We start from the raw sequence: 40547 nt of genomic DNA, 5'->3' as shown, positions 1-40547 counted from the left end.
CTAACATATTGCCACTTTTTTATACCGAAATATACACTTTTTGGCAATTTAACAGAGCCTTTTTTAATATTATTTTATCATAAGTTATTAACAATCAGATTGTTAATTTGTTTTTAAGGAATGACTAGTTAGAATTTTAAAGTTTCAGGATTTTGACGTGAGTCATACAATCTTAAAATTTCTATTCTTGTACTGGTTTCTCTATAAAAAATTGTGTTCTGTTTGGTTACGACACACTTTCTTATTTGAAATTCTTTGTTTATATAAGGAAATTGATTCGGATTTTTATGAATAAGATTAATACAAAAATCCAGCTTGTTAATAAATTTTAAACAGACCTTTTTACTCCATCTTTTGTCGAGGTATTCTAGGAGTTTGGAAAAATCATCGTCTGCGTAGGAAGACCATTTTATTGGCTTAAGCATACTTGTTTGCGTATTTTTCTATCAGTTCGTTATGATCTAGTCCATTACTAATATTCATCTCATCAATAGCATCTTGTATGCCTTCTTGCTGAGTTGAAGTAAGGGCGTTCCACTCTTCAGTGTCATTTTCCTTATTGATGAAATTGAGAACTATGCCATAAATCTGTTCTAATTTTGACTTTTCAAGTGTGTCAATTTCTCGGAATAGTTTCAGTTTTAATTCAGCAGTGCTCATAAGTATTAGTTTGTTCAAATTTACAAAAAAAAATTACGCCCAATACAATTCATCCTCAAAAATCAACAATTCAGTTGATTTAAGTTTCAAAACCATTTTAACCGTTTTATATTTGTTCAAGAATTAGTAATCAATTTAAAAATAAGGAATTATGACAAAAATTATCATTTCAATAGTATTATTTATCAGCAGTTTAATTTCTGCTCAAAACGTTGACTTAACTGTAAAAATCTCTGGATTGAAAAACAATACTGGAGTTGTTCAAGTTGGATTGTTTAACTCTGAGGGTACATTTCTCAAAAAAGCTTTTAAGGGAACTTCTTCTGAGATTAAATCGAATAGTGCAACAGTTACTTTTTCTAATATTCCAAAAGGGAAATATGGTGTTTCGGCCTACCACGATGCTAACAATAACGGCAAATTGGACACCAATTTTTTAGGTATTCCAAAGGAAGATGTTGCCTGTTCTAATAATGCTAAAGGTAAAATGGGACCTCCAAAATATGAAGATGCCAAATTCGACTTGAGTAAAGACTTGAAAATTGATGTCAAATTCAACGATTAACCAACTATCTAAAATCTATTAAAATGAAGAAAATTATCACAACTATCGCTTTTTTTACAATGATTGTAGTCTCAGCTCAAGGTAAATTTGAGCAAGGAATGGGGAAAGCCTTCCAGCTTTGGGGAGAAGGGAAAAACACTGAAGCATCGGCTATGTTCGAAAGAATTGCTTTGGCAGAGCCAACATCTTGGCTGCCCAATTATTATGTTGCTCTAGTAAACACTACAACGGCATTTCAAACAAAAGATAAGGAACAGATTAATTTATTGTTGACAAAAGCGCAAAACGCCTTAGATGTTGAATTGATAAAAACTCCAAACAATGCAGAGCTTATCATTATGCAAGCGATGATTCACACGGCTTGGATTACTTTCGATCCAATGATCAATGGCCAAAAATTGTCAGGAAAAGTTATGGAATTGTATGGTAAAGCCCAGGCAATTGCACCTGAGAACCCAAGAGCTGTTTTCGGAAAAGCGGAGTTTGAAATTGGTGCAGCACAATTTTGGGGCACCGATACGAAGCCAATCTGCGCGCAAATTGATAAAGCTATCGGTCTTTTTGCTACTTTTAAACCAGAAACGCCCTTTTCGCCAAAATGGGGATTGGAAAGAGCTTTAGAAGCTCAAAAAAAATGTAAATAAAATAGTTGCGGAGCATTAAATAAGTCGAACAATGAAAAATGTTTATTTCAGAGAATTCCCTAGAGCAATTGTAATTGGAATTGTCATTTTTGGATTGCTCAATTTCATAGAGGTGGTCAATGGCGGAACTTTTTCCTTTAATGAAAGGCTCAGATTAATGTTTATGTATACGATGCTGTACAGCGTTTCCTTGCATATAGCTAATGCCTTTTTGTTCATACAATTAGATAAGATTTTTGTCAATGAACGATTTTCAATAAGAAGAATACTTGTTGGTTTTACCTCTTCGTTTTTTTTATCATTGTTTGTCATTTTTTTACTCAGAATTTTTATAAACACAGTTATAAATAATCAATCTTTTGCCGTTTTTATTGCTAATGAAACTCCATCAGATTACCTTGTCGCTTCAATTTTTACTTTTATAGTATTGTTGATTACGCATTTTGTATATCTCTATAGAAGTTACCAAGACAATAAAGTAAAAGAACAAAAAATCATCGCAGGTACTGCAAATGCTAAGTTTGAAAGCCTGAAAAACCAAATAGATCCACATTTTCTTTTCAATAGCCTGAATGTTTTGAGCTCCTTGATCGAAGAAAATCCTGAAAATGCACAACGATTTACCACGTCCTTGTCTAAAATATATCGTTACGTTTTGGAACAAAAAGACAAGGAATTGGTATCAGTAGAAGAGGAATTGGCATTCGCTAAAACCTATATGAATTTATTGAAAATGCGTTTCGAGAACAGTTTGTTTTACGAACTACCTGAAGGAATTCCTAATCCAGAAGCCAAAGTAGTTCCGCTTTCCTTGCAGCTTTTATTAGAAAATACAGTAAAACATAATGTAGTTAGCGAGCAAAAACCTTTAAAGATTCGGATTTTTATAGAGGGTGATTATTTAGTCATACAAAATGATTATCAAAAGAAAGAAGTGTTGCAGGATAGACGAGGAGTTGGTCTTCAGAACATCATTAACCGCTACAGCATTATTACCAATAGAAAAGTATTGATTGAACAAAATGAACAAACGTTTACAGTCAAAATACCAATTTTAACAAAACAAATTAGCATTATGGAAACAACATCAAGTTATAGTGAAAATACAGCTTATTTTAGAGCAAAAAAGAGAGTAGAACAACTCAAAGGGTTTTATGGGAACCTGATTTCTTATTGCTGTGTCATCCCGGTTTTAATTTTTGTAAATCTTACCTATTCCCCACAATTTCACTGGTTTTGGTTTTCAGCAGCAGGTTGGGGGTTCGGATTAACGATGCACGCTTTTCAAACCTTTGGTTATGGAGCGAATTGGGAAGAAAGAAAAATTCAAGAAATATTAAATAAAGAAGATAACAAACAAACCTGGAAATAGTCATGGAAAAGCAATATACAGAAGAAGAGCGCTATTATAATGCACGCAAGAGAGTAGAAGATATTAAAGGCTTTTATGGGAATTTAATAGCTTTTATCGTCGTTAATGCTGGACTTTTAGTGATTAACTTGGTTACGTCGCCACAATATTTATGGTTTTTATGGCCCTTGTTATGGTGGGGAATTGGGGTGGTTTTTCACGGGATGAAAGTGTTCAATTATATGCCTTTTTTTAGCAAGGATTGGGAAGAGAAAAAAATAAAAGAATTTATTGAAAAAGAGGAACAAACCAAAAATACTTGGAAATAATTAAATTGTAAAGTTATGAGAAGATCGAGACGAATGTTTGACGAATACCAAGCTGGAAATTTCAATCCAGATGATCGATATGAATTGGCCTATAAAAGGGTAAAAAGAATCAAAGGATTTTATATTCACGCGCTGGTTTTTGTGCTTGTAAATGCATTTATAATTATATCGTCAGTCAATAGCAGTGAGATGGGTACTGAAGTTTTTTTCAAATGGGGAACCTATTCAACTGCTTTCTTTTGGGGAATTGGTTTGTTAGCGCACGGACTGTCAGTTTTTGGTAGAGATCTATTTTTTGGTGCTGACTGGGAAGAAAGAAAAATTAAAGAATTTATGGAAAAAGACAAAAACGAAAAATGGGAGTAGGGAAAGTGTTCAGAGATCAGTTTTCTAGTGATCAGCTACAAGACACTTCTAACTTCTAACTTCCCACCTCTAACCTCCAACTTACAAATGACAACAATAATAATCGAAGACGAAAAACCAGCAGCAAGATTGCTGCAACGTAAATTAGAAAAACTCAATATTTCAGTAAGTGTGATGCTTCATTCGGTCGAGGAATCTATTGAATGGTTTTCTAAAAATGAGCATCCCGATTTGATCTTTTTAGACATTCAATTATCGGATGGTTTGTCGTTTGAAATCTTCGAAAAAGCGGATATAAAAAGTGCTGTAATTTTTACTACAGCGTATGACGAATATGCGTTAAAAGCATTCAAATTAAACTCCATTGATTACCTTCTGAAACCCATCGACGAAGATGATTTAGAAGTGGCAATTTCTAAATTTAAAATCCGTTTTCCTGGTCAAAATCCAACGCTGAATTTAGACTTTGAAACCATCAAAAAAATGTTATCCAATCCTTTCGATAAAAATTTCAAAACTCGATTTACAGTCAAAATAGGGCAGCATCTCAAGGTGATTTCTATTGATGAAATCGAATGTTTTTTTAGCGAGAATAAAGGGACGTATATCCATACTTTCGATAATAGAAATTATCTAATCGAATCGACTTTGGAGGTTTTAGAACAAGAATTAGATGCTAAGCAATTTTATAGAATTAGCCGAAAATTTATTGTTCCAATGAAGTCAATAAAGGAGATTGTAGTGCACAGTAATTCTCGATTGAAGGTAATTTTGCCAACCTTTAAGGACGATGAAGTGATTGTTAGTCGCGAAAAAGTAGCTGATTTCAAGGCTTGGATTTGTTGATTTTTTAATTAAATTAAATAGTAATATAAATTAGCTTAAAAATACTGGTGTTTAGTTATTTATATGTGTGATATAGATTTAATCTATTGTGGTTTTAGCTCTTAAAATAGTGCTTTCTAATGGCAATCATTACAAAAAGGAAGAAAGTGTATATGACAAAAAACGGAATGATAGAATCGATCAAATTTAGAGCTAACATCAAGGCCATAATCAACAATTGAAAACCCAATCCGTAAATCGAAACGAAGGTCATAAACCAATTTGGAAACGAATTTACTTTGTAAGCATCGCTGTCTAAAGCGTGAATAATTTCATCGAAAACACCATACACAATCGTGTAGATTCGAAACATTATATCGACCGATTTTTGAGTTTCTCTGGGCAAAGCAACTGGCGATTTATCTTCAAAAATCTTGCTAGTGGTATCTCCACCCGCCGATTTATTTCTTAAAATTACATAATAGTAATTGTATAAAGTTCCTTGTAATTGGATGCAAAAAAACGCCGAAATTGTCATCCAAATTGAAGCGTTCGAGACGTAAAAAATAGCCATAAAAAACAAAAAATTCAAGACGATGTCGAATACACTATCGAGGTATCGTCCAACATAAGATGGGGTGTTTTTTACCCTTGCCAACTCACCATCAACGGCGTCAATAATCGCCTTCAAAATGATGAAAAATCCAGCTAATAAATAGTGATGTTGAAAGATGCAAAAGAGGGCAATTAAACCCGAAAAACCAAAAAGGAGTGTTACGTGAATTGGTGTAATTTTGGTATTTTTTAATCGGTTAGCAAAGAATTTTGCAAAGGGTCTTCCGTAATCCGACAAATCTAGAAATTTATCTTCGTTTGCAAGTTTGGACATTTTTTAATGTTAAACAAAAAGGATGCGACAATATAGTCAGGTATTATTTTGAATTGCCACACTTTATAGTGGTGGCTATGTATTATTTCGATAATCGATGTAACGTAAATGTCATTGCGGTCAGTAAAAAGAAAGCAACTACTTGATGAGTCAATCCTAACCACAATGGAACGCTATAAAGCAACGTAAACACTCCAAGGACAAATTGTACAAATACAATAATTACTAAGGCGTTTATGCCTTGTTTTTGCTGTTTGCTTAAATCAAATTTATGGCTTTTGAAGGCCAATAGTAAAATCAATCCCACTACTACATAGGCTAAGGTACGGTGCACAAATTGAACCCCACTTTTACCTTCGGTAAGTCGAAGTATCCAACTGTCTTTTTCCAGCATCACACTTTCGTGAATGAATTGTCCGTCGCTCATCAATGGCCAGTGATTGTGAATTAATCCAGCATTTAGTCCCGCAACGAAGCCGCCATAAATAATTTGTAATAGCAGGAAAACCAGTGTAAATCGTGCAATTTTTCGCAGAGGAAGAAAGGCTTGCTGACGATTTGGATATATCAAATCCAGAGCGACCCAAAGTGTGTACGCAAAAGTTAAGAAGGCAAAAGTCAGGTGTAATGATAGTCTAAAGTGACTTACATCTGGATTGTCAACTAAACCGCTTCGTACCATAAACCAACCGAAAAAACCTTGTAAAGCTCCCATTCCCAAAAGAACAAAGCATTTGTTGAGAGTAGGTCTGTCAATTTTTTTCTTAATTAAAAAATAGACAAAAGGAATAATGAAAACCAATCCGATTATCCTACCTATAAATCGGTGAAACCATTCCCAAAAATAAATGAATTTATAGTCTGAAAGGGTAAAATCGTTATGAATATTGATTTTTTGATACTCGGGGAATTTCTTGTATTCCTCAAATGCTTGCGACCATTTTTCTTCGGTCATCGGAGGAAATGTGTCGGTTACTAAATGCCAGTCAGTCATCGAAAGTCCTGAGTTGGTCAAGCGAGTAATTCCACCTACTACGACCATTATAAATACTAAAATGCAGCCTGAAAGTAGCCAGATTATAACGGATTTATTTGCGTTTTTCATTGATTAAATTCTTTATGCAAAAGTATTTCAAATACAATTAATTTTTGATTCAACAGTCGTTAATCTTTAGCCCTAATTTCGCACCTCTTTTTAACACAAAATCATAAGCTGCTTGGTATTCGTTTGGGATTTCTCCTTCTAAAATAGCTTCTTTCACAGCTTCTTTTAATACGCCGATTTCACGAGAAGGTTGTAAATTGAAAATCGCCATAATCTCTTCGCCAGAAATAGGAGGTTGGAAATTACGGACCTGATCCCGTTCTTCGACTTCAACGATTTTCTTGCGAACTAGCTCGAAATTGTGATGGTATTTTTTGAATTTAGTTGGATTTTTGGTGGTGATGTCAGCTTCACACAAAGTCATTAAACTTTCGACATCTTCGCCGGCATCAAAAACCAAACGACGTACGGCAGAATCAGTAACCAAATCTTGTGAAAGCACGATGGGACGTGAACTCATTATTACCATTTTTTGAACAAATTTCATTTTGTGGTTCAAGGGCATTCTTAATCTTTCGAAGATTTTTTTTGCCATTTTTCCGCCCAAAAATTCGTGACCGTGAAAAGTCCAACCTTGCTTTTTATTGAAACGTTTGGTTGGTGCTTTGCCAATATCGTGCAATAATGCTGACCAACGTAGCCAAACGTCATCCGTGTTAGGGCAAATGTTGTCTACTACTTCGAGGGTATGATAAAAATTATTTTTATGGGTTTGACCTTCGATTTCTTCGACTTGGTTCAAAGCCGTCAACTCCGGCAAAATGATGTCTAAAAGTCCCGTTTTATACAACAATAAAAAGCCAACCGATGGTTTGTCAGTCGAAAGGATTTTATTCAATTCATCGACAATACGTTCACCAGAAATAATTTTGATTCGTTCTGCGTTTTTGGTAATGGAATTAAAAGATTTTTCTTCAATTTCAAAGCCCAATTGGGTGGCGAATCGAATTCCTCTCAGCATTCGTAACGGATCATCAGAAAAAGTGATGTCTGGATCTAATGGCGTTCTGATGATTTTGTTTTTCAAATCTTCCAATCCGTTGAAAGGATCGGATAATTCTCCAAAATTATCGGTATTTAATGATAAAGCAAGGGCGTTGATGGTGAAATCACGCCGGTTTTGATCGTCTTCCAAGGTTCCGTTTTCTACAACAGGGTTTCTGCTATCGAGATTGTATGATTCTGTACGAGCGCCTACAAATTCGATTTCAGTATCTTCAAAACGCAACATTGCCGTTCCATAAGTTTTGAAAACTTGAACTTTTGGTTTTTTAGGCAATAATTCCGAAACTTTTAAAGCTAATTCTATTCCGCTGCCAACGGCGACGATATCGATATCTTTTTTGAAGTCTCGTTCTAGTAGTAAATCTCTCACGAAGCCTCCAATCACGTAACTTTCGAGCTGGAGTTCTTGTGAAGCTTGAGAAATGACTTCGAATATTTTATTATTTAAGGCTGATTTGTAGTTCATTATTTTTGTTTAAAGTTTAAAGTAGTTTAAAACTGTAAACTGCAATCTGAATTCTATTTACTGAACACTTAAAACTGTGTACTGATTACTATTTTCGAATCACTTTCACCTGCGAATCGCTCGTCAATTTTATAATTGTAGAAGGTTTTCCTGCAATTTTTTCGCGATGCAAATTTACAACATAGTCCACACCTTTTATAATTTCGGGGCTAATATCTTTGAAGGCGATAGGAGTGGGTTGTCCAGAGATATTTGCTGAAGTGGAAACCAATGGTTTTTTCATTTTTTCCATCAATTTGAAGCAAAACGGTTCTTTGACAATCCGGATCCCTAGCGTATTATCGGTGGCAATTAGATTGGCGGCTACATTTCGTGGTTTGTCCAAAATCAAGGTGGTTGGTTTTTCGGATAAATCTATAATTTGCCAAGCCACTTCTGGAATGTCTTTGAAAACATTGTACATCATTTTATCGCCGTTCATCAGTACAATCATCGATTGATTTTCAGCTCTTTGTTTGAGTTTGTATACTTTGGCAACAGCTTCAGGATTCGTAGCATCGCAACCTATTCCCCAAACGGTATCGGTTGGGTACAATATGATTCCGCCTTGTTTTATGACTTCGTATGCATTGTGGATTTCTTGGTTGATGTCCATTGTCTTTAATAACTTTTTTAGTGGCTATTCAGTTTAATTAAAAAGAGAAAGAGTTTGCTCTAACACTTCTTTAGAGAAAGGTTTTAAACTTTGTTCTGAATTGTTTTGCAATTCAATCCATAGTTGTTTATTGGTATATAACTCAATTATAGCTGCCGCAAATTCTTCATTTGAATCTGCAATTAGAGCATTTTTTTTGTGCACCAAATGCATTCCTTCTGAACCTATTGGAGATGTTACTAAGGGAAGATGATATTCAAAGGCTTGTCCAATTTTGCCTTTGACTCCAGCGCCATACCGTAAAGGTGCAATCATAAATTTATTTGCTAAGAAATATTCTTCAATATTGGGAACATATCCTTTAAATATAAATTTAGGATCGCTAATATCAGTTATTTCTTTGTTTACATTTCCAATAATGTTTACTATTAAATCTGGTATTTCTTTCCATACTATTGGCATTATTTCATTGTATAAATAATATAAAGCATCAATGTTAGGGGTATGGTTAGAGCCAATAAAGAGAATATCTTTTCTCTCTTCAAAGGGTAAAGTTTTTTCTTTTTGTATCTTTATGTCGTGAATGTTAGAGATTGTAATCATCTTTTTTTCATCACAGAATTGATTCATGTACTTTTTTTCGAAGTCTGAAATAGTGACTACTAAATCAGCCTCTTTGGCCGAAATTGTTTCTAATTTTTTGTATTGGGTATATTTTTTTTTGAATGTAATGTTTTTGGGATCTAATTCGAGGGCTCTTTCATATCTCAGATGATGGATGTCGACCATATCATAAACTAATCTTGCTTTTTTTAAGCATTTTTTAGCTACTTTATAATATTCTAAAAAAACATCTGGATTATAAAACCAAGCAATTGTTGCGTTGGCATTATTCTTTTTTAGATATTTTTCAATATCAATGGATTTATGATGCTCATAGTAAACGTTGACTCCAAGTCTTTGAAAAAACTCTATATATTGATTATCATTGAGAAAAGTTTTCTTTTTTATTAATGATACGCTATATCCTATTCTGATAAATGCTTGAATTATTTCTTTGAATCTGTTAGAACCTGAATCTTGGTCGTGTTCTGGAATTATACTACAGAAAAAAACAACTTCTTTGTTATGGTAAATTTCTTCAATTCTTGTTTCAACCGAGGTTGCTTGAATGGCATTAATTTGTGGTTGCCATTTATTCTTAAATTTTTCTAGATTAAGTTTGAATAGCTCTTCTTTTTGTTTAATTTTAGCGGTATCAATATTTTTAGGTGCATTATAAGTCACGCCGTTAAAATGTAATACTACGGAAAATGGGGTATAATAAACTTCTTTATTTTGAAGGTGTTTTATTTGGAAGCAAAAATCTGTTTCTTCGAAATAAGCAGGTGCAAAGTATTCGTCAAATAAATTTAAATCACCGTTATCTTTATGTTTTTTAAATAATAAACTACATCCAGAACAATAATCTACTTTATAGATATAGTTGACCTGCGGATAATAAACTTCTTTTTTTCTTACAATTTGATGTATAGTACAATCTTTCATAAATACAGATCCTGCTTCTTGTAGTGAACCATCTGCGTTTATGAGTTTTGATCCTACTGCTCCAACATTTGGAAAACTTTCAAAAACATAAAAAAGCTCTTCTAAAAAACCTTTTTGAACTTCAGTATCATTATTTAAAATATAAATATATTCGCCTAAAGATGATTTTATACCAATATTTATATTCTTTAAGAATCCCTTGTTTTCAGTATTTTTTATTACTCTTATGCCAGTTATTTCGCTAAGATTGCAATTTTCTGAACTATTGTCATCAATCAATAGTATCTCATAACTAATTTTGTCTGTTAAATGGGTATGAAGATGGTTTAGACAATTCCAGGTGTAATCTAGTTGATTGTAAAATGGGATAATTATTGTTACTTTAGGATTTGTAGAGGGATTAAAATCGAGTTTGTTTTTCTCGATATCAAAAACCGTCCTAATATTTGAATTTAAATAGGTTTTTTCAAGAATATTAATTTTTCTACGTTTTCTAAAATAATATTTTATTTTTCGTGATAATTGCATTATTCAGTTTGTGATTTTTGTTTTTTTAGTGATTTGCTAATATACTTTATATATTACATTTGTCCAATCACATTTTTTACTCTCTCTCTAGAAAAAGGTTCCAAGTTTTTTTCGGATTGATTTTGAAGTTTTTGCCATAATTCCTTGTTGGTATACAATTCTACAATGGCAGAAGCAAACCCTTCACTAGAATCTTCAATCAATACATTTTTCCTATTGGTCAAATTCATTCCTTCGGCACCTATTGAAGTTGTTACTACGGGCAAATAATATTCAAAAGCTTGACCAATTTTACCTTTTACTCCCGCACCAAAGCGTAATGGAGCAATCATCATCTTGGAACTGATGAAAAAAGGTTCAATATCTGGAACATACCCTTTAAAAATAAAATTCGAATCTTGGATATCGCCAATTTTATCAATTACATTCCCAATAATTATTACTTTAACATCTGGTAATTTTTTCCAAACTAGTGGCATAATTTCGTTATACAGGTAATGAATCGAGTCTATATTGGGGGCATGGGTCGAACCAGTTAAAAGTAAATCTTTCCTATTTTCGAATGTGAAACATTCTTCTTTTTTAATTTTTGGATAATGTATATTCGATATCGTAATTATCTTATTTGAATTGACATATTGCGACATTATCTCTTTTTCGATTTCAGAAATGGCAATAACATAATCTACTTGTTTTGAAAATTTTGTTTCGATTTCAAGGTATTTTAGGTATTTTTTTCTGAGAGAAATTCGCGTTGGATCGAGTGCAATGGCTCTTTGATATCGCAAAAAATGAATATCGACCATATCATAAATGGTTTTAGATGATGGAAGATTATAATTGATTTTTTTTAAATTTTTCTTTAATTCATTGGGGCCATTGAACCAAACATAATCCACTTTTGGAATCGATTTCAAAAAAGCAAAATAATTTTCGAATTGATTGCTTTCAACATATGTTATAATTCCTAAAGTACTGAAATAGCTCATGTATTCGTCTGTTCTATAGGCGTTTTTCGAGCATATTACACAGTTAAAACCGAGTTCTTGGAATGAAATAATTATTTCTTTAAGTCGGTTGGAACCTGAATCTTTATCAGGAGTAGGCATATTTCTACAAATGAAAACAATAGTTTTATTAGAAGGGTTGTAGTTCTCAAAATTAGGAATAGAATGTTCCAACTGATGCTTTAAAACATTTTTCTTTTTGAAATATTCTTTTATGTTTTTGAATAAACTCATTTATTTTTATTTCTATTTTTTTATGATTTATTGAAAGTGACTACTTCAAATCATTTTTTTTTTTTTTTTGACTTTTACAGTACTAAAACAGCTTTTTTAGTTGATCATATGAGTTTTCCCAGGTGAATTTTTTTACTAGTTCAGAGCCAGATTTAGATATTTTATATCTTAACTCATGGTCATTAACTAGTTTTATAATAGATTGGGCCAAGTCATCAGCATCATTTGGATTTACCATCAAGTAATCTTGACCATTTGCACCATAATCGGAGTGTCCTTTTATGTCGGTTATTATTGTAGCACAGCCACATAGCATTGCTTCTGCTCTAGGCAATCCCCAACCCTCAGCAAGACTAGGTGTAATAAAAATACTCGAATCATTATATAGCTTTCTTAAATTTTTTGGTTTCGTGTGAAAATTTATCCAATCTGGTATGTTTTCATTTCTTTTTAGAACACTAAAAAAATCAACATCTAGGTTTGGGATTGTTTTTTTTGCAATTTTTAAAGCTTCAATGCCAATAATGGAACCTTTCAATTCTAATTTATGATACATCATTGATATTTTCAGTGGATTTCGATCCTCTATTCTAACATCAATACCAAATGTAATATGGTCTAAACCATTTCTGATTATTGTACATTCTTCTCCAACTTCAGTTACTAGTTCTTGTAGCCAATTTGCAATTGCAATTTTTTGTAAAGGTAATTTCAATGTTTCAATAACTCTTTCCTTAGTTCCTGACCAGGTTTCGTAACCTTGAATTAAATACAGTTTTTTTCCTTTGTTTTTAGAATAATGTCCTACCCATTCTGCGGTTTCCCAAGAAGTAGCAATCGTTACATCAGAATCACGAATGTATTTCTCTTCTAGTGTGTATATGAAATTCTCTTTAACTTTTTCATCAAGATTAAACCATCTTCTTGCAAAAGGGTATTTAATTTTCAAATATTTCGTAATTTCAAATACAAACTTAAAAAAAACACCTTTTCTGATTTTTTCTGGTTTAAGTCTTTTAGGATAATAAATGCAGACATCATTAGAATCTTCAGCCATTTTGTTTGCATATTCAAACAAGACCTTGAAACCTCCTACAGGATATTTGGGAAGAGCGGGTAAAATGATGTTGATTTTGGTCATAAATCAGTATTTTTTCTTATAAAATAAAACTCGTTTCAATTGGTGTAAAGAAATGATGTTATTGTTTACAAATGTAATAATTCTATCTTTGTCTTTATTTATCAAATTATCTTTTGAAAAAAGGTCTTTAGAAGGCAACTCAAATACAAATTGAATATAGATTCAATAAACAGATATGACAAAAGCAGTAAAAATACTGATTCCTATTTATAAATCCTATTTTGGAGAGCTTGAAGAAAAATCTTTTTTGCAATGCATCAAAGTTCTTCATAATTACGAAATCGTTTTGGTTCAACCTGAGGGTTTAGACCATTCATATATTACTAAAAAGTATAAAAATATAAGAGTTGAAAGTTTTTCAGCGCGCTATTTTACAAACATTCAAGGGTATAATGAATTATTATTGTCGTCATTATTTTATGAAAGATTTTTAGATTCAGAGTATATATTAATTTATCAATTGGATGCTTTTGTATTCAAAGATGAATTGATTGAATGGTGTCAAAAAGGGTACGATTATATTGGTGCGCCCTGGATTACAAGTCCGAAAAATACATTTTTCGCGAAGGTTTCTCATTCAATCGCGAGGGGATTTAGGTCAAAAGAAAAAAATGATCGTGAACAAACTTTTTTTAAAGTTGGAAATGGAGGCTTTTCATTGCGAAGAACGAGTTCTCATTATACTATTGCAAAGAAAAATAAGGAGTTTATTTTCGATTTTTTAAGTGACAAAGAAAAAAAAATATATGCTATTGAAGATGTTTTTTGGTCATTGAAAGCCAAAGAATTTAATCCTTTCTTCAAGATTCCAGATTACAAAGAAGCGTTGCACTTTGCTATAGATAGAAAACCTAAACTCGCTTTTAAGTTAATTGAATATGGATTGCCTTTTGGCTGCCACGGAATCAATAAGCCTAAGGTGATCGGTTTTTGGAAAGCTATTTTAGACAAGTATTAGAATAATTTTGTAAAATAAATACAGAAATGACAATTAAATTTATGTTTTCTAAAACTGTTCTCGATGCTAAAGAAGTGCTTTCCTTTATAAAAAATTTCAATTCCAAAGGAATTCTTTTTGGCGACGGCCAACGAAATAAAATCAAATTATTTGAATTAGAAGGCAGAACCATCAACATTAAATCCTTCAAAGTTCCGCATTTCATTAATAAAATTGCCTATAAATATTTCAGAAAATCCAAAGCAAGACGCTCTTTTGAATATGCTACCTCTTTGTTGGAAAAAGGGATTGGTACACCACAACCCATAGCTTATTTTGAAAATTACGATTTCATTGGACTCAAGGATAGCTATTATGTGAGCGAGCATCTTGAATGTGATTTGACATATAGAGAATTGGTTCAAATTCCAGATTTTCCAGATCACGAGACTATTTTGAGACAATTTACCCAATTTTCTTTCGAGTTACACGAAAAAGGAATCGAGTTTTTAGACCATTCCCCAGGTAATACTTTGATTCAAAAAAATGCCGAAGGAAATTATGATTTCTTCTTAGTTGATTTAAACCGAATGGAATTTCACGAAACGATGGATTTCGATTCTAGAATGAAAAACCTCAGTCGTTTGACTCCAAAAAAGGAAATGATTGCCGTAATGAGTAATGAATATGCTAAGTTATATAAGGCTCAAACGGAAGCCGAAATTTTAGAAAAAATGTGGTTTTACACCAATGATTTTCAAGTTCGTTTTGCTAAAAAAAGACGTTTGAAAAAGAAACTGAAATTCTGGAAGTCTTAATTTTATTTTGGCTATCCGCTAAGCGACCAAAAAAAATATAATTTTTAAACCATTAAGGCATTAAGAAAATTAAGTTTTTAATCTTAATGAACCTTAATTTCTTAATAATTTTATTAAAGATTCTGTTTCAAAAACAAATCCATTTTATCTTTGAATAATTCGGGTTCAAATTCTTGATACAACGAAAGCGCATTTTTTTTGAGTTCTTTCTCTGTTTTCGCAGCCAATAATGCTGGTTTGAAATCATTCAAATGTACCGAAATATGATGCACACCATCTTCTAGAGTAGCCCAAATTTTCTTTTCAATCCAAGGCGAAAAAATAATAAAAGAGGGTTTTTCTAATGCTTTTGCCATATTGATAGCTCCGCCATCGTTACCAATAATCAAATCGCAATGGTTCATTATGGCGATAAAGGAACGCAAATCATTGCCCAATAAATCAAAATAGATTTTTTCTTGAGTGGAAGGTTTACAAGCATCAAAAACAATTTTGGCCTCCTTGATTTGCTTAGGGAAATAATTGAAAAGAATGTTTACTTCTTGATTATCGGCAATGCAATCGACCACTTTTGCCATATATTCCAATGGATATGTTTTTAGTTTTTCGCTTCCCAAAAGGCTAATCATTACCGTTTTTCGATCTTTTTTAAGTTGATGGTATTCGAAAAGGGCAATAGCTTCTTGATCTTCTTTATCGCTAACAAATAATTTTGGAAAAGTATCCACTTCAATTTTCAAATTAAGCGGTTCTAATAACGAAAGTCGTCTTTCGATGGCCAATCCCAAATTGGTTTTTGGAAATTCAGCAAAAGGGACATTGTCGGTATATAAAAAAGTGCGCCCGGGTTTTTTATAGGAAATTTTTCTTTTGGCTCCGCTCAATAAAACAATGAGCCAACTTTCTAATTTAGAATAAGCATCTATTAGTAAATCGTATTTAAAAGAGCGAATTTCGAGTGCCAAATTCAAGAATTCTCTTTTGCTTTTGCGGTGTTTTTCTTGAAATAAAAGCACATTGTCAATATTAGGATTTCCTTCTAATACAGGTACGGTTGATTCGTAAACCAAATAATCGATTTGGGCATCGGGATAGGCTTTGCGTAAATTGTTGCAAATGACGCTACTTACCAGCACATCGCCAATCATTTTTTGTTGTATAACTAGTATTTTCATTTCGAAAAAGGAGTCAATTTTTAACTATACAAATTGAAGCAAAAAAAATCAATATTCTTGTCTAGTTTAAAATAAAAATTCCAAATCCCAATAAATAATTATTGGAATTTGGAATTTTAAAATATTGGAATTTGAAATTTATACTGCTACATCATACTCTCTTAAAGCATTATTCAACGATGTTTTCAAATCGGTAGATGGTTTACGAGTACCGATAATCAAGGCGCAAGGCACTTGGTAATCTCCAGCGGCAAACTTTTTAGTATAACTTCCAGGAATTACCACCGAACGAGCCGGAACAAATCCCTTTCTTTCGACAGGAGTTTCTCCGGTTACATCAATAATTTTTGTGGAAGCAGTCAAGCATACATTCGCTCCAAGAACAGCTTCTTTTCCCACGTGAACGCCTTCAACAATAATACAACGAGAACCAATAAATGCGCCGTCTTCAATAATTACCGGCGCAGCTTGTAATGGTTCCAAAACGCCGCCAATTCCAACTCCACCACTCAAGTGAACATCCTTGCCAATTTGAGCACAGCTTCCAACAGTTGCCCAAGTATCTACCATTGTTCCAGAATCGACATAAGCACCAATGTTTACATAACTTGGCATCATAATTACGCCACTAGCAAGAAAAGCTCCATAACGGGCAGAGGCTCCAGGAACCACGCGAACTCCTTTGTCAGCATAATCTCTTTTAAGCAACATTTTGTCGTGGTATTCGAAGATTCCAGCCTCTAATGTTTCCATTTTTTGGATTGGGAAATACAAAACAACAGCTTTTTTTATCCATTCGTTTACTTGCCAACCTTCGCCAACAGGCTCGGCAACACGTAATTTTCCTGCATCTAATAATTCGATAACTGATCTAATGGCATCAGTAGTTTTTGTTTCTTGCAACAAAGCACGGTTTTCCCAAGCTTGTTCTATAAGGGATTGTAATTCGTTCATTTTAATATAATTTTGAGCAAAGATAGAATTTTTAGCCAAAAGCAAAAAGTCAAATCTGATTGAAAATGTTATATATTTGTACTTTAAATCGATTCAGTATGGAAACTATCAGATTAGAATTTCAACCCAACATCAAAGCCAAAATTTTGGAATTATTGAGTTCGTTCTCTTCGGATGAATTGAAAATAGTTCAAGAAGATGAAAATTTCATCGAAAATAAAAGAGAATTGGATATTGCTTATGCTAAACTGAAAAGCGGTACTGAGAAAATGTATTCAATAGATGAAGTTGATGCAATTCTAGAAGAAACTATTTCTAAATATGAAAATTAATATTTCGGAACGGTTTATGTCTAAATTAAATAATCAAGTTGATTATATTGCTGCGGACAAACCTCAGGCTGCAAGAAAATTTAAGAATGATTTACTTAAAAATATAAAAAAAGACTTAAAACAACCATTTCATTTCAAGAAATCAAGATATTTTGATAATGAAAATATAAGGGATTATGTTTTTAAAGGATATGTAGTTGTTTACGAGGTGGATATTGAAAAAAAAATAGTTTATGTCTTTGGTTTCATAAAATATAAAGACTCTTTATAAATGCCAAGAATTCTCGCCATAGATTACGGACAAAAACGCACCGGAATAGCCGTTACTGATGAACTGCAAATTATCGCTTCAGGATTGACGACCATTCCATCGGCTACAGCAATCTCTTTTTTGAAAGATTATTTTTCCAAAGAAAAGGTAGAAGCAGTCCTCATTGGCGAACCCAAACAAATGAACGGAGAACCATCCGAAAGCGCATCTATTATCAAAGGATTTGTGACACATTTTACCAATCATTTTCCAGAGATGAAAGTCATTCGCGTAGACGAACGATTTACTTCAAAAATGGCTTTTCAGTCGATGATTGATAACGGGATGAATAAGAAACAGCGACAAAACAAAGCACTGATTGACGAAATATCGGCCACCATTATGCTTCAGGATTATTTGACGAGAAAAATGTTTTAATTTTTTTTTAATTCAATTATTCTTGAGATTTCAACAAGGATTTTGTCGTTTTTAAGATGTTCTCCGACAAGTTGGTAAGCCAGATCAACTGTTCTAGTACCAATTGAGCTTCACGCATTTTATTCATAAAAGATTCACTGTTAGTATCTGCACCTTCCGATAATTCCTTCTCTCGTATTTTTTTTAATTCGTTAAAACTTTCGTTGGTTTGGTCGTCCATTTCGATAGCAGTGTCTATATTTTCATCCTGCAGAAGCAAAATGGATTGGTCTAAATTTTTAATGATTTTGTCAAAAACTGTATTAAAGGATGCGGATGCTTTTGTAGTTTTATGAGATTGGATAAAAGTTCCTAAGGAAGCCGCAGCGGATAGCATAGCATTGTTTATGACACTAAATTTATATACTTGTTGAAGGTATACTTGCTTCGATTTGGGTTCTTGAAGCGTTCTTTGAAAAGAGGCCATAAGATTTCCAATTTCAATAAAGGACTGATTTCTTGCCCATCTATAATTTTCAGTAATTCCTTTTTTTTCATTGTATAAAATGGAAATCTGCAGTAGATAATTTCGATTGGCTTCGATTGAATTTTTTATATTTTCGTTCGTGTTTAATGATTCCCAATAGGGCCAAAAAAAGTGATTGGCCAAAATTGCTAAAATGGCTCCAACCAAAGTATCTAAAACGCGATACATAATAATATTGCCATCGCTAGGATGCAAAACTGCAAAAAGAAATATAACGTATACAGTTATATAAGCACTGCCAATTTTATAGTTAGAAGGGTTATAAGTCAATCCCATAATCATAAACACTATTGTTAGCACAATTAGAATTGACCTACTTGGTTCTATTGATAAAATCGCAAAACCTATTATTGCTCCAATAAGAGTTCCTATAAAACGGTTGAATGTCCTTTCTTTGGTTAGACCATAACCAGGACGCATTATTACCACGATGGTCAATAATATCCAATATACATTTTCAAAAGGTAGCACTTTTCCAATAACTAATCCTATCATTAATGTGGTTGTGATTCTCAGGGAATGCCTAAATTCTAGTGATGAAAAACTGAAATTTTCAGTTAAAGTACTGATTGGATAATAGGGAGTAATAGCAAGTTTTTCGATTTCTTTTTCTCTACCATTAAGATCTTTTAGTTTTACAGTCGAGGTATATGCATTTTCAAGTGTTTTAATTTTTTCAACTTGTTTTTCAGCATAATGCAACATTGTAGTGAGCATATGTACCCCTTCTGAATCTTCGTTTTCACGCAGATTACTTTTGTAATCAGCTATTGCAAATTCAAAAGCAAACAATTTTTCAGTCAAAGTGTTTTTTTGAATAAATCGCTTTCTTTTTTTGATTTTTTTGGATAATGATTTCAGATTTTTAGCCAATGTATAAGCTAAATTTTGATACGTAATCAAAACTTTAGGATAGTCATCAAATTTCTGATGCAGCTTATTGTGATCAAAAGAAGTAGATATCGCTAATTCCATAATTTCTACCAAGGACATTAATGCAAGGAGCATTTTTCTATTTTGGCTCGAAGAACCATAATCTGTTCTATTTCGGACAAGGACTTCTCTTAAATTTTCGTGAATCGTATTCAATTCGACTTGAAGGAGTAATTGCTTTCGGGTGATTTCTTTTCGGTCGGAATGCAATTCCCATAAATCGCCTCTTAATTTCAAATATTTCGAAGTCAAATTAATGCATTCAACAATTTGTAACTCGGTATAGCGATGGGGATTGATGTAATAAAAAAGAATTGAAATCAAAAAATAAAACAAACCTCCAGACAGGAGCAGACCTGAATGTATTAGTATTCCTAGACCAGAATGAATGTGAGCAAAAGAAATGCAAAGAATCATTAATGATGAAAAGGCGACCATCGTTGCACGATGACCATATACAGACAACATAGAAAGTCCAAAGACGAGAACAGTAAAAATGGGGTAAAATAGCAACGGATAAGGGTAAGTAACATTGATTATTATGTTGACTATAGTAATAATTATAATAGTCGCCAGTAATCCGTTTATCTTATGTTTTAAGTTACTGGGTGTATCACTTGGAAAAGTAAAAAAAGCACCAAGAGCGATGGTTATTCCGACTTCTAGGTGCCCTAGGTAGGAGCAAACAAAAACTGGAATAACAGCGGATAGCGCAACTTTGAGCGCATTGTAGAGGTTATTGCCAATAGTAAACTCTTTTATTTTTGGAATCATAACTTGGGTGGTTACTCGCAAAGGTAATAATTGAGTTGTTTAAATAATGATTTAGAGTTTGCATTTCTAAATCAAATTTAATTATTTACCAATGATATATTGAATGCATTTTTTTTTACTATTTTTGCGCACTGAAATTTTACTAGAAGATTTTGAATTTGCAGTAGATAATATTTAATTTTAAGTTAATGATTTTACCAATTGTAGGATATGGCGATCCAGTTTTAAGAAAAGTAGGAGAGGAGATTACTCCAGAATATCCGAACTTGAAAGAAACTATTGCAAATATGTATGAAACGATGTATAATGCATTCGGTGTTGGTCTTGCCGCACAACAAGTAGGCCTGAACATTCGCCTTTTTGTTATTGATACCACACCATTTAGCGATGATGAGGATTTACCAACCGAAGAACAAAAACAATTAAGTGGTTTCAAAAGAACTTTTATCAACGCCAAAATGTTGAAAGAAGAAGGCGAAATATGGAGTTTTAACGAAGGCTGCCTTAGTATTCCGGATGTGCGCGAAGATGTTTATCGTCACGAAAGAATTACCGTTGAATACTGCGACGAAGATTTTAATTTAAAAACTGAAGTTTTTGATGGTCTTATTGCACGCGTCATTCAGCACGAATACGACCATAACGAAGGAATCTTGTTTACTGATTTGATTTCGACATTGAAAAGACAATTGGTTAAAAAGAAATTGCAAAACATAATGGATGGCAAAGCTAGACCAGATTATCGTATGAAATTTTGCAACAAAAAGGGAAGATAAGCGAAGTTATCAGTTTGCAGTAGCAGTTTTCAGTTTCTCAAGAAATAAATAAAAAATATAATTTATAAAAAAATGAATTTAGAAAAAATATTATCAATTTCAGGAAAGCCAGGCTTATATGCATTGAAAGTTCAAACGCGTACTGGTTTTTTGGCAGAATCTTTAGTAGATGGAAAAAAAATATCGGTTAGCTTGAAGGTAAACGTGAGTTTGTTGTCAGAGATTTCGATTTACACCATAAACCAAGAGAAGCCATTGACTGAAGTTATGCGTAGCATCGCCATCAAGGAAAACGAAGGGCCAGCCATTTCACATAAAGAAGACAATGCTACACTAGTGGCTTATTTTGCTGAGATTCTACCAGAATACGATTCAGAACGAGTGTATCCATCTGATATTAAAAAAGTGTTGAATTGGTATAACTTGCTTCAATCCAAAGGAATGGTTTCTAAAGAAGAGCCTAAAATTGAGAACGTCGAGGAAATTAAAGAAAGCGTTGTTGAAGAAGTTGTTGCCGAAATAGCTCCTGTAGAGAAAGCTCCATCCAAAAAAGCAAAAGCAAAGAAAGCGTAATTTACTTTCTTATAATATATTTTAATCCTGTCACGATGTTTTCCTGACAGGTTTTTTTTTATTTAAAAACATACAATCTAAATATATTGTTATAACTTTGTTCTTATTTTTATGAGTTATGGAAACAAACATTATTACAATAGGAAATTCAAAGGGGATAATTATTCCTTCAAAATTGCTAAAAATTGCGGGTTTTAAAAGTATCGTAAATTTAGAAATTAACGAAGGAAAATTGGTAATTAGTCCCTCCAAAAAAGTCCGTGAAGGATGGGAAGAATTGATAAAAATGGAAATTGATAAAAACGGGCAACCCAATTCGTTGATTCCTGATTTTTTTGATGATGAACAAGAAAATGATTGGCAATGGTAAAACAATATGAAATGTATTGGGTTGCTCTTGATCCAACATTAGGAAGTGAAATCAATAAAGTAAGACCTTGTCTAGTGATTTCACCTGACGAGTCAAATCAGTTTTTGAACACCGTTTTGATAGCTCCAATTACTTCTAAAATTAGAAACTTTCCAATGAGACTAGGAATCGTTTTAGAAAACAAAAACGGTCAAATTTGTTTGGATCAAATTCGATGTATTGATAAAATGAGATTGAAAATTAAAATTGCGGCACTCGGAAAAAACGATGTTGAAAAAGTAAAAAATCTATTAAAAGAATATTTAGTAAACTAATGAACTCCAAACAAAACCAGCTACAAGCTTTCGAACGTTTATTGAATATTATGGACGATTTGCGAGAAAAATGTCCTTGGGACAAAAAGCAAACAATCCAAACGTTACGTCATTTGACGATTGAAGAAACCTACGAATTGGGAGATGCTATTTTAGACAATGATTTGAATGAGGTCAAAAAAGAATTAGGCGATTTGTTACTGCATATTGTGTTTTATGCCAAAATCGGCAGTGAAACCAATAATTTTGATATGGCTGATGTGTGTAATGAAATTTGCGAAAAGCTTATACACCGGCATCCGCATATTTACAGCGATGTTGTGGTAAAAGATGAAGAAGAAGTAAAGCAAAACTGGGAAAAACTCAAACTCAAAGAGGGAAAAAAATCAGTTCTCGAAGGTGTTCCACGAAGTTTGCCTGCTTTGGTCAAAGCCAGTCGAATTCAGGACAAAGTCAAGGGAGTTGGCTTCGATTGGGAAGAACCACATCAGGTTTGGGATAAAGTCCAAGAGGAATTACAAGAACTTCAGGTTGAGGTTGAAGCAGGAAATCAAGATAAAATGGAATCTGAATTTGGTGATGTATTGTTTTCGATGATCAACTACGCTCGATTTTTGAATATCAATCCCGAAGACGCTTTGGAGCGAACCAACAAAAAATTCATCAAAAGATTTCAGTATTTGGAAAGCAAAGCGGGAGAATTAGGTAAGCCTTTGATGGAAATGACCTTAGCTGAGATGGACGTTTTTTGGGAGGAGGCCAAAAAAATGTAACACACTTTGGAGGTTAAAGAGTATGAAATTTACTTATGAGCGAAGATTAATAATTATACGATGTCTGCAATTTTCTTGAGTTTTGCGAGATCTTTGATGACTATTTTTTTACCTATCAATCCAATCAACCCAGTTTTGTTGAAATCAGACAATAATCGAATACAACTTTCGGTGGCAGTTCCAATCATTCCTGCCAATTCTTCGCGTGATAGCTGAATTCGTAAAGAACCATCATCGTTTTTGCCAAAAGTTTCTTCAAGATAAACGAGGGTTTCTGCCAAACGTTCTTTTACTGTTTTTTGAGAAATAGAAATCATATGTTCACTGGCTTCTTTCAAATCACCACAAATCGTTTTCATCATATTCATCGAAAACTGATTGTTCTTATCGAACATATTAATTACTTCGGCTTTAGGGATAAAACAAACTTCCATGTCTTCAAGTGCCACCGCGCTTAGATTTGCAGGTTCATCACTGATCATAGATCGTTGCCCTAATAATTCACCTGCTTTTACTAATTTTATGATTTGGTCTTTACCGTTCGGGCTTAATTTCGACAATTTACAAGCACCAGTAGTAACACAGTAGATGCCATTTACAAGATCTCCTTCTTCAAAGATAGGGCTTCCTTTTTTTATAGTATAGGATGTTTTGCACTCGGCGAGTTTGATAAGTTCGTCCTTATTTAGCGCTTTTAAAGAGCTAAATTCTCTAACAATACACTGTTCACATTTACCCATATCAGAAAATAATTATTTGGTGGTGCAAATCTACAAAATAATATGATAAATATCATATTTTTAATTTGTGGGCAGAGTATATTTGTGCCCTGAAAAAATCTAAAAAAATTATGGGCCAAAAATCCTGTTTTCATTGCGGATTAGAAGTTGTAAAAGACGAAGAAATTTTGTTTGACGAAAAAAGTTTTTGTTGCAATGGTTGCAAAACCGTGTACGAAATTTTTAGTTTAAATGATATGACTTGCTATTATGATTTCGAAAAATCGCCAGGGGCAACTCCGCTTGACATCAGTGGAAAGTATGATTTTTTAGATAATGAAAGTATAGTTTCTAAATTATTAGAATTTCAAGAAGATAAAACAGCGATTGTCTCATTAAATATTCCGCATATTCACTGTAGTTCGTGTATTTGGATTCTTGAAAATCTTCAAAAACTACAAAAAGGGATTAGTGCTTCACAAGTCAATTTTCCTCAGAAAAAAGTTCGAATTACCTATAATCCGGAAGAAGTTTCTCTAAAAGATATTGTTCATTTATTGAGTTCAATTGGTTATGAGCCCTACATCAGTTTGGAAAATTATGAAACAGGAAAAAATAATGTTGACCGCAGTCTGACCTATAAATTAGGCTTGGCTTTCTTTTGTTTTGGCAATATTATGTTGCTGTCTTTTCCCGAATATTTTGAAGTAAAGGAATATTGGTTGGACACTTATAAACCTTTTTTTCGTTGGTTGATCTTTGCTTTGTCCTTGCCTTCATTTTTGTATTCGGCTAGTGGTTATTATGTTTCCGCATACAAAAGCATCAAATCAGGAATGTTGAATATTGATATTCCAATTGCGCTGGGGATTATTATATTTTTCATCCGAAGCACGTTTGATATTGTAATGGATTATGGCTCTGGATTTTTCGATAGCTTGACCGGTTTAATTTTCTTTATGCTTTTGGGGAAAATGTTCCAGATAAAAACCTATAGTTTTTTGAGTTTCGAAAGAGATTTTAAATCCTATTTTCCGATTGCGATTACCAGAATCAATGCCGATACTTCTGAAGAAAGTGTTCCTATTTATGATGTCGAAAAAGGCAATCGCCTTTTAATTAGAAACCAAGAATTAATTCCTGTTGATGGGATTCTGATTTCTGAAAAAGCCGAAATTGATTATAGTTTTGTAACGGGTGAAGCGATACCTATTACAAAAAAATCTGGTGACAAAGTCTTTGCCGGCGGAAAACAAATAGGAAAAGTGATCGAAATGGAAGTTTTGCATTCGGTGAAACAAAGCTATTTGACACAATTGTGGAGTAATGATGTTTTTCAGAAGAAGGTAGAGCAAAAACACAAATCTATTACAGATTCTATCAGTCATTATTTTACGCCTATTTTGCTGTTGATAGCTTTTGCAGGATTTGGATATTGGATTTTTATCGATGCCAATACGGCTTTCAATGTGTTTACAGCAGTGCTTATTGTGGCTTGTCCTTGTGCTTTGGCATTGACGGCTCCTTTCACAATGGGTAATGTATTGCGTATTATGGGTAAAAAGAAATTTTATCTCAAAAACGCTTTAGTTATAGAACAATTAGCCAAAGTGGATACTCTAGTTTTTGATAAAACAGGAACTATAACAACCAACGTAAAATCGAATATTTCATTCGAAGGAACCGAACTATCCGCCGATAATTTAGTGATTCTGAAATCTGTTTTAAGGGCTTCGAATCACCCGTTGAGTCGAATGTTGTATGATTTTTTACCAGAAAGTAAAAGATTAAAAATGAATGATTTTCAGGAGATAACTGGAAAAGGAATTCAGGCGACTTTAGAGGGTGTTCTTGTGCATGTTGGCTCAGCTGATTTTGTTGGTAAAACGGAAGAGAACAGCATTCAGCAAACGTCGGTTCACATAAAGATTGATGAGATTTATTGTGGTAAATATATTTTCAATAATCATTATAGAGAAGGTTTAGCGACTCTTTTTGAAGAACTGAATCAGAATTATCAAATCAAAGTAGTATCAGGAGACAATGAAGGCGAAAGATCATCATTGGAAAAATTATTGCCAAAAGGAACAGAATTAGTGTTCAATCAAAAACCAGAGCAAAAACTGGAATATATTAAAAAATTGCAAGAATCGGGTCGTAATGTGATGATGGTTGGAGATGGACTTAATGATGCTGGAGCTTTGGCGCAAAGTAATATTGGCATTTCTATTTCCGAAAATGTTAATGTTTTTTCTCCTGCTTGCGATGCCATTTTAGATGCACGTGAATTCAAAAAATTGAGTTATTTTCTAAAATTATCAAAGAAGTCAATAACGACAATAAAAATGAGTTTTGCTCTTTCTATAATCTATAATATTATTGGATTGGCTTTTGCAATAACTGGAAATCTGTTGCCTTTAGTAGCTGCCATAATAATGCCGTTGAGTACGGTGACAATTGTTAGTTTCGTTACTATTGTTAGTAATTTTTATGCAAAAAGTTTAGAATGAATGAATTCAATGATTTTATTCTAAATTTGACAAAGTCACAGAATATGATATTTATCATAATCTGAAAATAATCGAAATAGTATCTTTGCTAATCAAATTAAATTCTATGAGTGTTATCTATTTACTTATTTCCATCAGTATTGTGGTTGCCGTTTTTTTCTTTTTCGCCTTTGTAAGAGCAGTAAAGACGGGTCAATACGATGATGATTACACTCCTTCTGTTCGGATGCTTTTTGACGACGAGTTGGTAAAAAAAGAAAAAGACGAACCTATTCAAAAAAAACCTTAAACCTTAAACCTTAAATTTTTAAACCAATTAATAATTATTATTTATGGAAATGCAACAGTTTTATTATGACAACAAAATTGTAAAGAAATTCATTTATGCAACCATTGTCTTTGGTGTTGTGGGAATGTTGGTAGGGCTAATTTTAGCTGCTATGTTTCTTTTCCCAAATATGACCGACGGAATTTCGTGGTTGAGTTTTGGTAGATTGAGACCTTTACATACGAATGCTGTGATTTTTGCCTTTGTAGGAAACGCAATGTTTGCGGGGACTTATTATTCCTTACAGCGTTTATTAAAAGCGAGAATGTTCAGTGACTTTTTGAGTAATTTGAATTTCTGGGGATGGCAATTGATTATTGTTGCTGCAGCGGTTTCGTTACCCTTGGGTTATAGTACTTCAAAAGAATACGCTGAATTAGAATGGCCAATAGATATTGCCATAGCTTTAATTTGGGTCGCTTTTGGTGTGAATATGATTGGTACCATATTAAAAAGGAGAGAGCGTCACTTATATGTTGCCATTTGGTTTTACATTGCTACGTTCATTACTGTCGCAGTTTTACATATATTCAATAGTTTGGAATTGCCAATTTCTATGACCAAAAGTTATTCTGTATACGCAGGAGTTCAAGACGCTTTGGTGCAATGGTGGTATGGTCATAATGCAGTTGCATTTTTCTTGACTACACCATTTTTAGGACTGATGTATTATTTTGTTCCTAAAGTGGCTAATCGTCCCGTGTACTCTTACAGACTTTCGATTGTACACTTCTGGTCGTTGATATTCTTATACATTTGGGCTGGACCTCACCATTTATTATATACAGCTTTGCCTACTTGGGCACAAAATTTAGGTGTAGTATTTTCTGTTATGCTTATCGCTCCATCTTGGGGAGGAATGATCAACGGACTGTTGACCTTGAGAGGTGTTTGGGATAAAGTACGTGAAGAACCAGTATTGAAATTCTTCGTTGTAGCTATCACTGGATACGGTATGGCAACATTTGAAGGGCCAATGTTATCGCTTAAAAATGTAAATGCTATAGCGCATTTTACTGACTGGATTATTGCCCACGTGCACGTTGGAGCTCTAGCTTGGAACGGATTTATGTCGTTTGGTATTATTTATTGGTTGATTCCTCGAATGACAAAAAGCACTTTGTATTCTACAAAATTGGCTAATTTCCACTTTTGGATTGGAACTTTAGGAATTATCCTTTATGCTTTACCAATGTATGTGGCTGGATTTACACAAGCTTCTATGTGGAAACAATTCAACCCAGACGGAACGTTGACTTATGGTAACTTCCTTGAAACAGTAACTCAAATTATGCCAATGTATTGGATGAGAGCTATTGGAGGTACATTATACTTAGTTGGAATGTTGGTTTTGGTTTACAATATTATCCAAACTGTTAGAGCTGGTGAAACTGTTGAAGATGAATTAGCTGAAGCTCCTGAATTGAAAACAATTAGCGCAGGAAGATTAAAAGGTGAAAAATACCATGCTTGGTTAGAAAGAAAACCAATCCAATTGACTGTTTTTGCCTTAATAGCAATACTTATTGGTGGTATCATTCAAATCGTACCAACGATTATGGTGAAATCAAACATACCTACAATTTCAAGCGTTAAACCATATAGTCCATTAGAATTGGAAGGACGTGATTTATACATCCGTGAAGGTTGTGTAGGTTGTCACTCTCAAATGGTTCGTCCTTTCCGTAGCGAAGTGGAACGTTATGGGCCACAAGGAAAAGCTGGGGAATATGTTTATGACCATCCATTTCTTTGGGGGTCAAAACGTACAGGTCCAGATTTATTGAGAGTAGGTGGTAAATACAATGACAACTGGCATTTCAATCATTTCTGGAACCCACAAAGTACATCTGCGGGTTCAATTATGCCAGGGTACAAATGGTTGTTTGATAATGAGGCAATGGACGTCTCAATGACTGAAAAGAAAATGAAAGCTATGCAAACGCTTGGTGTTCCATATTCTGATGAAGAAATTGCGAACGGTCAGAAAGATTTAAGAGCGCAAGCTATGAAAATTGAAGAAAGCTTGAAGTCAGATCCTGACTTTGTAAAAAGTTACGATGAAAGCAAGAAAAAAGCTGAAGCTAGAGGTGATAAATTTGTGCCAATGAATGAAAGAGAAATTGTAGCACTAATTGCTTACATTCAAAGACTTGGGACAGATATCAAAGTGAAAGACAATTCTAAATAATAGGAATTATGTTTGAGCAAATTAAACACAATATGGAGAACATTGCAGGAATTGCAATATTTCCAATATTATCATTAGTCATTTTCTTTGCCTTTTTTGTTGGACTAGCCATTTGGGTTTTTGGATACAAAAAAGATAAAATTGAGGAAATGAGTCAAATTCCTTTGAACGATTAAAAAAAATAAAAATTAAATTTTCAAAATAGATATAAAATGAAAAAATTAATCCCCTCATATATAAGAGTCTTAGTCATTTTCTTTGCAGTCTTTGCTGCAATGGAATTTTTCATAGACTCTGGAGATAAGCCTGCTTTTATCAAATTTCCAATGGTGGCGCTGTTCTTGCTAGTTTTTCTTTTCCTATTGATTGCAATAGAAGTTACAGTTAATGCTGTCGATACAATTACATATCACTTGTTGACAGAGGAACAAAAAGCAAAATTGGCTGAAACTAATGAATTAGGTTTCGAAGATAGCGCAATCTTTAAAAGCGTTAAAAATTTCCTTTTCAAAACCAAACAATCTGATGATGAAGGTGAGTTATTGTTAGATCACGATTACGATGGTATCAAAGAATTAGACAACAATTTACCACCTTGGTGGGTGTATTTGTTTTATGCTTGTATTGTTTTTGCAGTTGTTTATTTAGTTCGATTTGAAATTATGGGTGGCGCCGACCAAGAAACTGAATTGAAAAATGAAATGGCACAAGCGCAAATCGAAATTGCTGAATACAAAAAGAATGCACCAGATACTATGGATGAAAATTCAGTTACGCTGCTTACTGCTGCTGGTGATTTAGCGGCTGGTAAAACAATTTATGAGGCGAATTGTGTGGCTTGTCACCGAGCAGATGGTGGTGGGCAAATCGGACCAAACCTAACAGATGACAAATGGATTTTGGGCGGTGGAATAAAAAATATTTTCCACACTTTGGTCAATGGTGGTCGTGATGGAAAAGGTATGATTTCTTGGAAAGGAACTTTGAAACCGAAACAAATGCAAGAAGTTGCTAGTTATGTGATATCATTGCAAGGAACTAATCCTAAAGATCCTAAAGCGCCAGAAGGTGAAGTTTGGGTTGATCCAGATGCAAAAACTACTGCAGCTGCGCCTGCTGCTAAAGATAGTACCACAGTAAAATAATAGAAATTGTCGATAAATATAAATTTAACAGATCCTGATTTATTTCAGGATTTGTTTTTTGTGTCTCATTAAGAATTTTGGTTTAAATTTGTTAGGGTAGATTTCAGTCAAAAAGGAATGATGCTCTAGCTCATCCAAACCAGTTTTTCGATTTAAGTACAATTTTTTTTGAGACTATGTAACATAAGTTTCAATGCGATTGAATTCAAAATTTTAATTTTAGACTTTTAAATATAAAAATTCCAACAATGTCAAAATTACCAGACGAAGCCTTCAGAGATACCATCGCGACCATTGATGCAGAGGGGAAAAGGAGATTTATCTTTCCTAAAAAACCTTCTGGAAGGTTTTATGATTATCGCAAATGGGTGAGTTATTTCTTGCTCCTGATTCTGATTGCCAATCCTTTCATCAAGATTAATGGCAATCAGTTTATGATGTTCAATGTTTTGGAAAGAAGGTTCAATTTGTTTGGATTCCCATTTTGGCCACAAGATTTTTATCTATTTGTGATTTCTATGATTGTCGGCGTCGTTTTTGTGATTCTTTTTACCGTTATTTTTGGACGAATATTTTGTGGTTGGATTTGTCCGCAGACCATATTTTTAGAGATGGTTTTTCGCAGAATCGAATTTTGGATTGAAGGGGATCGTGGGGCACAAATTCGTCTCGAAAAGCAAGATTGGGATGCTGATAAAATCAGAAAAAAAGCCCTGAAATGGTCTATTTTTCTCATCATTTCCTTTTTTATTGCCAATGTTTTTCTTGCTTATCTTATTAGTAGTGACGAATTGCTAAAAATGATTTATGAAGGCCCAGAAAATCACATCAGTACCTTAATTTCACTTTTTATATTTACTGGAGTGTTCTATTTTATTTTTGCTTGGTTTAGAGAGCAAGTGTGCATTATTGCTTGTCCATACGGCAGATTACAAGGTGTTTTATTGGACAACAAATCGATCAATGTGGCATATGATTTTGTTCGTGGCGAAAAAGAAACAGGTAGAGCCAAATTCAATAAGCAAGAAGACCGGTCAACTACTGGCAAAGGCGATTGTATTGATTGCAAGCAGTGCGTTCACGTTTGCCCTACAGGAATTGATATTCGAAATGGAACTCAACTCGAGTGCATTAATTGTACCGCTTGTATCGATGAGTGTGATACTATAATGGAAACTGTTGGATTACCTAAAGGGCTTATTCGGTATGCATCTGAAGATGAAATCGAGAAAAATTCTAAGTTTCAGTTCACTACTAGAATGAAAGGTTATACGGCTGTGCTGTTTATACTCATTGGGATCTTAGTTGGATTGTTGTTTTTACGTACTGAAGTTGAAGCCGTATTTTTGAGATTACCAGGTCAATTATTTGAGCACAAAGGCGAAAATATTAGTAATATTTATACTTTTAAAGTCTTGAATAAAACCAATAAGGATTTTAATGCTATTCATTTTAAATTGGTTGGAATCAAAGGCACTTTGAAAGTGGTAGGTGAGCAAGAAATGAAAGTGCCAAAACAAGGGATGAAAAGTGGTACTGTATTTATCGAAATCAATAAATATTTATTAGAATCAGACAAGACTAAACTGGAAATTGAAGTTTTCGATGGTGATAAAAAAATTGAAACTAGTAAAACAAGCTTTTTGAGTCCTAGAAGTTTTGACTAGTGTTATTGACCGCAATTCCTTAGGAAGGAGATTGAACTAATGAGGTATAGCAAACATTAAAACTGCCATGCCGCATACTAATTGAAAATAAAAAACATCAACATATGAAAATTAATTGGGGGACGGGAATTGTTATTGCATTTGCATTATTTATTTCTTTTATATTGTATTTCATTATCAAAGTACAATCCAATTCAAAATACGATAACGAGTTGGTTTATGAGGAATACTACAAGCAAGACGCGAAATTCGGTGATGAAATGGTTCGTGTGCAAAACGCAAAAGATTTGGCTGAAAAGCCCAAAATAACGAATGATGTGCTGGGAATTACCATTTCTTTTCCCAGAGTTTTTGTTCCTAAAGACATCAAAGGTAAGGTTACATTTTATAGGCCATCCAATAAAAAATTTGATTTCGATGTTCCGATTTCAATTACAACCCCTCAAATGACTATTCCTAAGGACAAGTTGCTTGTAGGTCGATGGAACATTAACATGGAATGGCATTATCAAGGAAAAGCCTTCCTTACAAAAGAAACTATTTATATTCAATAAATTGAGTTGTGAGTAACAAAATAGGAGGAAAGTAGTATTGCGTGTTTTGAAAATGTATCAGCTCCCAACTCCCAACTTCTAACTTCTAACTTCTAACCTCTAACCTCTAACTTCTAACCTCTAACTTCTAACCTCTAACTTCTAACTTCTAACTTGATAATGCTTCTAACGGCTTTCATCTTCGGTTTAATCAGTAGTTTTCATTGCATCGGAATGTGTGGTCCTATTGCATTGATGTTGCCTGTAGACAGAGATAATCAAGCCAAGAAAGTAACTCAAATTCTGACCTATCATATTGGGAGATTATTGGCTTATGCTAGTATTGGTTTGGTTTTTGGTTTGGTTGGCCGAGGATTGTATTTGGCAGGATTTCAACAAAAAATGTCTATCTTCATTGGTGTGGCAATGATACTTGTTGTATTGATTCCGGAGCGTGTTTTTGCAAAGTATAATTTCTCTAAACCAGTATTTCGATTTATTTCAAAAATCAAGTCGCGTTTGGGAAGTCAGTTCAAAAACAAAAGCTACAAATCCTTGTTTACGATTGGATTTTTGAATGGTTTTTTACCTTGCGGAATGGTGTATGTCGCTTTGTTTGGTGCCATAGCAATGCAAAACGAATTGTTTGGTGTTTTGTATATGATTTTGTTCGGATTGGGTACAGTTCCTATGATGAGTAGTGTCGTATATCTCAATTTATTTTTGACGGTTCCTGTTCGAAATAAAATTCAAAAAATCATTCCAATTTTTGCGATTATTATCGGAATTTTGTTTATCTTTAGGGGGTTAGGACTTGGCATTCCTTATTTATCTCCTTCAGATATAAGTTTGTTCGTTCAACCAAGTCCAAATTGTCATTAATTATTAATAAACTCTTATATAATTATGGAAAACCAAGATCTGCTACACGTAACACCTGAGGTTCAGGAAAAAATCGACAAATTAGTAAACGAGAATGATCATTTTGCAGCGTTATTTGAGGAATACCTTAACACTAAACATGAGGTAGCTTTAATCAAATCCGACCAAGTTGTAACCACAGATGAACATTTGAAAGAATTAAAAGTTAAAGTCCTTCATTTAAAGGATGAAATATATTCGATATTACGGAGATAATGGCAAAAAAAATCTCGCTAATTTCATATTAGCGAGATTTTTTTTTGAGATCAATTTTCTTTTAGATAGTCATAGAAAAAAGCTTCGTTCCAGGCGCTTTTCTTTTTAGCCTGAGATCAAAAGCCATACAAATGTTGCGAACAAAAGGTTTTCCTGCGTCTGTCACTTTGATGCTGTTTTTCTCAATAATAACAAAGCCGTCATTTTCCATTTCTTTCAATTGAATTAGAATTTCAACTACTTCTGAAATGTAAAGTGCTTTGTCTTCCCAAGAGGTTTCAAAATGACACATCAAGTTCAGAATATGTCTTCGTATTATTAGATCTTCATCTGTCAACAGATGACCTCTGAAAATAGGAAGTTTGTCCTTTTTTAGTAATTTGTAGTACTCTTCTAATTCTTTGACATTTTGGGCAAAACTGTACCAACTATCGCTAATCGAGGACACACCAAGCCCAATCATTAGTTGTGTTTTAGAAGAGCTGTAACCCATAAAGTTACGGTGTAATTGTCCTTTATCGAAAGAGTCATACAAGCTATCGCTTTTAAGTGCAAAATGATCCATACCTATTTCGTAATATTCATTTTCGAAAAGCAAATCTTTGCCCACTTCATAAAGTTTACGTTTGGTTTCGTCTTTAGGGATATCTTCGTCATTGAAACCGCGTTGTCCATTGCCTTTTATCCAAGGCACGTGAGCATAACTATAGAAAGCCAATCGATCGGGTTGCAACGAGTTTGTTTTTTCGATGGTATCAATAACATCATCTATTTCTTGAAATGGCAAGCCAAAAATTATGTCGTGACCTATAGAAGTATAACCAATTTCTTTTGCCCAAAAGGTAACTTTTGCCACATTATGAAAAGGTTGAATTCGATTGATCGCTTTTTGAACTTTTTCGGAATAGTCTTGCACTCCAAAACTCACTCTTCTGAAACCTAAATCATACAATTTCTGCAAATGAGCACGAGACGTATTATTAGGATGGCCTTCGAAACTAAATTCGTAGTCTTTCGCTTTCTCAGCATAGCAGAAAATACCATTTATTAAATCCTCTAGATTTTTTGTAGAGAAAAAAGTAGGCGTTCCACCACCCAAATGAATTTCTTTGATGATTGGTTTTTCTTCAAGAATGTTACAGTACAAAGTCCATTCTTTTAGAATAGCTTCGATGTACGGATGTTCAACATCGTGGTTTTTAGTAATTCGTTTATTACAGCCACAAAAAGTGCACATACTTTCGCAGAAAGGTAAATGGATGTATAAACTTAGTCCTTCTTTCGAATTGCTTTCTGTAAAAGATCTTTTTAAAGTATCAATCCAGTTTTGATAAGTAAAATCAGACTCATCCCAGTAAGGGACAGTTGGATAGCTAGTGTATCTTGGTCCGGGGACATTGTATTTTTGTAGGATTGAATTTTTCATAGAAAATGTTATTTTTCAATAATCAAAAGTAGTATGCAATTGTTAAAATTAAAATGATAATTATCATATTCCATTTTTATGCAAAAAAAAACCTCATTCATTTAATTTTGAATGAGGTGATTTCACTATCATTTATTTGTTTTAGGCGTCGTTCAACTTCCTTAGTTGTTTGAGTTTATCCTTCAAAAGTTCCATTTCTTCCTTGTGCTTTTCAATGTTTTTTCGAACTTCAAGCACAATAGAATTTTCTTTTTTAGCATTTCGTGTATTGGTGAAAAACTGAATATTATTTTCTAATTGGAATATTTCGTTTTTGATTTCATCGATTTTACGCATTAGGAAAATTTTCTCTCCTTCAAGTTTTCGAGTATCATTATTCTCTGATAATTGATCCATACGGTTTGAGAAACGCATCATTTCAGATTCTTTTTTGCTCAAACTTAATTTTTCAAACAAGGCATCGAGCAACTTGTTGAATTTTCCTTCGATATGTCTTCGACTGAATGGTACTTTTCCGAATTTTTTCCATGTTTCGATGTGTAATTTTATAGCATCTAAATCGGTTTTGTGATCACCTGTCATTTGGAACTCTCTCAATGTTTCGAGATAGGCTTTCTTGCCGTCGAATGCTTGGATTTCCTCGCTATTCTCCTCATTTTTTTGCTCTTTTAATTTGTCAAAATAATGATTGCAAGCGTCTTTAAACTCGATCCAAATTTTATCAGAGTATTTTCTAGGAACGTGACCTATTTGCTTCCACTCTTCTTGAATTTGTTTCATTATAGGAGTGGTAATAGCAAAATCAGTGCTTTCTTGAAGTTCTTTGGCTTTGGCAACAAGCGCTGTTTTACGACTTAAATTATTGTTTTGGTCTTTTTTAATGTCTTTGTAGAATGAATTTTTGAAAGAATTAAAATTTCTAACAGCCGTTTTAAAAGCCGCCCAAGTTTCTTCGTTGATTTCTGATGGTACTTTTCCAGCTGCGAAAAAAGCAGTTCTCAAAGCTTCTACTTTTTCTATTTGTTGTAGCCATTGCGCGTGCGCATTGACTTTTTCAGTTGCCAAAACTTCTATATTGGCAATGATTTCTTTTTTCTTTTCTAAATTTTCAAGCTCGGTTCCTCTCATTTTTTCAAACAAAACTTCACGTTTGTCGTGCATTTGTTTGGTCAAATCGCTAAATTTATTCCAGATTTCATCGCGATGTTCTCTCGAAACAGGGCCTATTTCTTCTTTCCATATTTTATGTAAATCCTGCAATTCTCGAAACGCTTTGTTGATATCAGCTTCGTTTACCAATTCTTCAACTCGGGCTATGATTTTTTGTTTTTGTTCTAGGTTGTGTTTGAAATCAAGGTCACGAGCTTCTCGATCTAAATGTAAATAATCGTAGAAATTTTCAACGTGAAAATGATAATTATTCCAAACGTGGTTGTATTTGTCTTTCGGAATTGGTCCGGCATTTTTCCAACGCTCTCTTAATTCATTAAAGTGTTTCAGAGTATCTTTAATGTTTTCCTGCGGATTGATAAGCTCTTTCAATTCTTCGACGATTGCAAGTCTATTTTCTAAGTTTGTTTTTAGATTGGTTTGCAAACTTTTGAAATGAGCGTTTTTATTCTCTTTGAACAAGGTATAGTATTGGTCAAATTGCGATTTCAAGGGCGAATGATATGAGAATTCCTCAGTAGGATTCGTGTTCTCTGCTAAGAACTCTTCTTTTTTCTCTTCAAGAAGGTGGTAGTATTTGGCTAAGAATGATTTTTTTATTTCCTCAACATGATCCTTTACCGACATCACTTTTTCATTGGTAACCAAACTTTTCAATTCGGTGATAAGAGACTCCAAGGAAAGCGCATCATAATTCAACATTGGGATATCGTGGCGTTCTTTTAGGGTTTCGTCTTCGCTTTCTTCGGCATTAGTGCCAACGATGGCTTCAATGATAGTTTCAGTTTCCGAAACTATCGGATCAGCAATTGGTGCTGCTTCCGGGACGATGGTTTCAAAGGGGGCGTCTTCAGTAGGAGTTGTAGCTTCAATTTCATCTGAAACAGCGATTACTTCAACGATTGGCGCTTCAATTTCTATTGCTTCAGCAGGTTCTGAAGTGGTTTCAGTATTTTCAATTGCCAAATCGATTGTGCTAGTTTCAGCAGCTTCGATTTCATCAATAGGTTCGACTTCAGATTGTAGGATTTCAATCGAATTGTTTTCTAAATTTCCATCTGCTTCAAGCAGGTTATCATTCTTTTCTTCTAACATTTTTTGAATGTTTAAGGGTTCGTTTTTTTTTGAATGCGAAAGATAGTAAAGGTTGGTCAAAATTCAAAGGAATTCTCTTATTTATAGTTGTTTTATGTTGGTCGGCGAGTTTCTTTTGACATTCATTTATGCTTAGCAATGTAGACTTTCAAATCAAATAGTTACTAATTTTTGAAAATATCGAAGGTAAATGTATTGAAAAGTCTTATTCGTTAAGAATCTTTTAATTTAAGAAGTGTCAAAAAAAGAAGCCTCGTGCAATTATAGTTTTTGGGCTAAAGTATGCAGTTGTTGTTTGCGAAAGTGTTTAGAGTAAAAGCTTTAGAGAAAGTTTTTTGTTCGATCGTCTTGTCGTTTTTAACCAAAATTAAATTCTAATTTTAAAAAGTGTAGTTTACGACAATTGTTGTTCGGAATGAATAATTCAACGGCATAACAATAAAATAGTGCGATTTATGGTTTTTTGAGTAGCATCCCGTAAAAACGGGACAGGCTTTGGAAGCGAGAAAAGCTCAAACTTTTGCAGGAGAAACTCGAAGTAAAAGTGCTAGAAAAACGCGAAAAGAAGCCTTTTTTGCCCAAATGTCCTTGTTGTAAAACGGGCAATTTGCACCGAATAGCGGTTTTCGACCAGCGTGGTCCGCCGACTTGGTATCTTGGCGATAGCCAAAGCTCTATTCCCTGTAAAAACTAATTTATGGGTAAGGGATTTTATGCTCACAAGTGAAGGAAAACACCGAAAAACCAATGAAAATCTACTCCAAAAAAAAGAGGCTCACTTGCAACTGAACCGCCAATTTCTTGTAGGTGCTGTTATCGGCTGTGGCTTTGTCTTTCGTTCTGCTATTTGTGTATTCTGTCCTGTGTGTCAATATTATCTCTTTTATGGATTACAATAGTCGCAATACGTTGGGTCTTCGGTTGTTTTTTTATTTGGATACATTTCTTCTTTTGTGAATTTGCACTGTTGGCAGACATAAATATAGCTTAGTGTTGAGTTTGTCGGTGAACCACACAAGCTGCATTCAAGTCCCTTTTTAGCGTCTGTTATTCCAAAACCTGGTGTTTGACATTGAGGGCAAGTTGATTTAATTTTTTTCACCAGTTTTTGTGTTGCTTGTTCAATCACACTCATTCGTGTAGGGTTATACATAGCTCTCATATCCGTTTCTGCATAAACTGAATTGTATTTTGAGAAAAAATGGTTGAATGATTTCTGCAAAATTTCACTTTCGGTTATCCCTTTATGTATATCCGTATTTTCATCTTTTGAATTTCTAAGAATTAAACCGTGTGCTGGAAAACCAACTTGTTCGGCAAACTCAAAAAGTTCTTTTTGAGTTTGGATTTGTCTACCATTAAAATTGGTTGAGGTGCTTAATTCTCTAACTATAACTTCTAAGTTGTTTTTTGTGTCAATAAAAATTAAAAATTCATCGTCAGCACTTACAAAAAACATCGATGGGTGAGGACCAAATGAACCCTCACTTGCAATTCCTAAATCACAATTGTTTGCCTTCATTGCTCGCAGACATTTTTCTCTTGCCGTTGAAATAGGGTCAAGTTCTCTTTCTACTTCGCCTGTAAATGTTCCCAAAGCATCCGTATCAAAAGTTTCATCTGTAAAACAACTTACTCCTATTTCCTTTTCGAGAATTGGTGCAATCACTTGCTCTTTTTGGTGCTTGGTTGCGATGATTATTTTTCTGTTTTGAAACATTTTTATTTTAAATTATTTTGATTTCGTTAGCGCTAATCCCTTTTTTGTTTCGTCAAATTTTCCATTGTCATAAACTAAATTACCATTTACAAATGTATGGGTCACTTTTGTTTGAAAAGTTGTTCCTTCTAATGGCGACCAACCACATTTGGATAAAATATTAGTCTTATCAACTGTCCAGCTTGAATTTAAGTCAACAATAGTTAAGTCCGCAAAGTAACCCTCTCGTATGAAACCTCGTTTTTCTATGCTGTAAAGTGTTGCTGGATTATGACACATTTTTTCAGCGATTTTCTCTAATGAAATAAGTCCTTGTTTGTAGAACTCAAGCAAAATGTTTAAAGAATGTTGAATTATAGGTGCCCCCGACATTGATTGAAAATAGGGTTTTTGTTTTTCGTCCAATGTATGAGGTGCGTGGTCTGTAGTTACGATGTCTATTCTATCGTCTAACAAAGCTGTTAAAAGTCCTTTTTTGTCCGTTTCAGTTTTTATCGCGGGGTTCCATTTTATTAAAGTTCCCAAACGCGCGTAGTCTTTGTCAGAAAACCACAAATGATGAACCGAAACTTCGGTTGTTACATTTTTCTCTTTTAGAGGAATGTCATTTCTAAATAAATGTGTTTCTGCTTCAGTCGTCAGGTGCAGAATGTGAAGTCGAGCTTTATGTTTGTTGGCTATGTCAATTGCTCTTTTGGTTGCTTCATAACAAGCTTTTTCGTTTCTAATAATTGGGTGAAATTCAATAGGCACATTCTCTCCATATTTTTCACGATATATGTTTTCGTTCTCTTCAACTATTTGTTCTTTTTCAGAATGAATGGCGATGATTGATTTGCAGTTTGCAAAAAGTTTTTCCATCGTTTCTGGATTGTCGGCAAGGAGGTTGCCTTTTTTTGTGAAGTAAAGTCCGTCATCTGAAACGCCTAAAAGTTTGGATGTGTCAAGCTTAATAACTTCGTCAAGATTGTCGCCATTCACACCTAAAAAGAAACCGAAATTGGCTATAGATTTTTCAGATGCAATTCGATATTTTTCATTTAAGATGTCAATTGTTAATACATTCGGAAATGTATTTGGCATATCAATAAAAGAAGTCACACCGCCAGCAATAGCAGCTTTACTTTCTGTGTAAAGGTCGCCTTTATGTGTTAAACCAGGCTCACGAAAATGAACTTGTCCGTCTATAATACCTGGAAATAAATACTTGCCTGTCCCGTCAACTACTTTTACATTTTTGTGGTCGATTAGTTGTCCGATTGAATGAATTAAACCATTCTCAATAAGTAGGTCAGCAACGGTTATTTGTCCCTCATTTACGATGCTTATATTTTTGATTAGCGTTTTTTCTGTCATTGTAAATTGTCTGTCTGTTTCGGATCTTGCCATTACCGCTAACGTTCCCAGGCTTTGCGAGGTTGCGGACTAAAGAAGCCGAAACTTTCGGTTAAACACAGAACTCAAAGATACAAAACCGACTTTAAATTTAGCCCAAAACCCGCAATCTTGCAAAACCTGTGTGTGTGCCCTGCATCCGCAGGACACACTCTGTAGTGTCGAAGGAAAATTCGAAAATACAAATTTCGGATTAAGAATCAAAATTATGGAGTGTTATTTTTCTAGAGGGTGCAAGTCCCTTATGGGC

42 protein-coding genes are annotated in these 40547 nt (G+C 33.7%); 25 read left to right on the top strand and 17 right to left on the bottom strand.

Annotated elements, in window-relative coordinates; genetic code table 11:
* Positions 1 to 128: 128 nt before the first annotated feature.
* Together ACIQ1E_RS05860 and ACIQ1E_RS05855 are read right to left on the bottom strand one after the other, a co-directional pair.
* A complete protein-coding gene (locus ACIQ1E_RS05860) occupies positions 129 to 425 on the bottom strand; it encodes a type II toxin-antitoxin system RelE/ParE family toxin (RefSeq protein WP_396169567.1) in 297 nt (98 codons plus the stop codon).
* Positions 418 to 660 carry a hypothetical protein gene (locus ACIQ1E_RS05855; RefSeq protein ID WP_396169565.1) on the bottom strand — a complete coding sequence of 81 codons (243 nt, stop codon included), beginning with the start codon at positions 658 to 660 and terminating at the stop codon, positions 418 to 420. Before ACIQ1E_RS05855 ends, ACIQ1E_RS05860 begins: the two co-directional genes overlap by 8 nt.
* Positions 661 to 811: 151 nt before the next feature.
* Between ACIQ1E_RS05855 and ACIQ1E_RS05850 the strand changes: the two genes are divergently transcribed.
* The 6 genes from ACIQ1E_RS05850 to ACIQ1E_RS05825 all read left to right on the top strand — a co-directional run bounded on the left by ACIQ1E_RS05850 (position 812) and on the right by ACIQ1E_RS05825 (position 4761).
* The gene (locus ACIQ1E_RS05850; protein ID WP_396169563.1) at positions 812 to 1225 is read left to right on the top strand and encodes a DUF2141 domain-containing protein; all 414 of its coding nucleotides are present in this window, start codon (positions 812 to 814) and stop codon (positions 1223 to 1225) included.
* Between the two features lie 23 nt (positions 1226 to 1248).
* Positions 1249 to 1869 (top strand): hypothetical protein, encoded by a 621-nt coding sequence (locus ACIQ1E_RS05845; protein WP_396169562.1) that lies wholly within the window; start codon positions 1249 to 1251, stop codon positions 1867 to 1869.
* A 31-nt stretch (positions 1870 to 1900) separates the two neighbouring features.
* Complete coding sequence (locus ACIQ1E_RS05840) at positions 1901 to 3241, top strand: histidine kinase (RefSeq protein ID WP_396169560.1); 1341 nt, start codon at positions 1901 to 1903, stop codon at positions 3239 to 3241.
* Positions 3242 to 3243: 2 nt separating this feature from the next.
* Complete coding sequence (locus tag ACIQ1E_RS05835; RefSeq protein ID WP_396169558.1) at positions 3244 to 3549, top strand: 2TM domain-containing protein; 306 nt, start codon at positions 3244 to 3246, stop codon at positions 3547 to 3549.
* A gap of 15 nt (positions 3550 to 3564) precedes the next feature.
* Entirely contained in the window at positions 3565 to 3915 is a 351-nt protein-coding gene (locus ACIQ1E_RS05830) for a 2TM domain-containing protein (RefSeq protein ID WP_396169556.1), read from the top strand.
* Positions 3916 to 4002: 87 nt separating this feature from the next.
* Positions 4003 to 4761, top strand: coding sequence for a LytR/AlgR family response regulator transcription factor (locus ACIQ1E_RS05825; RefSeq protein WP_396169555.1), 759 nt, complete (start codon positions 4003 to 4005; stop codon positions 4759 to 4761).
* Positions 4762 to 4855: 94 nt separating this feature from the next.
* On the opposite strand, the gene ACIQ1E_RS05820 is transcribed toward ACIQ1E_RS05825, so the two are convergent.
* The 7 genes from ACIQ1E_RS05820 to ACIQ1E_RS05790 form a co-directional block, all read right to left on the bottom strand.
* Positions 4856 to 5629: a CDP-alcohol phosphatidyltransferase family protein gene (locus ACIQ1E_RS05820; protein ID WP_396169553.1), complete on the bottom strand. Its 774-nt coding sequence runs from the start codon at positions 5627 to 5629 to the stop codon at positions 4856 to 4858.
* Positions 5630 to 5711: 82 nt separating this feature from the next.
* The gene (locus ACIQ1E_RS05815; protein ID WP_396169551.1) at positions 5712 to 6734 is read right to left on the bottom strand and encodes a COX15/CtaA family protein; all 1023 of its coding nucleotides are present in this window, start codon (positions 6732 to 6734) and stop codon (positions 5712 to 5714) included.
* A gap of 49 nt (positions 6735 to 6783) precedes the next feature.
* Positions 6784 to 8205: a CCA tRNA nucleotidyltransferase gene (locus ACIQ1E_RS05810; protein ID WP_396169549.1), complete on the bottom strand. Its 1422-nt coding sequence runs from the start codon at positions 8203 to 8205 to the stop codon at positions 6784 to 6786.
* An 88-nt stretch (positions 8206 to 8293) separates the two neighbouring features.
* Entirely contained in the window at positions 8294 to 8860 is a 567-nt protein-coding gene (locus ACIQ1E_RS05805; protein ID WP_396169547.1) for an L-threonylcarbamoyladenylate synthase, read from the bottom strand.
* A gap of 33 nt (positions 8861 to 8893) precedes the next feature.
* Positions 8894 to 10936, bottom strand: a complete 2043-nt coding sequence (locus ACIQ1E_RS05800; RefSeq protein ID WP_396169546.1) for a glycosyltransferase — start codon at positions 10934 to 10936, stop codon at positions 8894 to 8896.
* 53 nt (positions 10937 to 10989) lie between these two features.
* A complete protein-coding gene (locus ACIQ1E_RS05795) occupies positions 10990 to 12177 on the bottom strand; it encodes a glycosyltransferase (RefSeq protein ID WP_396169544.1) in 1188 nt (395 codons plus the stop codon).
* 82 nt (positions 12178 to 12259) lie between these two features.
* Entirely contained in the window at positions 12260 to 13234 is a 975-nt protein-coding gene (locus ACIQ1E_RS05790; RefSeq protein ID WP_396169542.1) for a glycosyltransferase family 4 protein, read from the bottom strand.
* A gap of 259 nt (positions 13235 to 13493) precedes the next feature.
* Here ACIQ1E_RS05790 and ACIQ1E_RS05785 point away from each other — a divergent pair, with 259 nt between their 5' ends.
* Both ACIQ1E_RS05785 and ACIQ1E_RS05780 read left to right on the top strand, forming a co-directional pair.
* Entirely contained in the window at positions 13494 to 14276 is a 783-nt protein-coding gene (locus ACIQ1E_RS05785; RefSeq protein WP_396169540.1) for a DUF5672 family protein, read from the top strand.
* A gap of 26 nt (positions 14277 to 14302) precedes the next feature.
* Positions 14303 to 15073: a lipopolysaccharide kinase InaA family protein gene (locus ACIQ1E_RS05780; protein ID WP_396169538.1), complete on the top strand. Its 771-nt coding sequence runs from the start codon at positions 14303 to 14305 to the stop codon at positions 15071 to 15073.
* Positions 15074 to 15186: 113 nt separating this feature from the next.
* Here ACIQ1E_RS05780 and ACIQ1E_RS05775 read toward each other — a convergent pair whose 3' ends face one another.
* Both ACIQ1E_RS05775 and ACIQ1E_RS05770 read right to left on the bottom strand, forming a co-directional pair.
* The gene (locus ACIQ1E_RS05775) at positions 15187 to 16248 is read right to left on the bottom strand and encodes a glycosyltransferase family 9 protein (protein ID WP_396169536.1); all 1062 of its coding nucleotides are present in this window, start codon (positions 16246 to 16248) and stop codon (positions 15187 to 15189) included.
* Positions 16249 to 16386: 138 nt separating this feature from the next.
* Entirely contained in the window at positions 16387 to 17202 is an 816-nt protein-coding gene (locus tag ACIQ1E_RS05770) for a 2,3,4,5-tetrahydropyridine-2,6-dicarboxylate N-succinyltransferase (RefSeq protein WP_396169535.1), read from the bottom strand.
* Between the two features lie 98 nt (positions 17203 to 17300).
* On the opposite strand from ACIQ1E_RS05770, the gene ACIQ1E_RS05765 reads away from it, so the two are divergent.
* Genes ACIQ1E_RS05765 through ruvX form a run of 3 tightly spaced genes read left to right on the top strand, consistent with a single transcriptional unit; the run spans position 17301 to position 18222 of the window.
* Positions 17301 to 17534 carry a hypothetical protein gene (locus ACIQ1E_RS05765; protein WP_396169533.1) on the top strand — a complete coding sequence of 78 codons (234 nt, stop codon included), beginning with the start codon at positions 17301 to 17303 and terminating at the stop codon, positions 17532 to 17534.
* Positions 17524 to 17805: a type II toxin-antitoxin system RelE/ParE family toxin gene (locus tag ACIQ1E_RS05760; RefSeq protein WP_396169531.1), complete on the top strand. Its 282-nt coding sequence runs from the start codon at positions 17524 to 17526 to the stop codon at positions 17803 to 17805. Before ACIQ1E_RS05765 ends, ACIQ1E_RS05760 begins: the two co-directional genes overlap by 11 nt.
* Positions 17806 to 18222, top strand: coding sequence for a Holliday junction resolvase RuvX (gene ruvX / locus ACIQ1E_RS05755; RefSeq protein ID WP_396169529.1), 417 nt, complete (start codon positions 17806 to 17808; stop codon positions 18220 to 18222).
* A gap of 16 nt (positions 18223 to 18238) precedes the next feature.
* Here ruvX and ACIQ1E_RS05750 read toward each other — a convergent pair whose 3' ends face one another.
* Positions 18239 to 20455: an FUSC family membrane protein gene (locus tag ACIQ1E_RS05750; RefSeq protein WP_396169527.1), complete on the bottom strand. Its 2217-nt coding sequence runs from the start codon at positions 20453 to 20455 to the stop codon at positions 18239 to 18241.
* A gap of 188 nt (positions 20456 to 20643) precedes the next feature.
* On the opposite strand from ACIQ1E_RS05750, the gene def reads away from it, so the two are divergent.
* From def to mazG, 5 genes are all read left to right on the top strand, one after another.
* Positions 20644 to 21231, top strand: a complete 588-nt coding sequence (gene def / locus ACIQ1E_RS05745) for a peptide deformylase (protein ID WP_396169525.1) — start codon at positions 20644 to 20646, stop codon at positions 21229 to 21231.
* A 72-nt stretch (positions 21232 to 21303) separates the two neighbouring features.
* Entirely contained in the window at positions 21304 to 21804 is a 501-nt protein-coding gene (locus ACIQ1E_RS05740) for a DUF5606 domain-containing protein (protein ID WP_396169523.1), read from the top strand.
* 118 nt (positions 21805 to 21922) lie between these two features.
* Positions 21923 to 22174: an AbrB/MazE/SpoVT family DNA-binding domain-containing protein gene (locus tag ACIQ1E_RS05735; RefSeq protein ID WP_396169522.1), complete on the top strand. Its 252-nt coding sequence runs from the start codon at positions 21923 to 21925 to the stop codon at positions 22172 to 22174.
* Positions 22168 to 22488, top strand: a complete 321-nt coding sequence (locus ACIQ1E_RS05730) for a type II toxin-antitoxin system PemK/MazF family toxin (protein WP_396169520.1) — start codon at positions 22168 to 22170, stop codon at positions 22486 to 22488. Before ACIQ1E_RS05735 ends, ACIQ1E_RS05730 begins: the two co-directional genes overlap by 7 nt.
* Positions 22488 to 23261, top strand: coding sequence for a nucleoside triphosphate pyrophosphohydrolase (gene mazG, locus ACIQ1E_RS05725; protein WP_396169519.1), 774 nt, complete (start codon positions 22488 to 22490; stop codon positions 23259 to 23261). Before ACIQ1E_RS05730 ends, mazG begins: the two co-directional genes overlap by 1 nt.
* A gap of 53 nt (positions 23262 to 23314) precedes the next feature.
* Here the strand turns inward: mazG and ACIQ1E_RS05720 are convergent, their stop codons facing one another.
* Positions 23315 to 24001: a Crp/Fnr family transcriptional regulator gene (locus ACIQ1E_RS05720; protein WP_396169517.1), complete on the bottom strand. Its 687-nt coding sequence runs from the start codon at positions 23999 to 24001 to the stop codon at positions 23315 to 23317.
* Between the two features lie 110 nt (positions 24002 to 24111).
* Here ACIQ1E_RS05720 and ACIQ1E_RS05715 point away from each other — a divergent pair, with 110 nt between their 5' ends.
* From ACIQ1E_RS05715 to ACIQ1E_RS05675, 9 genes are all read left to right on the top strand, one after another.
* Positions 24112 to 26490, top strand: a complete 2379-nt coding sequence (locus tag ACIQ1E_RS05715; RefSeq protein ID WP_396169515.1) for a heavy metal translocating P-type ATPase — start codon at positions 24112 to 24114, stop codon at positions 26488 to 26490.
* 106 nt (positions 26491 to 26596) lie between these two features.
* Complete coding sequence (ccoS, locus tag ACIQ1E_RS05710; RefSeq protein ID WP_396169513.1) at positions 26597 to 26779, top strand: cbb3-type cytochrome oxidase assembly protein CcoS; 183 nt, start codon at positions 26597 to 26599, stop codon at positions 26777 to 26779.
* A gap of 43 nt (positions 26780 to 26822) precedes the next feature.
* Positions 26823 to 29009, top strand: a complete 2187-nt coding sequence (ccoN, locus tag ACIQ1E_RS05705; RefSeq protein WP_396169511.1) for a cytochrome-c oxidase, cbb3-type subunit I — start codon at positions 26823 to 26825, stop codon at positions 29007 to 29009.
* Positions 29010 to 29017: 8 nt separating this feature from the next.
* Positions 29018 to 29185: a CcoQ/FixQ family Cbb3-type cytochrome c oxidase assembly chaperone gene (locus ACIQ1E_RS05700; protein ID WP_396169509.1), complete on the top strand. Its 168-nt coding sequence runs from the start codon at positions 29018 to 29020 to the stop codon at positions 29183 to 29185.
* Between the two features lie 36 nt (positions 29186 to 29221).
* Positions 29222 to 30154: a cbb3-type cytochrome c oxidase N-terminal domain-containing protein gene (locus ACIQ1E_RS05695; RefSeq protein WP_396169507.1), complete on the top strand. Its 933-nt coding sequence runs from the start codon at positions 29222 to 29224 to the stop codon at positions 30152 to 30154.
* Positions 30155 to 30402: 248 nt separating this feature from the next.
* Complete coding sequence (gene ccoG / locus ACIQ1E_RS05690) at positions 30403 to 31821, top strand: cytochrome c oxidase accessory protein CcoG (RefSeq protein ID WP_396169505.1); 1419 nt, start codon at positions 30403 to 30405, stop codon at positions 31819 to 31821.
* 104 nt (positions 31822 to 31925) lie between these two features.
* Positions 31926 to 32375 (top strand): FixH family protein, encoded by a 450-nt coding sequence (locus ACIQ1E_RS05685; RefSeq protein WP_396169503.1) that lies wholly within the window; start codon positions 31926 to 31928, stop codon positions 32373 to 32375.
* A gap of 159 nt (positions 32376 to 32534) precedes the next feature.
* A complete protein-coding gene (locus ACIQ1E_RS05680; protein ID WP_396169501.1) occupies positions 32535 to 33236 on the top strand; it encodes a sulfite exporter TauE/SafE family protein in 702 nt (233 codons plus the stop codon).
* 24 nt (positions 33237 to 33260) lie between these two features.
* Positions 33261 to 33491, top strand: a complete 231-nt coding sequence (locus ACIQ1E_RS05675; protein ID WP_396169500.1) for a YdcH family protein — start codon at positions 33261 to 33263, stop codon at positions 33489 to 33491.
* A gap of 61 nt (positions 33492 to 33552) precedes the next feature.
* Here the strand turns inward: ACIQ1E_RS05675 and hemN are convergent, their stop codons facing one another.
* The 4 genes from hemN to ACIQ1E_RS05655 all read right to left on the bottom strand — a co-directional run bounded on the left by hemN (position 33553) and on the right by ACIQ1E_RS05655 (position 40258).
* The gene (gene hemN / locus ACIQ1E_RS05670; RefSeq protein WP_396169498.1) at positions 33553 to 34917 is read right to left on the bottom strand and encodes an oxygen-independent coproporphyrinogen III oxidase; all 1365 of its coding nucleotides are present in this window, start codon (positions 34915 to 34917) and stop codon (positions 33553 to 33555) included.
* A 141-nt stretch (positions 34918 to 35058) separates the two neighbouring features.
* Positions 35059 to 37182, bottom strand: a complete 2124-nt coding sequence (locus ACIQ1E_RS05665) for a DUF349 domain-containing protein (protein WP_396169496.1) — start codon at positions 37180 to 37182, stop codon at positions 35059 to 35061.
* A gap of 883 nt (positions 37183 to 38065) precedes the next feature.
* Positions 38066 to 38902 (bottom strand): DUF6671 family protein, encoded by an 837-nt coding sequence (locus ACIQ1E_RS05660; protein ID WP_396169494.1) that lies wholly within the window; start codon positions 38900 to 38902, stop codon positions 38066 to 38068.
* Between the two features lie 12 nt (positions 38903 to 38914).
* Positions 38915 to 40258, bottom strand: coding sequence for a dihydroorotase (locus ACIQ1E_RS05655; RefSeq protein WP_396169569.1), 1344 nt, complete (start codon positions 40256 to 40258; stop codon positions 38915 to 38917).
* Positions 40259 to 40547 lie beyond the last annotated feature (289 nt).

This window comes from Flavobacterium sp. (assembly GCF_044348915.1).
Classification (GTDB): domain Bacteria; phylum Bacteroidota; class Bacteroidia; order Flavobacteriales; family Flavobacteriaceae; genus Flavobacterium.
This window is presented reverse-complemented; position numbering and strand designations above follow the sequence as displayed.

Excerpts from the sequence above, each read along its gene's own strand:
- ACIQ1E_RS05860 (WP_396169567.1), bottom strand. The coding sequence starts at position 425 with ATGCTTAAGCCAATAAAATGGTCTTCCTACGCAGACGATGATTTTTCC.
- ACIQ1E_RS05855 (WP_396169565.1), bottom strand. The coding sequence starts at position 660 with ATGAGCACTGCTGAATTAAAACTGAAACTATTCCGAGAAATTGACACA.
- ACIQ1E_RS05850 (WP_396169563.1), top strand. The coding sequence starts at position 812 with ATGACAAAAATTATCATTTCAATAGTATTATTTATCAGCAGTTTAATT.
- ACIQ1E_RS05845 (WP_396169562.1), top strand. The coding sequence starts at position 1,249 with ATGAAGAAAATTATCACAACTATCGCTTTTTTTACAATGATTGTAGTC.
- ACIQ1E_RS05840 (WP_396169560.1), top strand. The coding sequence starts at position 1,901 with ATGAAAAATGTTTATTTCAGAGAATTCCCTAGAGCAATTGTAATTGGA.
- ACIQ1E_RS05835 (WP_396169558.1), top strand. The coding sequence starts at position 3,244 with ATGGAAAAGCAATATACAGAAGAAGAGCGCTATTATAATGCACGCAAG.
- ACIQ1E_RS05830 (WP_396169556.1), top strand. The coding sequence starts at position 3,565 with ATGAGAAGATCGAGACGAATGTTTGACGAATACCAAGCTGGAAATTTC.
- ACIQ1E_RS05825 (WP_396169555.1), top strand. The coding sequence starts at position 4,003 with ATGACAACAATAATAATCGAAGACGAAAAACCAGCAGCAAGATTGCTG.
- ACIQ1E_RS05820 (WP_396169553.1), bottom strand. The coding sequence starts at position 5,629 with ATGTCCAAACTTGCAAACGAAGATAAATTTCTAGATTTGTCGGATTAC.
- ACIQ1E_RS05815 (WP_396169551.1), bottom strand. The coding sequence starts at position 6,734 with ATGAAAAACGCAAATAAATCCGTTATAATCTGGCTACTTTCAGGCTGC.
- ACIQ1E_RS05810 (WP_396169549.1), bottom strand. The coding sequence starts at position 8,205 with ATGAACTACAAATCAGCCTTAAATAATAAAATATTCGAAGTCATTTCT.
- ACIQ1E_RS05805 (WP_396169547.1), bottom strand. The coding sequence starts at position 8,860 with ATGGACATCAACCAAGAAATCCACAATGCATACGAAGTCATAAAACAA.
- ACIQ1E_RS05800 (WP_396169546.1), bottom strand. The coding sequence starts at position 10,936 with ATGCAATTATCACGAAAAATAAAATATTATTTTAGAAAACGTAGAAAA.
- ACIQ1E_RS05795 (WP_396169544.1), bottom strand. The coding sequence starts at position 12,177 with ATGAGTTTATTCAAAAACATAAAAGAATATTTCAAAAAGAAAAATGTT.
- ACIQ1E_RS05790 (WP_396169542.1), bottom strand. The coding sequence starts at position 13,234 with ATGGCTGAAGATTCTAATGATGTCTGCATTTATTATCCTAAAAGACTT.
- ACIQ1E_RS05785 (WP_396169540.1), top strand. The coding sequence starts at position 13,494 with ATGACAAAAGCAGTAAAAATACTGATTCCTATTTATAAATCCTATTTT.
- ACIQ1E_RS05780 (WP_396169538.1), top strand. The coding sequence starts at position 14,303 with ATGACAATTAAATTTATGTTTTCTAAAACTGTTCTCGATGCTAAAGAA.
- ACIQ1E_RS05775 (WP_396169536.1), bottom strand. The coding sequence starts at position 16,248 with ATGAAAATACTAGTTATACAACAAAAAATGATTGGCGATGTGCTGGTA.
- ACIQ1E_RS05770 (WP_396169535.1), bottom strand. The coding sequence starts at position 17,202 with ATGAACGAATTACAATCCCTTATAGAACAAGCTTGGGAAAACCGTGCT.
- ACIQ1E_RS05765 (WP_396169533.1), top strand. The coding sequence starts at position 17,301 with ATGGAAACTATCAGATTAGAATTTCAACCCAACATCAAAGCCAAAATT.
- ACIQ1E_RS05760 (WP_396169531.1), top strand. The coding sequence starts at position 17,524 with ATGAAAATTAATATTTCGGAACGGTTTATGTCTAAATTAAATAATCAA.
- ruvX (WP_396169529.1), top strand. The coding sequence starts at position 17,806 with ATGCCAAGAATTCTCGCCATAGATTACGGACAAAAACGCACCGGAATA.
- ACIQ1E_RS05750 (WP_396169527.1), bottom strand. The coding sequence starts at position 20,455 with ATGATTCCAAAAATAAAAGAGTTTACTATTGGCAATAACCTCTACAAT.
- def (WP_396169525.1), top strand. The coding sequence starts at position 20,644 with ATGATTTTACCAATTGTAGGATATGGCGATCCAGTTTTAAGAAAAGTA.
- ACIQ1E_RS05740 (WP_396169523.1), top strand. The coding sequence starts at position 21,304 with ATGAATTTAGAAAAAATATTATCAATTTCAGGAAAGCCAGGCTTATAT.
- ACIQ1E_RS05735 (WP_396169522.1), top strand. The coding sequence starts at position 21,923 with ATGGAAACAAACATTATTACAATAGGAAATTCAAAGGGGATAATTATT.
- ACIQ1E_RS05730 (WP_396169520.1), top strand. The coding sequence starts at position 22,168 with ATGGTAAAACAATATGAAATGTATTGGGTTGCTCTTGATCCAACATTA.
- mazG (WP_396169519.1), top strand. The coding sequence starts at position 22,488 with ATGAACTCCAAACAAAACCAGCTACAAGCTTTCGAACGTTTATTGAAT.
- ACIQ1E_RS05720 (WP_396169517.1), bottom strand. The coding sequence starts at position 24,001 with ATGGGTAAATGTGAACAGTGTATTGTTAGAGAATTTAGCTCTTTAAAA.
- ACIQ1E_RS05715 (WP_396169515.1), top strand. The coding sequence starts at position 24,112 with ATGGGCCAAAAATCCTGTTTTCATTGCGGATTAGAAGTTGTAAAAGAC.
- ccoS (WP_396169513.1), top strand. The coding sequence starts at position 26,597 with ATGAGTGTTATCTATTTACTTATTTCCATCAGTATTGTGGTTGCCGTT.
- ccoN (WP_396169511.1), top strand. The coding sequence starts at position 26,823 with ATGGAAATGCAACAGTTTTATTATGACAACAAAATTGTAAAGAAATTC.
- ACIQ1E_RS05700 (WP_396169509.1), top strand. The coding sequence starts at position 29,018 with ATGTTTGAGCAAATTAAACACAATATGGAGAACATTGCAGGAATTGCA.
- ACIQ1E_RS05695 (WP_396169507.1), top strand. The coding sequence starts at position 29,222 with ATGAAAAAATTAATCCCCTCATATATAAGAGTCTTAGTCATTTTCTTT.
- ccoG (WP_396169505.1), top strand. The coding sequence starts at position 30,403 with ATGTCAAAATTACCAGACGAAGCCTTCAGAGATACCATCGCGACCATT.
- ACIQ1E_RS05685 (WP_396169503.1), top strand. The coding sequence starts at position 31,926 with ATGAAAATTAATTGGGGGACGGGAATTGTTATTGCATTTGCATTATTT.
- ACIQ1E_RS05680 (WP_396169501.1), top strand. The coding sequence starts at position 32,535 with ATGCTTCTAACGGCTTTCATCTTCGGTTTAATCAGTAGTTTTCATTGC.
- ACIQ1E_RS05675 (WP_396169500.1), top strand. The coding sequence starts at position 33,261 with ATGGAAAACCAAGATCTGCTACACGTAACACCTGAGGTTCAGGAAAAA.
- hemN (WP_396169498.1), bottom strand. The coding sequence starts at position 34,917 with ATGAAAAATTCAATCCTACAAAAATACAATGTCCCCGGACCAAGATAC.
- ACIQ1E_RS05665 (WP_396169496.1), bottom strand. The coding sequence starts at position 37,182 with ATGTTAGAAGAAAAGAATGATAACCTGCTTGAAGCAGATGGAAATTTA.
- ACIQ1E_RS05660 (WP_396169494.1), bottom strand. The coding sequence starts at position 38,902 with ATGTTTCAAAACAGAAAAATAATCATCGCAACCAAGCACCAAAAAGAG.
- ACIQ1E_RS05655 (WP_396169569.1), bottom strand. The coding sequence starts at position 40,258 with ATGACAGAAAAAACGCTAATCAAAAATATAAGCATCGTAAATGAGGGA.